The 57,671-nt window shown below is 28.6% G+C and carries 53 protein-coding genes (1 of these 53 running past the window's edge); 27 read left to right on the top strand and 26 right to left on the bottom strand.

Annotated features, from left to right (window positions below; translation table 11 throughout):
* From CP960_RS06805 to CP960_RS06750, 12 genes are all read left to right on the top strand, one after another.
* A protein-coding gene (locus CP960_RS06805) for a complex I subunit 1/NuoH family protein (protein ID WP_101184665.1) crosses the window boundary here: on the top strand, positions 1-263 show its 3' end. It extends 1,021 nt beyond the left edge of the window; only the last 263 of its 1,284 coding nucleotides appear in the window; the start codon falls outside the window, past its left edge; the stop codon is at positions 261-263.
* 1 nt (position 264) lies between these two features.
* Positions 265-771, top strand: coding sequence for a NuoI/complex I 23 kDa subunit family protein (locus CP960_RS06800; RefSeq protein WP_101184664.1), 507 nt, complete (start codon positions 265-267; stop codon positions 769-771).
* A complete protein-coding gene (locus CP960_RS06795; protein ID WP_101184700.1) occupies positions 764-1,285 on the top strand; it encodes an NADH-quinone oxidoreductase subunit J family protein in 522 nt (173 codons plus the stop codon). Before CP960_RS06800 ends, CP960_RS06795 begins: the two co-directional genes overlap by 8 nt.
* On the top strand, positions 1,285-1,599 hold the full coding sequence (nuoK, locus tag CP960_RS06790; protein ID WP_101184663.1) for an NADH-quinone oxidoreductase subunit NuoK: 315 nt from the start codon (positions 1,285-1,287) through the stop codon (positions 1,597-1,599). The genes CP960_RS06795 and nuoK overlap by 1 nt, the downstream gene beginning before the upstream one ends.
* A complete protein-coding gene (gene nuoL / locus CP960_RS06785) occupies positions 1,596-3,482 on the top strand; it encodes an NADH-quinone oxidoreductase subunit L (protein ID WP_101184662.1) in 1,887 nt (628 codons plus the stop codon). Before nuoK ends, nuoL begins: the two co-directional genes overlap by 4 nt.
* Position 3,483: 1 nt before the next feature.
* Positions 3,484-4,965, top strand: a complete 1,482-nt coding sequence (locus tag CP960_RS06780) for a complex I subunit 4 family protein (RefSeq protein ID WP_101184661.1) — start codon at positions 3,484-3,486, stop codon at positions 4,963-4,965.
* On the top strand, positions 4,962-6,464 hold the full coding sequence (locus tag CP960_RS06775) for an NADH-quinone oxidoreductase subunit N (protein ID WP_101184660.1): 1,503 nt from the start codon (positions 4,962-4,964) through the stop codon (positions 6,462-6,464). The genes CP960_RS06780 and CP960_RS06775 overlap by 4 nt, the downstream gene beginning before the upstream one ends.
* 225 nt (positions 6,465-6,689) lie before the next feature.
* Entirely contained in the window at positions 6,690-7,472 is a 783-nt protein-coding gene (locus CP960_RS06770; RefSeq protein WP_101184659.1) for a fumarate reductase cytochrome b subunit, read from the top strand.
* Position 7,473: 1 nt separating this feature from the next.
* The gene (locus CP960_RS06765; RefSeq protein WP_101184658.1) at positions 7,474-9,459 is read left to right on the top strand and encodes a fumarate reductase flavoprotein subunit; all 1,986 of its coding nucleotides are present in this window, start codon (positions 7,474-7,476) and stop codon (positions 9,457-9,459) included.
* Complete coding sequence (locus CP960_RS06760) at positions 9,459-10,190, top strand: fumarate reductase iron-sulfur subunit (protein ID WP_101184657.1); 732 nt, start codon at positions 9,459-9,461, stop codon at positions 10,188-10,190. Before CP960_RS06765 ends, CP960_RS06760 begins: the two co-directional genes overlap by 1 nt.
* Positions 10,191-10,308: 118 nt before the next feature.
* Positions 10,309-12,636: a dynamin family protein gene (locus CP960_RS06755; RefSeq protein ID WP_101184656.1), complete on the top strand. Its 2,328-nt coding sequence runs from the start codon at positions 10,309-10,311 to the stop codon at positions 12,634-12,636.
* Positions 12,633-14,654 carry a dynamin family protein gene (locus tag CP960_RS06750; RefSeq protein WP_101184655.1) on the top strand — a complete coding sequence of 674 codons (2,022 nt, stop codon included), beginning with the start codon at positions 12,633-12,635 and terminating at the stop codon, positions 14,652-14,654. Before CP960_RS06755 ends, CP960_RS06750 begins: the two co-directional genes overlap by 4 nt.
* A 7-nt stretch (positions 14,655-14,661) precedes the next feature.
* Here CP960_RS06750 and CP960_RS06745 read toward each other — a convergent pair whose 3' ends face one another.
* The 3 genes from CP960_RS06745 to CP960_RS06735 form a co-directional block, all read right to left on the bottom strand.
* Complete coding sequence (locus tag CP960_RS06745; RefSeq protein ID WP_101184654.1) at positions 14,662-15,813, bottom strand: glycerate kinase family protein; 1,152 nt, start codon at positions 15,811-15,813, stop codon at positions 14,662-14,664.
* A 21-nt stretch (positions 15,814-15,834) separates the two neighbouring features.
* On the bottom strand, positions 15,835-16,359 hold the full coding sequence (locus CP960_RS06740) for a GNAT family N-acetyltransferase (RefSeq protein ID WP_101184653.1): 525 nt from the start codon (positions 16,357-16,359) through the stop codon (positions 15,835-15,837).
* 74 nt (positions 16,360-16,433) lie between these two features.
* Positions 16,434-16,868 carry a hypothetical protein gene (locus tag CP960_RS06735; RefSeq protein WP_101184652.1) on the bottom strand — a complete coding sequence of 145 codons (435 nt, stop codon included), beginning with the start codon at positions 16,866-16,868 and terminating at the stop codon, positions 16,434-16,436.
* A 198-nt stretch (positions 16,869-17,066) separates the two neighbouring features.
* On the opposite strand from CP960_RS06735, the gene CP960_RS06730 reads away from it, so the two are divergent.
* Positions 17,067-18,443: a chloride channel protein gene (locus CP960_RS06730; RefSeq protein ID WP_101184651.1), complete on the top strand. Its 1,377-nt coding sequence runs from the start codon at positions 17,067-17,069 to the stop codon at positions 18,441-18,443.
* Here CP960_RS06730 and CP960_RS06725 read toward each other — a convergent pair.
* Positions 18,440-20,017, bottom strand: coding sequence for a nitrite/sulfite reductase (locus CP960_RS06725; RefSeq protein ID WP_101184650.1), 1,578 nt, complete (start codon positions 20,015-20,017; stop codon positions 18,440-18,442). The genes CP960_RS06730 and CP960_RS06725 overlap by 4 nt on opposite strands.
* A 551-nt stretch (positions 20,018-20,568) precedes the next feature.
* On the opposite strand from CP960_RS06725, the gene CP960_RS06720 reads away from it, so the two are divergent.
* The 6 genes from CP960_RS06720 (at position 20,569) to CP960_RS06695 (ending at position 26,816) form a co-directional block, all read left to right on the top strand.
* The gene (locus tag CP960_RS06720; protein ID WP_101184649.1) at positions 20,569-22,239 is read left to right on the top strand and encodes an acetolactate synthase large subunit; all 1,671 of its coding nucleotides are present in this window, start codon (positions 20,569-20,571) and stop codon (positions 22,237-22,239) included.
* Positions 22,232-23,626 (top strand): aldehyde dehydrogenase family protein, encoded by a 1,395-nt coding sequence (locus CP960_RS06715; RefSeq protein ID WP_101184648.1) that lies wholly within the window; start codon positions 22,232-22,234, stop codon positions 23,624-23,626. Before CP960_RS06720 ends, CP960_RS06715 begins: the two co-directional genes overlap by 8 nt.
* Positions 23,627-23,708: 82 nt before the next feature.
* Entirely contained in the window at positions 23,709-23,939 is a 231-nt protein-coding gene (locus CP960_RS06710; RefSeq protein WP_196778333.1) for a hypothetical protein, read from the top strand.
* 49 nt (positions 23,940-23,988) lie between these two features.
* Positions 23,989-25,155 (top strand): ADP-forming succinate--CoA ligase subunit beta, encoded by a 1,167-nt coding sequence (gene sucC, locus CP960_RS06705; protein ID WP_101184646.1) that lies wholly within the window; start codon positions 23,989-23,991, stop codon positions 25,153-25,155.
* Positions 25,155-26,024, top strand: a complete 870-nt coding sequence (sucD, locus tag CP960_RS06700) for a succinate--CoA ligase subunit alpha (protein WP_101184645.1) — start codon at positions 25,155-25,157, stop codon at positions 26,022-26,024. The genes sucC and sucD overlap by 1 nt, the downstream gene beginning before the upstream one ends.
* 57 nt (positions 26,025-26,081) lie before the next feature.
* Positions 26,082-26,816, top strand: a complete 735-nt coding sequence (locus CP960_RS06695; protein ID WP_101184644.1) for a phytanoyl-CoA dioxygenase family protein — start codon at positions 26,082-26,084, stop codon at positions 26,814-26,816.
* Positions 26,817-26,834: 18 nt separating this feature from the next.
* Here the strand turns inward: CP960_RS06695 and CP960_RS06690 are convergent, their stop codons facing one another.
* The 7 genes from CP960_RS06690 to CP960_RS06660 all read right to left on the bottom strand — a co-directional run bounded on the left by CP960_RS06690 (position 26,835) and on the right by CP960_RS06660 (position 31,836).
* Positions 26,835-27,203 carry an acyl-CoA thioesterase gene (locus tag CP960_RS06690; protein ID WP_101184643.1) on the bottom strand — a complete coding sequence of 123 codons (369 nt, stop codon included), beginning with the start codon at positions 27,201-27,203 and terminating at the stop codon, positions 26,835-26,837.
* 76 nt (positions 27,204-27,279) lie between these two features.
* On the bottom strand, positions 27,280-28,050 hold the full coding sequence (locus CP960_RS06685) for an NUDIX domain-containing protein (protein WP_101184642.1): 771 nt from the start codon (positions 28,048-28,050) through the stop codon (positions 27,280-27,282).
* An 11-nt stretch (positions 28,051-28,061) separates the two neighbouring features.
* Positions 28,062-28,679, bottom strand: coding sequence for a LysE/ArgO family amino acid transporter (locus CP960_RS06680; protein WP_101184641.1), 618 nt, complete (start codon positions 28,677-28,679; stop codon positions 28,062-28,064).
* Entirely contained in the window at positions 28,676-29,302 is a 627-nt protein-coding gene (locus CP960_RS06675; RefSeq protein ID WP_228152030.1) for a MarC family protein, read from the bottom strand. The genes CP960_RS06680 and CP960_RS06675 overlap by 4 nt, the downstream gene beginning before the upstream one ends.
* Entirely contained in the window at positions 29,303-30,268 is a 966-nt protein-coding gene (locus tag CP960_RS06670) for an amino acid ABC transporter permease (protein WP_101184640.1), read from the bottom strand.
* Between the two features lie 3 nt (positions 30,269-30,271).
* Positions 30,272-31,087 (bottom strand): transporter substrate-binding domain-containing protein, encoded by an 816-nt coding sequence (locus CP960_RS06665; protein WP_101184639.1) that lies wholly within the window; start codon positions 31,085-31,087, stop codon positions 30,272-30,274.
* Positions 31,088-31,107: 20 nt separating this feature from the next.
* A complete protein-coding gene (locus CP960_RS06660) occupies positions 31,108-31,836 on the bottom strand; it encodes an amino acid ABC transporter ATP-binding protein (protein WP_191321669.1) in 729 nt (242 codons plus the stop codon).
* 189 nt (positions 31,837-32,025) lie between these two features.
* Between CP960_RS06660 and CP960_RS06655 the strand changes: the two genes are divergently transcribed.
* A complete protein-coding gene (locus CP960_RS06655; RefSeq protein ID WP_101184637.1) occupies positions 32,026-33,138 on the top strand; it encodes a glycosyltransferase in 1,113 nt (370 codons plus the stop codon).
* A 7-nt stretch (positions 33,139-33,145) separates the two neighbouring features.
* On the opposite strand, the gene CP960_RS06650 is transcribed toward CP960_RS06655, so the two are convergent.
* From CP960_RS06650 to recQ, 7 genes are all read right to left on the bottom strand, one after another.
* A complete protein-coding gene (locus tag CP960_RS06650; RefSeq protein WP_101184636.1) occupies positions 33,146-33,940 on the bottom strand; it encodes a class I SAM-dependent methyltransferase in 795 nt (264 codons plus the stop codon).
* A gap of 12 nt (positions 33,941-33,952) precedes the next feature.
* A complete protein-coding gene (locus tag CP960_RS06645; protein WP_101184635.1) occupies positions 33,953-34,858 on the bottom strand; it encodes a bile acid:sodium symporter family protein in 906 nt (301 codons plus the stop codon).
* Positions 34,859-34,923: 65 nt separating this feature from the next.
* Positions 34,924-35,472: a cysteine hydrolase family protein gene (locus CP960_RS06640; protein ID WP_101184634.1), complete on the bottom strand. Its 549-nt coding sequence runs from the start codon at positions 35,470-35,472 to the stop codon at positions 34,924-34,926.
* A gap of 79 nt (positions 35,473-35,551) precedes the next feature.
* Positions 35,552-36,121 carry a TetR/AcrR family transcriptional regulator gene (locus tag CP960_RS06635; RefSeq protein ID WP_101184633.1) on the bottom strand — a complete coding sequence of 190 codons (570 nt, stop codon included), beginning with the start codon at positions 36,119-36,121 and terminating at the stop codon, positions 35,552-35,554.
* A gap of 9 nt (positions 36,122-36,130) precedes the next feature.
* On the bottom strand, positions 36,131-36,634 hold the full coding sequence (locus CP960_RS06630) for a dihydrofolate reductase (RefSeq protein WP_101184632.1): 504 nt from the start codon (positions 36,632-36,634) through the stop codon (positions 36,131-36,133).
* A complete protein-coding gene (gene thyA / locus CP960_RS06625) occupies positions 36,634-37,497 on the bottom strand; it encodes a thymidylate synthase (RefSeq protein WP_101184631.1) in 864 nt (287 codons plus the stop codon). Before thyA ends, CP960_RS06630 begins: the two co-directional genes overlap by 1 nt.
* Positions 37,494-39,602: a DNA helicase RecQ gene (recQ, locus tag CP960_RS06620; RefSeq protein WP_101184630.1), complete on the bottom strand. Its 2,109-nt coding sequence runs from the start codon at positions 39,600-39,602 to the stop codon at positions 37,494-37,496. The genes thyA and recQ overlap by 4 nt, the downstream gene beginning before the upstream one ends.
* Positions 39,603-40,324: 722 nt before the next feature.
* On the opposite strand from recQ, the gene CP960_RS06615 reads away from it, so the two are divergent.
* Positions 40,325-40,684 (top strand): VOC family protein, encoded by a 360-nt coding sequence (locus CP960_RS06615; protein WP_101184629.1) that lies wholly within the window; start codon positions 40,325-40,327, stop codon positions 40,682-40,684.
* A gap of 184 nt (positions 40,685-40,868) precedes the next feature.
* Positions 40,869-41,417, top strand: a complete 549-nt coding sequence (locus CP960_RS06610; protein WP_101184628.1) for a hypothetical protein — start codon at positions 40,869-40,871, stop codon at positions 41,415-41,417.
* A 30-nt stretch (positions 41,418-41,447) separates the two neighbouring features.
* On the opposite strand, the gene CP960_RS06605 is transcribed toward CP960_RS06610, so the two are convergent.
* Both CP960_RS06605 and CP960_RS06600 read right to left on the bottom strand, forming a co-directional pair.
* Positions 41,448-42,077 (bottom strand): LysE family translocator, encoded by a 630-nt coding sequence (locus CP960_RS06605; protein WP_101184627.1) that lies wholly within the window; start codon positions 42,075-42,077, stop codon positions 41,448-41,450.
* A complete protein-coding gene (locus CP960_RS06600; RefSeq protein ID WP_101184626.1) occupies positions 42,077-43,054 on the bottom strand; it encodes a hypothetical protein in 978 nt (325 codons plus the stop codon). The genes CP960_RS06605 and CP960_RS06600 overlap by 1 nt, the downstream gene beginning before the upstream one ends.
* A 182-nt stretch (positions 43,055-43,236) precedes the next feature.
* Between CP960_RS06600 and prpB the strand changes: the two genes are divergently transcribed.
* The 4 genes from prpB to prpF all read left to right on the top strand — a co-directional run bounded on the left by prpB (position 43,237) and on the right by prpF (position 49,325).
* Positions 43,237-44,121 (top strand): methylisocitrate lyase, encoded by an 885-nt coding sequence (prpB, locus tag CP960_RS06595; protein ID WP_101184625.1) that lies wholly within the window; start codon positions 43,237-43,239, stop codon positions 44,119-44,121.
* Between the two features lie 38 nt (positions 44,122-44,159).
* Complete coding sequence (locus CP960_RS06590) at positions 44,160-45,269, top strand: citrate/2-methylcitrate synthase (RefSeq protein WP_101184624.1); 1,110 nt, start codon at positions 44,160-44,162, stop codon at positions 45,267-45,269.
* Positions 45,270-45,433: 164 nt separating this feature from the next.
* A complete protein-coding gene (acnD, locus tag CP960_RS06585) occupies positions 45,434-48,025 on the top strand; it encodes a Fe/S-dependent 2-methylisocitrate dehydratase AcnD (protein ID WP_101184623.1) in 2,592 nt (863 codons plus the stop codon).
* A gap of 124 nt (positions 48,026-48,149) precedes the next feature.
* Positions 48,150-49,325, top strand: coding sequence for a 2-methylaconitate cis-trans isomerase PrpF (prpF, locus tag CP960_RS06580; protein ID WP_101184622.1), 1,176 nt, complete (start codon positions 48,150-48,152; stop codon positions 49,323-49,325).
* 37 nt (positions 49,326-49,362) lie between these two features.
* Here prpF and CP960_RS06575 read toward each other — a convergent pair whose 3' ends face one another.
* From CP960_RS06575 to murI, 5 genes are all read right to left on the bottom strand, one after another.
* Positions 49,363-49,905 (bottom strand): hydrolase, encoded by a 543-nt coding sequence (locus tag CP960_RS06575; protein WP_101184621.1) that lies wholly within the window; start codon positions 49,903-49,905, stop codon positions 49,363-49,365.
* 44 nt (positions 49,906-49,949) lie between these two features.
* The gene (gene hemC / locus CP960_RS06570; RefSeq protein WP_101184620.1) at positions 49,950-50,891 is read right to left on the bottom strand and encodes a hydroxymethylbilane synthase; all 942 of its coding nucleotides are present in this window, start codon (positions 50,889-50,891) and stop codon (positions 49,950-49,952) included.
* A 1-nt stretch (position 50,892) separates the two neighbouring features.
* Positions 50,893-51,729 (bottom strand): DsbA family protein, encoded by an 837-nt coding sequence (locus tag CP960_RS06565; protein ID WP_101184619.1) that lies wholly within the window; start codon positions 51,727-51,729, stop codon positions 50,893-50,895.
* Positions 51,730-51,800: 71 nt separating this feature from the next.
* Positions 51,801-53,945: a DNA polymerase III subunit gamma/tau gene (locus tag CP960_RS06560; protein ID WP_101184618.1), complete on the bottom strand. Its 2,145-nt coding sequence runs from the start codon at positions 53,943-53,945 to the stop codon at positions 51,801-51,803.
* The gene (gene murI / locus CP960_RS06555; RefSeq protein WP_101184617.1) at positions 53,942-54,739 is read right to left on the bottom strand and encodes a glutamate racemase; all 798 of its coding nucleotides are present in this window, start codon (positions 54,737-54,739) and stop codon (positions 53,942-53,944) included. Before murI ends, CP960_RS06560 begins: the two co-directional genes overlap by 4 nt.
* A 108-nt stretch (positions 54,740-54,847) precedes the next feature.
* On the opposite strand from murI, the gene CP960_RS06550 reads away from it, so the two are divergent.
* Entirely contained in the window at positions 54,848-55,504 is a 657-nt protein-coding gene (locus CP960_RS06550; protein WP_101184616.1) for a uracil-DNA glycosylase family protein, read from the top strand.
* A gap of 187 nt (positions 55,505-55,691) precedes the next feature.
* Here CP960_RS06550 and CP960_RS06545 read toward each other — a convergent pair whose 3' ends face one another.
* On the bottom strand, positions 55,692-57,449 hold the full coding sequence (locus CP960_RS06545) for a sensor histidine kinase (RefSeq protein ID WP_165777363.1): 1,758 nt from the start codon (positions 57,447-57,449) through the stop codon (positions 55,692-55,694).
* Positions 57,450-57,671: the final 222 nt, after the last annotated feature.

The raw sequence follows: 57,671 nt of genomic DNA, 5'->3' as shown, positions 1-57,671 counted from the left end.
CCATAGGTACAGTAGCTTTATTTGGATGGTTTTTAGCAACAGGACTAACTCAAAATGGTATAGCTATTACTGTTGCAGTACTTCAAGTTTTAACTTTTCTTATTAAGTTTTTACTTGTTGCTTTAGTTTTTATCTGGATTAGATGGACTCTATTAAGATTTAGATATGACCAACTTCAAATGTTAGGTTGGAAAGTGTTATTACCTTTATCACTATTAAATATTGTAATAACAGCAACATATATTGTAGTTACAGGAAGTTAAGATGGGAATAAAAATAGTACCTAGACACGGAAAGTCGCTAAAAGATAAACTCTATTTACCTGCAATTGCAGGTGGAATGAAAACAACTTTTACGCACTTTGTTAAGAATTTAAAAGATACATCAAATCTTAAAACAATGTCATACCCAGAAGTACAACCTGAAGACTTAAGTGAAAGATACAGAGGTGTACACAGACTTACAAAATGGGATGATGGAAGTGAAAAGTGTGTTGCATGTTATATGTGTGCAACTGCTTGTCCAGCAAACTGTATTTTTATTGATGCAGAAGAGAGATTTGATGGAGTTGCTGAAAAAAGACCAAAACAGTTCAAAATTGACCTTTTAGAGTGTGTTTATTGTGGGTATTGTGTTGAAGCTTGCCCTTGCGATGCAATTAGAATGGATACAGGAATCTTTTCATTTACTGGCTCATCAAGAGAAGAGTTTGTAGTTGATAAAGAGTACTTAATGTCAAATGAACGTTCAAAGGATTTAAATGATGGCTGATATAGTTTTTGTAGCACTAAGTGCATTTGCAATTGCAGGTGCAGTTGCAATGTTAATAAACAAAAGTCCAATATATAGTGCATTGGGTCTATTAATAACTATGCTATCAATTGGTGGATTATTTGCTTTATTAAGTGCAAGCTTCTTATTTATGGTTCAAATAATTGTTTATGCAGGGGCAATTATGACTCTTATTCTTTTTATTTTAATGTTTCTTAATATTAAAGAAGAAGATTTACCAAAAGAACCAAAAAAATACTCACTAATTGGTTTAGGTGTTCTTTTAGTTTTACCTTTAAATATTTTAGTTTTAAAAGCAGTAGCAAATCTACCTGAAAAAGATTTAAATATTGTAGAAGGTAATTTTGGAGACATAAAACCTGTTGGTATGGCACTTTATAATAACTGGTTAGTTTCATTTGAACTTATTTCTATACTACTTTTAGTTGCTTTAGTAGGTTCAATTGTTCTTGCAAAAAGAAGAAAACCTAAAGAAAATAAAGGAGAACAATAATGATAAGTTTATCATCATATGCATTTGTTTCAATGATACTATTTTCAATAGGTGTTATTGGTGTTATTGCAAGAAAAAATATTTTTGTTATTTATATGTCAATAGAGCTAATGTTAAATGGTATTACACTATTTTTAGTTACATTTGCTAGATACCATTTCAATTTAGATGCACAAGTTATGACTGTACTTGTGATTGCAATAGCTGCTGCTGAAGCTGCTATTTTCTTATCAGTAATTATTTTACTATTTAGATCAAAAAAATCTTTAGATACTGATATCTTTACTACACTTACACAAGGAGAAAAATCATGAGTACTCCTTTATTAGTATGGATAATATTAGCCCCTTTATTAGGTGCAATATTAAATGCAGGATTCTATTTTTATCATATAAAAAAGCAAAAAGTTTCTGATAAAATATTTTCAATTATTGGGACAGGAACACCTTTAATTGCTTTTTTAATAACATTAAATCTTTTTTTACAAATGGAAGAAAATAGTATAATTTTTACTCAAAATCTATTTACTTGGCTTTCAATTGGTAATTTAACTATACAAATGAGTTTGTTAGGAGATAACTTAGCAATTTTCATGTCTATGTTTATTACTTTTGTTGGATGGCTAATTCATATCTATGCTATTGGATATATGAAAGGTGATGATGGATTTGGTAAGTTTTTTGCATATTTTAATCTATTTTTAGCTTCGATGTTAATTTTAGTTCTAGCAGATAACCCTATTATTCTTTTTATTGGATGGGAAGGTGTTGGGCTATGTTCATACCTTCTAATTGCATTTTATTATCAAGACAAAGAAAATGTAATTGCAGGGAATAAAGCTTTTATTGCAAATAGAGTGGGAGATTTTGGTTTTCTTTTAGGTGTTGTTACACTATTCTTTGCAATAGGTGCAGATTCTTTAAGCTTTTCTGCAATTGAAGCAAATATCTCTAATGCCTCAACAGAATTACTAATATTATCAGGCTTTTTATTATTTGTTGGTGCTATGGGTAAATCAGCACAAATTCCATTATATGTATGGCTTCCTGATGCTATGGCAGGGCCAACACCAATCTCAGCACTTATTCACGCAGCAACAATGGTAACTGCTGGTGTTTATATGGTTGCAAGATTTCACTTTTTATATAGTGGTATTGAGAACATTGGTCTATTTATTGCTTACATTGGTGCATTTTCAGCTTTATTTGCTGCAGTAATTGCAACAAAACAACAAGATATTAAGAAAATACTTGCTTACTCTACTATGTCTCAATTAGGATATATGTTTATAGCTGTTGGACTTGGATTTTATAGTTCAGGACTATTTCATGTATTTACACACGCATTTTTTAAAGCTATGCTATTCATGGGTGCTGGAGGAATAATTATAGCCCTTCATCATGAACAAAATATTTTTAAAATTGCACAACATAGAGCCCAATTACCTATTATTCACTTTACTTTTTTAGTAGGTGTAATAGCAATTTCTGGTATTCCTCCATTTTCAGGTTTCTTTTCAAAAGATGCTATTTTAGCAGCAGCTTTTCAAGAGGGTGAATATTTAATTTGGGGAATTGGAATGTTTACAGCATTTCTAACTGCATTTTATATGTTTAGATTATATTTTATTGTTTTTGTAGCGCCAACAAAAAATGTTACAAAGCATATATATACATCAAAAACTATAACTTTCCCTTTATTAATTTTATCTATTGGAGCAATAGCAGCAGGATTTTTAAATCTACCAGCAATATTTGGTGGAGAAGCAAGGGTTGATACTTGGCTTTCTCAATTAAACTCAAATGCTATACATATGTCTCACTCAACAGAATATATACTAATGGCAGCCTCAATTATTATTGCAGCTGCTGGTATTGTAGTTGCTTATAAAAAGTATGCTAAATTTGATATTTATAAACCAGAGAGTGAAGAAGGAATCATTGCAAACAAATTCTATATAGATGAACTTTACGATAAATTATTTGTTCAATCAAGTAAAAAATTAAGTACATTTATTGATAAAGTAGTTGATGAAAAAATCATTGATGGATTTATTATGACTGTATGTAATGAGTTTGTTTCATTTGGGAAAAAAGTTGCAACTATTCAAAATGCAAATGTAAGATTCTACGCAGGATTTATGTTAGTTGGAATGAGTTGTATCTTTGTATATTTATATATTTCGTTAGGATTGTAGTATGAGTGCAGATGTTTTATCTTTTATAATATTTTTACCAGCTGTTGTAGCTTTTGGATTAATGGTTACAACAAAGAATGTTGAAGCTGTTAGAAATATAGCTTTTTTAACAACTACAGTTGTTTTAGCTTTAGTTTTAAAGCTATATTTAGAGTTTGAACCAAGTGCAGGTATGCAGTTTGTAACAAATGCCTCATGGATTAGTAGTTATGGTATTAATTACTATATTGGTGTTGATGGTTTTTCATTAACAATTCTAATGATGATTGCCATTTTAATTCCTACTTCATATTTACTTTTATGGGAAGGAAGAACAAAGGGTTATTGGATTAATTTGCTTTTAGTACAAACTGGTGTTACAGGTTCACTTTTAGCACTTGATGTTGTACTATTTTACTTCTTTTGGGAAGTTATGCTTTTACCAGTATTCTTATTAATTGGTATATATGGATTTGCAGACAAAGTATTTACAACAATAAAAGTTACTGTTTATACAATGGCAGGTTCACTATTAATGTTTGTAGCTATTCTTTATCTTGGTGTTGCATTTAATTCTGAATATGGCTATTGGTCGTTTCAATACAATGACTTAATGAAAATAACTACACTAAGCTATGAAGAGAGTATTTGGTTATTTTTAGCATTTCTTGCAGCATTTGCTATAAAAATTCCAATTTTTCCTTTACATACATGGATTATGGAAACATATAAAAATGCTCCAACAGGTGCAGTATTTTTATTATCATCTATTATGGCTAAATTAGGTGTTTATGCAATTGTAAGATTTATGATTCCAATTTTTCCTGATATATATGTAGAGTTTTCTATGTGGTTTGTGATATTTGGATTATTTGGTCTTATTTACTTTGGTATTGCAGCACTTATGCAAGATGATATTAAAAGAATGTTTGCATACTCTTCAGCATCACACTTAAGTTTTATATCTGCTGGTATTTTTTCATTAAATGAGTATGGAATAAATGGTGCTTTATACCTAATAATTGCTCATGCAATTGCAACAGGTGCCCTATTTTTATTAGTTGGAATAATCCATGATGAAACAGGAACAAAATCTATTAAAAAATTAGGTGGTATAGCAAAAACTGCACCAATATTTACAGTTATTTTTGCAATTATGCTATTTGCAAATGTAGGTTTACCAGGAACAAATGGATTTGTATCTGAACTATTAATTATTTTTGGTATATATGAGTTTAATCATACCTTAGGCTATATTTCAGCTCTTACAGTAATTATTGGTGCATCTTATATGTTATGGATGTTTCAAAGAGCTATATTACAAAAAAGAGATGGTGAATGCTTAAAAATGAGAGATTTAAAAATCAAAGAGATTGTTGGTTTAACTCCATGGGTTATTTTAGTATTTTTAATGGGTATTTACCCAGATATATTCATAGATAAATTTGAGCCAACTGTAACTCACTATATCAATGACATCTTAAAAATTGGAGCGATGAAATGAATCAACTAATCTTAATAATGCCAATTTTAACAGTTTTAACAGCTAGTATTGTATTGATGCTTTTAAGTATGTATGATAAGTTTTCTACTAAGAACTTTATTACATTTGCATCAATTTTTCTAATCATCGCATTAGGTTTTTCAATTTACTCATTTTCAGGTAGTTATTCTATAAAAGTTTATAGTGATATTTTCAATAATGTAGTTATATTTGATTCTTTCTCTAACTTTTTTAGTATTTTACTTATATTAGGTACTTTACTAACAATACTAATAGGAGAACATTACTTTTTACATAGAAAATATTTTAAAGGTGAATTTTTTACTATTTTAATGTTTGCTTTATTTGGAATGATTTTATTAGCAAATGCAAATGAATTAGTAACAGCTTTTATTGCACTTGAAATTGCTTCATTTTCTGTTTATGTAATGGTTGGATATAATAGTGATGATAGTAAAAGAGTTGAAGCTATTTTTAAATATTTAGTTTTAGGTTCATTTATTGGAGCATTTTACTTATTAGGTACTGTATTAATTTATGGTGCAACACAAACAACAAACTTAAGTGAAATTTCAACATTTATCTCTACACACTCTGGTGCTGAATTAAATTTAGTTTATATAGGTATTACATTAATTTTATTTACTTTTCTTTTTAAAATTGCAGCATTCCCATTCCAATCTTGGGTACTAGATGTTTATAGAGGTGCGCCAATGATTATTACTGCGTACATGGCATCAGTATTTAAAATTGCAATATTCTCATTTTTCTTAAGAATATTTTTACAAGATATAGCTTCTATTATTGATTTTTGGGATACTATTATGTATGTATTAGTTATCTTAACTTTAATTTTTGGAACATGGTTAGCAGTAACTCAAAAAATTGTAAAAAGAATGCTAGCAGCATCTTCTATTGTACATACAGGATACTTACTATTAGCATTTTTAGCATTAGGACAAAATGTTGAAGCAGCATATGCAACAATGTTTTATTTGATTGCATATTTAGTTACAGCAATTGGTTCATTTGGACTAATTTCTCATATTATTTCAGAAACAAGTGTAAGAGTTACTTATGATGATTTTAAAGGTTTATCAAAAGAAAGACCTTTCTTAGCAGCTATGATGACTATTTTCCTTTTAAGTTTAGCAGGTATTCCTTCAACTATTGGATTTATTGGTAAATTTTATGTATTTACTGAAGCAATAAACGCAGGTTTTGCAGCACTTGCAGTATTAGCAATTTTTGCTACAATAGTATCAGTTTATTACTATTTTAGATTAATTGCAATGATGTATTTTTATCCAGCAAATGCATCTTGTAAAAGTGAAGGTTTTAATGATAAAAGAGTATCAACATATGTTATTGCATTCTTAGCAATACTTACAATTTTAGGTGGTATTGGTAGTGCAATTGTATTTTTTATTCCAATGCCAGGAATTGATACAATAATAGAAATCTCACAAATGACAGTTAAGTCACTACTACTTAACTAAAATGTGTTATTATGTAACAAAAACACGTATGACATTTTAATTTTACTAAGAAATTAACTTTCTTTCAAAAGCCCTAGAAATAGGGCTTTTTTTATGCTTAAATCTTTTAAGTGTACAACAATTGTACATACCCCAATTTTTATTTTATAATTAATTTTGAAGATGACTTTTGCTATTATAGCGCTACGTTTAAAACATTAGTAATATCACTAGAAAGGATGTAAAATGAGTGACCTAATAGAAGGTTATATTGGTACTACGACGGAAAGAAAAAAGAGTAGACTTCCAGCAAAACTTGACTATGTTCAAAGTGCTACTGGTCTATTTTTAGCTCTTTTTATGTGGGCTCACATGCTATTAGTATCTTCGATATTAATTAGTAAAGACTTTATGTATAGTGTGACAAAAGCATTAGAGGGAAGTTTTATAATTGAGGGAGGACACCCACTATTCGTATCTGCAGCTGTTGCTGTAATTTTTGTTATATTTATTGTTCATGCTGCGTTAGGTATGAGAAAGTTACCTGGTAACTTTAAACAATATCAAGTAATGAGAGCACACGCTAAGAATATGGGGCATGATGATACTAAGTTATGGTTTATACAAGCATTCACTGGTTTTGCAATGTTCTTCTTAGGTTCTGTACACTTATATATTATGTTAAGTAATCCAGGAGAAATTGGACCATATGCATCTTCTGATAGAGTTGTTAGTGATTGGATGTGGCCTTTATATATCCTTTTATTATTAGCTGTTGAATTCCATGGAACAATTGGTCTTTATAGACTATGTGTTAAATGGGGATGGTTTGATGGAAATAACCCAAGAGAAACTAGAAAATCTCTTAAAAAAGTTAAATGGGCGTTAACTGTATTTTTCCTTGTATTAGGTTTTGCTTCATTAGCAGCTTATATGAAAATTGGTCTTGAGCATAAAGCTAATTATGGTGAAAGATACGTACCAACTGCAAAAATTATGAAAATTGATAATACTGGGAGGCTAGCATAATATGAAGATTAATTACTGTGATGCATTAGTTATTGGTGGAGGACTAGCAGGACTTAGAGCTTCTGTTGCTGCACAAAAAAAAGGACTTAGTACTATCGTTTTATCATTAGTTCCAGTAAAAAGATCACACAGTGCTGCAGCACAAGGTGGTATGCAGGCTTCTTTAGGTAACTCAAAAATGTCTGATGGAGATAATGAAGATTTACACTTTGCAGATACTGTAAAAGGAAGTGATTGGGGATGTGACCAAGAAGTTGCAAGAATGTTTGTACATACTGCACCAAAAGCTATTAGAGAATTAGCTGGATGGGGTGTACCTTGGACTAGAGTTAGAGCAGGTTCAAGAGAAGCAGTTATCAATGCTAAAAAAACAACTATTACAGAAGATGAAGATAGACATGGACTTATTACATCAAGAGACTTTGGTGGAACAAAAAAATGGAGAACATGTTATACAGCAGATGCAACTGGACATACTATGTTATTTGGTGTTGCAAATGAGGCTTTAAAACATGAAGTTGATATTAGAGATAGAAAAGAAGCAATCTCATTAATTCATGAAGATGGTAGATGTTATGGAGCAGTAGTAAGAGATTTAATTACTGGTGAATTAGAAGCTTATGTTGCAAAAGGTACATGTATTGCAACTGGTGGATATGGAAGAGTATTTAAACAAACTACAAATGCTGTAATTTGTGAAGGTATTGGTGCAGCAATTGCACTTGAAACTGGTATTGCAACACTTTCAAATATGGAAGCAGTACAATTCCACCCAACTCCAATTGTACCATCAGGTATTTTATTAACTGAAGGTTGTAGAGGTGATGGTGGTATTTTAAGAGATGTGGATGGACACAGATTTATGCCTGATTATGAGCCTGAGAAGAAAGAGCTTGCTTCAAGAGATGTTGTTTCAAGAAGAATGATTGAGCATATTAGAAATGGTAAAGGTGTTCCATCTCCTTATGGTTATCATGTATGGCTAGATATCTCTATTCTTGGTAGAGAGCATATTGAGAAAAACTTAAGAGATGTACAAGAAATTTGTCAAATCTTTAATGGTATTGACCCAGCAGATGAAGGTAAAAAAGGATGGGCTCCAGTTTTACCAATGCAACACTACTCTATGGGTGGTATTAGAACAAAACCAACTGGTGAATCTACAAGATTAAGAGGTCTATTTGCTTGTGGTGAAGCTGCTTGTTGGGATATGCATGGATTTAATAGACTTGGAGGAAATTCTGTATCTGAAACTGTTGTTGCAGGTATGATTATTGGTAACTATTTTGCTGATTTTTGTAAAGAAAATGATGTTACTATTCCTACTTCTACAATTCAAAAGTTTGTTGATAAAGAAGAAGCATATATTGATGAAATTCTATCTTATAATGGAAATGAAGATATTTTCAAAATAAAAAATAGAATGAAAGATATTATGGATGAAAAAGTTGGTATCTTTAGATCTGGTGAACCATTAGCAGAAGCTGTTGAAGAATTAAAAGAGTTATTAGCTAAAACTAAACAAATTACTGTTAAATCTAAAGAAAAAGCTGGAAATCCTGAACTTGAAGAAGCATATAGAGTTCCAAAAATGCTAAAAGTTGCATTATGTGTAGCTAAAGGGGCTAGAGATAGAACTGAATCAAGAGGGGCACACTATAGAGAAGATTATCTAAAAAGAGATGATGCAAATTGGTTAAATAGAACATTATGCACTTGGCCAAATAGCGATGATTTAGAACCAACACTTGAGTATGCACCACTTGATATTATGAAAATGGAAATGCCACCAGCATTTAGAGGTTATGGTGCTAAGGGTATGATTATTGAAAATGAGCTATCTGCTAAAAGACAAGATGAAGTTGACTCAATAAGAGAAAAACTTGAAGCTGAGGGTAAAGATAGACATGAGATTCAAGATGCATTAATGCCATTTGAATTACCAATGAATTATAAAGAGAAAAATGAAAGAGTAGGAGATAAGTAATGAGTGTAGAAAAAGGTAGAGAAATAACTATATCAGTTCTTAAATTCAACCCTAGAAGTAAGGTTTCAAAACCTCACTTTGTAGATTATAAACTTGAAGAGACTCCTGGTATGACTCTTTTTATTGCTTTAAACTATATTAGAGAAAACATTGACCCAGACTTATCTTTTGACTTTGTTTGTAGAGCTGGTATTTGTGGTTCTTGTGGTATGGTAGTAAATGGTAAACCAAGTTTAGCTTGTAGAACATTAACTTCAAATTATCCTGAAGGAAAATTAAAATTAATGCCTATGCCAGCATTTGAACTTATAAAAGATTTATCAGTTAATACTGGTAAATGGATGGATTCTATGTCTAAAAGAGTTGAATCATGGATTCATACAAATGAAAAACCTGATATTTCTAAAATAGAAGAAAGAGTTGACCCAGATGTAGCTGATGAAACTTTTGAGTTAGATAGATGTATTGAGTGTGGTATTTGTGTTGCTTCTTGTGGTACTATGCTTATGAGACCTGATTTTGTTGGTCCTGTTGGATTAAACAGAGTTGCAAGATTTGAAGTGGATCCTCATGATAATAGAACAACAGAGGACTATTATGAATTAATTGGTGATGATGATGGAATTTTTGGTTGTATGTCATTAATGGCTTGTGAAGACCATTGTCCAAAACACTTACCATTACAAAATAAAATCGCTTACTTAAGAAGAAAACTAGTATCACTTAAGTAAAACTACTTTATGTGAAGAGACCTGACCTCCCTCTTCACATAAAAAATCTAATATAAAAAGTTAATTACCAAAACTTGGTAATTAGCTTTTTATATTTAACGCTAGTATAGGAGGCAGGATGAACCTAGCAAATGACTATTTTTTACTATATCATGGGATTCAAATAAAAAAAGAGATTTACCATGAAATAACAAAATCAAATGAAGCTGAATTCTTTGAAATCGCAGCACTTATATTAAGTGCAACAAGAAAAAATTATGAAAAATATTTACCTTTAAAATCTTTTAAAGATATTTGCAAATATGTAACAAAAGATTTACCAACAAATTTAAATGAATTATATCAATTACAATTTAATATTGTAGAAATTATCTCTAAACAGAATAATCATGATGATATAAAATTACTTCATAATGCCTTTGAATACCTAAAAAGTCAAGAGATTATTACTATTGCTGATAATGAAAAACTAATCTCTCTTTTTGACCCTACTGAAATAACAGTTACAAAAAAAGAGTCTGATATTTTTGTAGATAATAACCTAAGTTTTAAAGAGCATAAAGATGAAATTTTTAATACTATAAATGAATTAAAAGAGATTTTTACTAAACAAAACTTAAAAGAAGAGTTAGACGAAACTATCAACTATGTAAATACTCAAAAATTCTCTATTGGAATTACTGGTGTTATGAATGCAGGAAAATCTACAATGTTAAATGCACTTATGGGAAAAGAGATACTAGGAAGTGCAGTTGTTCCAGAAACAGCAAATTTAACAATTGTAAAATACAATAAAACACCAAGTGCAAATGTATTTTATTGGAATAAACAAGAATGGAATAGAATAGAAAACAGTGCTAAAGAGATAGAATCAATAAAAGAGTTTGTAGAAGAAACAAAAACTTTATTTAAAGATGAACTAGATAATTATATAAAAGATGAATCAAGAAGTGATAGTGTTGATATAAATAGTTTGGCAAACTTTACTTCAGCAGAAGCAAGTGGAAAAAAATGTAATTTAGTAAAATATGTAGAACTAAAATCAGATTTAGAGTTTTTAAAAGATGGTATTGAAATAGTAGATACTCCAGGTCTTGATGACCCAGTTATTCAAAGAGAAGAGATAACTAAAGAGTACTTATCAAACTGTGATATGATGCTACACTTAATGAACGTAAGTCAAAGTGCTACTTTAAAAGATGTGGAATTTATTGTAGATGCATTACTTTATCAAAATATTTCAAAATTATTAATAGTAATTACAAGAGCAGACACAGTAACAAAAGAGGAGTTAGAAGAAGTAATAAACTACACTAAAACTTCTATAAAAAGACAACTTCATAAATTAAATAAAGATAGTCAATTAGACTATATTTTAAAAACAATAAAGTTTATACCAATATCAGGGAAAATGGCTTTACTTCATAGAACAGGAAGAGAAAATGAAGCAATAAAATCTGGTTTTAAAATTGAAGATACAGGAATATTAGAAATAGAAGAGTATCTTTTTGAATCACTTTTTGGTAAAAATAGTTCAAAAACTGACTTAATTGTAAAAAGTGCAAAATCACAACTTATTAAAACTATTGATAAACAATATTCAGCACTAAATTATGAATTACAACTCTTATCAAAGTCAAAAGATGAATTAGAAGCTGAATTAAAAGAGTTTAATAAGAAAAAAACAACAAACGAAAAAATATTTCAAGCAATGCAAGAAGATATTATATATTATAAAAGCGATGCAAAAAACTATATTGAATCTTTAGAAGCTTTTTTAAGTGCAGAATTAATTGATTTACAAAACATAATAAGACAAAGAGTTATAAGTGATGTAAGATATACTTTTGAAAAACAAAAACAAAAGCCACCAAAAGATAGAACAAAAAGTATAGTAGAAACTGCAATAAAAGATGGAATTATTGATGTTGTAAGAGATTATAGATATAAATTCATAAAAAAATCTCAAAGTATTGGTGAAATTTGTGAACAAAAATATCATGATTTTGGTTTTACTTTAAAACATGATAATGATAACTTTGATGCAAGAGGCTTCTTCCAACAAGATTTTAAAAGTGGTTTTTTGACTGCTTCAAATGATGTTTTAATATCTAAAATCGTTAATGCAGTTTCAAAAATAAAAGTATCAAAACTTGAAAGTTTAGATGCACAAATAAAAAGCTTCTTAGAAGAGGAGTTTAAACTAATTGAAGAGTCAATAAAAATAAAAGCAAAAGAGGTTTCTGAGCAGTTAATAGATAGTTTTTTTGAAACACTAAATGCCCCACTTAAAAGCTTTGAAGCAAAACTATTAAGTGATGAACAGATTTTGAAAGAACAACTTAAGTCATTTGAAGAAAATGATAAAAATAAAGATAAAATCTCAATTGAAATACATAAAAAACTAAAAAGATTAGAGACAATTAAAAAGGCTTGTAAAAAATGAGGTTATTACAACAATTTATAGAAGAGTACAAACAAGCATATATAAAAAAAGAAGTTGCATATGAAAATAGTATAGTAGGAGAAATAAGAAGAGTAAAAGATCTTTTATTAGATGATGATTTTTTGCCTTCTGTTCAACTAAAATCCATACTAGATAAATTTACAAGAAGAGCAAGATATCCTATGGAAGTTGCTATAACAGGTCAATTTAGTGCTGGAAAATCAACTTTTTTAAATGCATTATTATCAAGAAATATTCTTCCAACTGGAATAACACCTGTAACATCAAAAGTAAATTTTATTAATTATGGTGAAGAGTATAAACTAAAAATTACATATAAATCTGGAGCAGAAGAGTATTATAGTATTGATGCTATTGCTGAATTTACAGACCAAAGAAAAGAAGAATTAGAAGAAGTAAAATATCTAACTTTATATGCTCCTATGGATATTTTACGAGATATATCTTTTGTTGATACTCCTGGTTTAAATTCTCAAAGTCAAAGTGATACAGAGACTACAAGAAGAGTTTTAAGAGATGTTGGTGGAATTATTTGGCTTACTCTTATTGATAATGCAGGTAAATTAAGTGAAGCAGAAGTACTTGAAGAGTATATGCAACACTTTAAAGATAAATCACTATGCGTTCTAAACCAAAAAGATAAGTTTACACAAGAACAGATTCAAACAACTACAAATTATATAAAAGATAGATTTGGAAAATATTTTGCAGAAGTTATTCCTATTTCTGCTAAACAAGCACTTGATTCAAGAAAACATCAAAAAAATATACTTTTAGAGAGTGCTTATGAGCAAATTACAAATGAATTTAAATCAAAACTAAGTGAAAACTTAGAAGTTGATTCTTTACAATTCTTTTCAAAAAACTTTGAAAGTTTTAAAAATGAAGTTAAAAAAATTCAATCAAAAGATGTTTCAATAGATTTAAAACAACTAGAAGAGTCTAATATAAATGCTGTTTTAGAGTTTATTGAAAATACAATTCGACCTAAAGCTAAAGAAGCAAAAGAGTTTGCAATAAAAAAAGATTTAAGAAATGTATGTGATATTTTGATAAAAGAGTATGAAACAATAATTGGAACATATGACTCTTTAATAGAGATATTAAAATCTAAAGAAGAAGCAATCTTAGAAGCTTTTGATAATATTCATAAAAAATACTCTAAAGATTTATTTAATATATATAATTCACTTGAAACAATTATGGAAAAAATGGCTAGCGAGACATTTAAAAATGTAAAAAAAATCACAGATTATAGATACCAAGAAAAAAAAGGTAAATTTTTAACTTCAGATAAAATAGAAAAAGTAGAATTTACTACATATTGGATAGATAGTGATAATGTGTATAAAAATCTTTTTTATGATGATCAAACAATTGATAAAATGTTTAAACGTTCAATTAAAATGTTAAAAAATAATGAATTGCAAACAGATGAAGCCTTTAGAGATGTATATAGAATATTAAAATCAGAAGTTCATAAATGGCAAGAAGCTTATGAAAAAATAAAAAAACATAGAGAAATTTCATCTGATTTAGAGTTCTCAAATACTAGACACTTTGCTGCAAAAGTTTATGAAAATGTATTAATTGACTTTCATAGAGCAATTTTAGAAAACATTTCTGCACTTAGAAAAAAGTTTGCATATTTTAATGGAGCTTTATCATACTCTTATATACAAACAACTCAAGCAACGATAGCTCACTTTGAACAACAAATAAAAGAGTCTGAAGAACTACATAAAAAAGAACCTACTAAATTCAATGTTGTTCATCCAAGAGAAGATGAAATTCTTACAAAATTAAAAGTTAATTTCGGGTTTGAAAAAATCGAAGATTTTCTAACATCAAAAAGAAACTATTTATTTAAAATTATAAAATACTCTAAACAACAATATTTAGAGATAAATGAAGATAGAATTAGATTTGTTGAATCAAAGAAAGACATATATAATAATAAGATTAAAAAGCTATATGAGATAAAAGAGAGTATTTAACTCTCTTTTATTTTAAAGTTTGCCCTAAATGCAGCATACTTGCAATTGAGTATGCAGTTGCACTTAAATTTTTATCAGCTTGTGATAATAAATCTTCTATATCAAGAGGAGCTGGCGTAATATCAAAAATTGATGTAGCTCCTAATGTATATAGTTTTTCATATCCTTCATCTAGGCTCCCAGCAATTATAATTGCTGGCTTTTTATAACTTTTAGAAAGTTTTAAAACTCCCGTGATTGTTTTACCATATGCTGTTTGAGAATCAACTCTTCCTTCTCCTGTGATAACTAAATCTGCATTTTTAATTCTATCTTCTAAAAAGATCAACTCACTTACAGTATCAATCCCACTTTTAAATTTTGCATTTAAAAAAGTATTTAAAGCAAATCCTACTCCTCCAGCAGCACCAGCACCTTGCTTGTCTTTTGTTTTTTTTGCAAGTTTTTTTTCACAGATTTTTGCAAACTTAAAAATACTCTCTTCTAAAAAATCAATATGTTTTGAAGTTGCACCTTTTTGTTTTGCAAAAATATGAGTAGCTCCTTGTTTACCACATAAAGGATTTGTTACATCACTAGCTATTACAATCTTAATATCTCTAAAACTTCTTAATGCACTTATATCAAAACTCTCAATTTTAAAAATATCTTTAGCAGTAAGGATTTTTTTAGAAGACAACTCCTCATTATGCTCATCATAAAACTTTACACCTAAAGCTTGAAGCATTCCAATTCCAACATCATTTGTGGCACTACCACCAATTGCTAAAATTAATTTCTTTGCTCCATTCTTTACAGCATCAGCGATTAATTGTCCAAAGCCAAAGCTTGTAGAGTTAATTATATCTCTTTTATCTCTTGGAACAAGTTCTAATCCACTTGCTTGTGCCATTTCTATTAATGCAGTTGATTCATTTATAAAAGCATATTTTGCTTCTATTTTTTCATCAATAGGATTTAACACTTCATGTTTTTTTATTTCACAATCTGAAATTTGTGAACAAACAGCTTCAAGAGTACCTTCTCCACCATCTGCTAAAAAAACTTTTTCATATTTTGCATCATAGAAGACTCTTTTAAAGCCTTTTTGAATACTATTTGCAACTTCTATTGAACTTAATGAGTCTTTAAATGAATCACTAGCAATCAATATATTCATAACTTCTCCTAAAATATTATCCTAATAAATTGCAAGATTTTCTTGCATCATTTTATGAAGTTTACTATACTCTTCATTATTGATTGCTTTTTTATAAGATAATAATGATAGCTTAATTGGTTTATCATCCTTTTTTAAAGGAATTTGATAGTGTTCATACTCGTTTTCAAAAAACTCTAATCTTTTATAAAAGTTCAATCTTTTTTGTGTCATTTCATCACAAACAGGCTCAATTTCTAATACAATATTCTCTTTATTTTCTAAAAACTTGTTTAGAATTTTAGAACCATAAGATTGTCCTCTAAGTTTAGGATTCACAGCAAAATGTTCTATAAAAATAAACTTATGTAATTGCCAATAAAAAAGTAAAGCAATAAACTCATTTTTATCATCTATATAACATAAAGCATTATAATTATGATTTTGAAAAGCTTTTTCTTGTGATTTTAATTCTCTTTTTTCATTTGATGGAAAAGAGTCTTGGTAAAGACTCCATGAAGTGTCAAAATATTTTGAATTTATTGAATTTAATAATATTTCTTGCATAGATATTCCTACATAATTTTTATGTATTAATCTACTCTAAATATTCTTAGAATATGTATATGTAGGAATAGTTTTTAGTTATTGTTTAGAAATCTCCACTTTTTTGGTTTATGTGTTAAGATTACTTCTCTTACTTTTTGATAATAAGTAACATTTTTGAAGCCTAACTCTTTTAATGCTCTTTTATATCTATACTTAACATTTTCCCAATTAATTGAGTCTTCATCTTTACATACTTGATTCTCAATCCATTTTACCTCAGTTTCTAAGTCCAATATTTTACTATTTACAGATTTTGGATAATCATTTTCAAAAGATACTTCAAAGAAAATTTTATTATTATTTTTATTTACCCAAACAATATCATCTTTTGTTAATAGATTTTCTACTTTATAAAATAGGTCCTCATCCTTTTGTAGTATATCTATAACATCATCCATATTATCTGTAATATTTGTGATTCTACTTGAAACTATAACTTCAGAAATTTCTTTCGCTAAATTCTCCACTCTTACCCTTTTTTTGTAGTAATTATATATATTATAGCAAAATTTAAGGATTTTTGTGATTGATTTTTGATTTTTTTTTACTTTTTTTTACAAAGTACCTAAAAATAGGCACCAAATATTGAAATTTTTTCATTTTCTAATCTTAAATTCATATTAAATAAGTTAAAATCAAAGAAAAACCAATTATTAAGTACTTACATGAGAAAACATATTTTAGAACAATCAGTTATATTTTTTAGTGTTACAAAATGGGTTTTATTATCATCTTTTATAGGTGTTACAATTGGGTTTATAATCACATTCTTTTTAAACACAATTCATCAAGCAGAAGTAAGTAGAAGTTTCCTACCTTTTGATTATTATTATTTATTACCTTTTGCTTTGATGTTAAGTGTTTATCTTGTTAAAAAATTCGCACCCAATGCAAAAGGACATGGAACAGAAAAAGTTATTGAAGCTGTTCATAAAAAAGATGGGAAAATTGAAGTTGCAGTTATACCTATAAAGTTGCTTGCAACAATAATAACTCTTTTTGCAGGTGGGTCTGCGGGAAAAGAAGGACCAGGTGCACAAATAGGTGCAGGAAGTGCTTCTTTCCTATCAGACCTTTTTAAATTTTCAAAAAAAGATAGAAAAAAATTAGTAATTTGTGGAATTAGTGCAGGTTTTGCTTCTGTTTTTGGTACTCCAATTTCAGGTGCAATATTTGGTGTAGAAGTATTAATTGTAGGTATTATTATGTATGATGTGCTTCTTCCTTCATTTATCTCTGGATTTGCTGCATATACAACAGCAAAAATGCTTGGAGTTAATTATACTTACTTTAATTTGCATTTTTCTCAAACTATTCCTTTAGATTTAACATTAGTATTTCAAGTTATTATAGCAGGTCTATTTTTTGGTATAGTATCAGACTTTTTAATTACTGCTTTTAAAAAATCTGATTATTATATAAAAAGAATAGATATAAATATTTATACTAAAGCCTTTTTAGGAGGATTAATACTAGTTATTTTATCTTTTTTTGTGGGAGATAGATACTTTGGATTAGGATTAAATACTATTTCAGATGTACTTTATTCTGACCCAAGTATTGCAGAAGATATACCTTGGTATGCATTTATAATGAAAACTATTTTCACCTCCATAACTCTATCTGCTGGTGGTAGTGGTGGAGTTATTACTCCTATTTTTTATATTGGTGCTACTAGTGGACACTTTTTAGGAGAAATATTTGGAGACAATCTTGCACTATTTGCAGCACTTGGATTTACAAGTGTTTTAGCAGGTGCGGCAAATGCTCCAATAGCAGCTACTATTATGGCAGTTGAACTCTTTGGTATAGAGATTGCCCATTATGCAGCTATTAGTGCAGTAATTAGTTTTTTAATTACTGGGCATAGAAGTGTATTCTTTTCACAAATACTAAAAATGAAAAAATCAGATATGCTTAGTATTGAATTTGGAAAAGATTTTGAAAACAACGATATTGACCTCTCATCCAAAAGTAAAGAAAAAATTGTAAAAATGAGAAGAAGATTGAAAAATATTATAAGACATACAAAAGAGGATTAACTCTTTTGTATTGTATGTAAATCAACTTTTGTTAGATACTCTTTAAAGCTACTACTATTTAAATTATTTTTTTTATATTCATTAATTAAATTTTCAAGAAAACGTGGAACTTCATTTGCTGCAACTTTTAGTTTTTGTGATTGACTAAATTTACTATTTTGTGTACCTTCTAAGTGTCCTGCTAAATGAATATCATAAGCTTCAACTCTTTGTCCATCTATTCTAGTTTTACAACCAATAAGTCCAATATCTGAAACTTGTGGATGAGAACAAGCATTTCCACAACCTGATACTGAAATCATTACGCTTTCATCAAAATCACTATGTTTTTCTTCTAAATATTTAATCAAAGATTTTGTATAGTTTTTAGTTTCTGTAATTCCAAATTTACAGTATTGTTTTCCTGTACAGCTTTGTGTTCTTGCTCTAAAAGTATTAGGTTCATAAGGATAACCCAAAGCATCAAACTCATCTGCTAACTGCTTGGCAACTTCATCTTTTACTCCATATACAATAAAGTTTTGTGTAGTTGTAAGTCTTATACCTTTTGCATCATATTTTTCTAAAATATTAGCAAAATTTACAAAATCTTCTCCAGATACTCTTCCTGCAATTGTTGCAAACCCAATAAAGCTTTCACCTTTGATTTTTGATTTATTAATTCCAAAATGATTTCTTTTCTGTATTGGAGTGATTTGAGGCTCTTGTAATCCAACTTGAAGTTTATATCCAATTTTATTTTCTATTTCATTTACAAATTTCTCAACACCCCATTCATTAATCAAGTGTCTTACTCTTGCTTTATTTCTATTATGTCTATTTCCATTATCTCTAAAAATTTCTGCAACAGCTACTGCTACATCTTTTATTTGTTCTTTTTTTACATATCTATTTGCTCTATAAGCTATCTGTTTTGATTTTGCTAATCCACCACCAATAGTTAAATCAAAAAGAACCTCTTCATTATCTTTAAAAGCTGTAAATGCAATATCTTGTATCTCATGACCACAGCAATGACAAGAACATCCACTAATTGATATTTTATATTTTCTAGGAAAATTACAAAATTCATCTTCATTTGTGTCAAAATATGTATCTATTTCTTTTACTATATCTCTTACATCTAATATCTCAGTAGCATCTAAACCACTTACTGGACATGTTACAATTGGTCTTGGACCATCTCCTGATGCCATTCTTGATGTTAAGCCAACAGATTCAAGCATCTCAAAAATTTTAGGTAAATCTTTTATTTGAATATAATGAAACTGTACATTCTCTCTTGTTGTAAAATCTATTAAACCTTGAGCAAACTGTGTTCCAATTTTACCCATAACTTTAAGTTGTTCAAGATTCATAGAAGCATCTACTAGTTTTATTCTTTTCATGAAGTATTTTTTATCTTCTAAGTCATCATGATTTATATGTGGATACATTCCATACCACTTCAATAAACCAATATAATCTTCACTTAATGGCACACCTTCATTTGCTTCTTTATATATATCATCAATTACTCTTAATGGGTTTCTTGATGCTTTTAGTTGTTCAAGTTTTGATAACTCTTTTTCCATTTGCAATCCTAAATTTTCTTAAGTTTTCAATATTTTATACTAACACTTTTTAATTATATATAAAATAAATTTATTTTTATTATAAGTAAAAGATATTATAGTTTATTTTTACTTATTTTAAAGAAATTACTACCTTCAAAAGATTATTTAAGCAATACTTTAATATTTCTTAATATTTAAGATTAGTTTTTTATAAATATTCACTATTTTTACACTAGAAGCTACTTATCTATTTTTATCATGATAAAATTAGTTATGATTTTTGTATAAAAAAGTAACAATTGAAAATTAGAAAAAAATTTTTATCAAATTTTATGGCTAGAAATACCTATTTTAGGTCTTTGTAAAGCTTTAAAAACTTTTTTTTTGATATAATAAATAATTATTGTATATTTTTTATATAGTAATTACTCAAAAAATGGTCAAAAACTATCCATTTGCATTCAAATAGTATTACGTATTTAAAGTATATTATAACTTTAATTTCAGTTTAAAACTTTTTGTGGGAAACTAACACAAATTAAATTTTAAATCAATAATTTGGAGATAAGATGAAAGCATCTGATTTATTTATCAAGGCTTTAGAAAACGAAGGTGTTGAATATATTTTTGGTATTCCAGGTGAAGAGAATTTAGACCTACTTGAGTCATTAAGAAAATCACCTATCAAATTAATATTGACAAGACATGAGCAAGGTGCAGGATTTATGGCTGCAACTTATGGAAGATTAACAGGAAAAGTTGGAGTATGTTTATCAACTTTAGGCCCTGGAGCTACTAACTTTGCTACAAGTGCTGCATATGCGCAACTTGGTGGAATGCCTATGATGATGATTACTGGGCAAAAACCAATCAAAAAGTCAAAACAAGGTAGATTTCAAATCATTGATATTGTAGATATGATGAGACCTATGACAAAATATGCAAAACAGGTTGTAAATGGAAATAATATCTCTTCTATGGTAAGAGATGCATTCAAAATTGCAACTGCAGAAAGACCAGGGGCTGTACATATTGAATTACCAGAGGATATAGCTGAAGAAGAAGCAGATGATGGAGTATATCCAGTAAGAGAAGTTAGATACCCAAGAGCTGATAAAACTGCAGTATTAGAAGCTGTAAAAATGATAGAAGCAGCAAAAAGTCCATTAATTCTAATCGGTGCAGGTGCAAATAGAAATAGAATAGGAAATGCACTAACTGAATTAGTTAATGAAACAGGTATTCCATTTTTTACTACACAAATGGGTAAAGGTGTAGTTGATGATAATCACAAATTATGTTTAGGAACAGCAGCACTATCTGATGAAGACTTTATTCATGGTGCAATTGTAAAAGCTGACTTAATTATCAACGTAGGTCATGATGTAATTGAAAAACCACCATTTTTTATGAAAGAAGGCCCAGATGCAACTAAAGTAATTCACTTTAACTTTTTCCCATCTGAAGTTGACCCAACTTATTTCCCACACTTAGATGTAATTGGTGATATTGCAGGAAGTATTGAAGACTTAACTAGAGCTTTATCTCCACAACCACATTGGGATTTTGATTTTTATAAACTAATAATCAAAACAATAAACAAAAGATTAACTAAATATTTTGGTGATATGAGATTTCCAATCTTACCTCAAAGAGCCGTTAAAACAATTAGAGATATTTTAGCTCCAGAAGATATTCTAACATTAGATAATGGTGTATATAAAATTTGGTTTGCAAGAAACTATAAATGTGCTAGACCAAACACTTTATTATTAGATAATGCGCTAGCAACAATGGGTGCAGGTCTTCCATCTGCAATGGCAGCAAAAATGGTAAATCCAGATAGAAAAGTTATTTCTGTATGTGGAGATGGTGGATTTATGATGAATTCACAAGAAATTGAAACTGCTGTAAGATTAGGATTAGATTTAACTGTTATAATATTAAATGACAACGCTTATGGTATGATTAAGTGGAAGCAAACAGGAATGGGATTTGATACTTATGGTTTAGATTACAATAACCCAGATTTTGTAAAATATGCAGAAGCTTACGGAGCAGTTGGTCATAGGCCAGAATCTTGCGAAGAGTTCACAGAAACTTTAGATAAATGCGTTAATTCTAAAGGTGTTCATATAATTGATTTAGCTGTTGATTACTCTTTAAACCACGCAATTTTAAATGACCTTGTAAAAAATGCTGAAACATTACTAGAAGAAGAAGGAGTAGATAATGAGTAAAACAATAGAAGTTACATCACCATTTGATGGTAAAGTAGTTGGAGAAGTTCCATTTAGTACAACACAAGACGTACAAGCAGCTATAGATTTAGCACAAAAAACTTTTTTAGACCACAAAAATGCTTTACCAAAATTTAAAAGAATTGAGATTTTAGAAAACGTAATGAAAATCATGTCTTCACAAGTAGAAGAGTTAACACAACTTTGCGCTAGTGAAGGTGGTAAGCCTTATATGGACTCTAAAGTTGAAGTAAATAGAGCAATAAATGGTGTACAACTTGCTATTGAACACTTAGGTGCTTTTGAAGGTAAAGAAATAGCAATGGGTCATACTGCATCTAGTGCAAATAGAATGGCTTATACTTTTAAAGAACCAATTGGTGTAGTTGCAGCAATTTCTGCATTTAATCACCCATTTAACTTAGCAGTACACCAAGTAATTCCTGCAATTGCTGTTGGTTGTCCTGTAATTATTAAACCAGCAACTCAAACTCCAATGAGTGCAATTAGATTAGTAGAGATTTTAGAAGAAGCTGGACTTCCTAAAGGTTGGGCACAAGCTGTAGTTTGTGGAAGAGATGCTGGTGAACTTTTAGCAACATCTGAAAAAGTTGATTTCCTAACATTTATTGGTTCAGGTGCAGTTGGTTGGTACTTAAACTCAAAAGTATCAAATGGAACAAGAGTTGCACTAGAACATGGTGGTGTTGCACCTGTAATTGTTGAACCAGATGCAGATATTGATGCAATGATTCCAGACTTAGGAAAAGGTGGTTTTTACCACGCAGGTCAAGTTTGTGTATCAGTACAAAGAGTTTATGTACATGAATCAATAGTAGATGAAGTATCTACAAAATTAGCTGATTATGCTTCAAAATTAGTTGTAGGTGACCAGTTAGACCCTAAAACTGAAGTTGGTCCACTAATTAATAATAGTGAAGTAGATAGAGTTGAACAATGGGTTAATGAAGCTGTTGAAAAAGGTGGAAAAATCCTAACAGGTGGGAAAAGAATTTCTGCTTCTTGCTTTGAACCAACAGTTATTTTAAATCCAGCAGATGACGCTTTAGTATCAACAAAAGAAGTATTTGGACCAGTTGTTATGGTTTATTCTTACTCTAATATTGATGAAGTAATCAATAGAGCAAATGCACTTGAAGTATCTTTCCAAGCTGCTGTGTTTACTAAAAATATTGATACTGCTTTAAATGCTGTAAAAAGATTAAATGGTACAGCTGTAATGGTAAATGACCATACTGCATTTAGAGTTGACTGGATGCCATTTGGTGGAGCAAAAGCTTCAGGACTTGGTCTTGGAGGAATTCACCACTCAATGGAAGAGATGTCAAATGAAAAAATGATGGTTATTAAATCACCAGTATTATAATTTTAAAGAATAGAAGATTTTACTTCTATTCTTTTCTCAAATTCTACACTATCCTTTACTTTTATATATAAATTAGACTTCTATGGTTATTAATCTTTTTTTTGTTATTATTAGCTTCATGAAAGAGAAAAATCTAAAGTTACATCAAGAATACATTCACTATAAAAACCTTAAAACTTATATTCCAATTGATTTTTGTAAAATTCAAAAAGATGATATTTGGGTTGATGCAGTACTTTATAAAGCAGATGACAATAGCCTATATGTACGAGAAAAAGAGGAGTTTATAGCAAAATTTTCTATCAAAAATTAGTAACTTTAACAAAGCATTAAATGCTTTTAAATTATGGAGTAAAATTATAATGAATTTACATGAATATCAAGCAAAAAATCTTTTTAAAAAGTATGGTATCCCAACAACCACAGGAAAACTTCTTACTCACTCTTCACAATTAGATGATATTTTAAACACTTTAGGTGAAGAAAATTTAGTAATTAAAGCACAAGTTCATGCAGGGGGAAGAGGAAAATCTGGAGGAGTTGTACTAACAAAAGATAAAAAAGAAGCAAAAGAGGCGGTAAATAGACTATTAGGTACTAGGCTAGTTACTTATCAAACAACTTCCCAAGGACAACCTGTTAACTCAATTTATATTGAAAAGCCTTGTGATATAGATAAACAACTATATTTAGCTTTTATTATTGATAGAAGTAGCCAAAGAGTAACTATAATGACTTCAATTGAAGGTGGAGTTGAGATTGAAGAGGTTGCTAAAAATGACCCAAAAAAAATAATGAAAAACAAAATAAATCCAGTTGTTGGAATTATGCCTTACCAATGTAGACAGATTGCATTTGATTTAGGATTAGATGATAATCAAGTTCAACAAATGATTCCACTACTTCAAAATATGTACAAAATGTTTTTAGATAATGATTTATCTTTAATTGAAGTAAACCCCTTAGTAATAACAAAGCAAGGGGATTTAATCTGTTTAGATGGAAAGGTACAAGTTGATAATTCAGCTTTATATAGACAGAAAAAATTAAATGAAATCAGAGATGAAACACAAGAAGATAGTAGAGAACTTCAAGCTGAAAAAATGCAATTAAATTATGTTTCATTAGATGGAAATATTGGTTGTATGGTTAATGGAGCTGGACTTGCTATGGCAACTATGGATTTAATCCAAACATATGGAGGGGAGCCTGCAAACTTCTTAGATGTTGGTGGAAGTACAAATGAACAAAGAGTAATTGAAGCTTTTAAAATAATTCTATCAGATAGAAAAGTTAATGGAATTCTTATTAATATTTTTGGTGGAATTGTAAGATGTGATGTAATTGCAAGTGGTATTATAGCAGCAGTACAAAAGATGAAAATAGATATTCCAATAGTTGTAAGACTAGAAGGTACAAATGTAGAAGAAGGTTTAAAGCTTATTAGACAATCAGGGCTAAATATTATTGAAGAGCAAGATTTAGATAAAGCTACTTTAAAAATTATTGAATTAACAAAAGGGAAGTAATGGCTATTTTACTTGATGAAAATACTAAAATAATGTGTCAAGGTATGACAGGTTCACAAGGTAGCTTTCATACTCAAAAAGCACTTGAATATGGCACAAATATGGTTTGTGGAGTTGTACCTAAAAAAAGAGGTTTAACTCATCTTGGTCTTCCTATGTACAATAGTGTTAGATGTGGAATTGATTTAACTGGTGCAAATGCAAGTGTTATTTATGTACCTGCACCATTTTGTAAAGACTCTATTATTGAAGCAGCTGAAAATGGTATTGAACTTATTGTTTGTATTACAGAAGGGATTCCTGTTCAGGATATGCTAGATGCAAAAGCTGCTGTTGATGCAAATGGAGCAAGACTTATAGGACCTAATTGTCCAGGAGTTATAACTCCTGGTATTGGTAAGATGGGTATTATGCCTGCAAATATTCATAAAGTTGGTAGTGTTGGGATTGTATCAAGGTCTGGTACTTTAACTTATGAAGCTGTTAATCAATCAACTATTGCAGGACTTGGACAAAGCACTTGTGTAGGAATTGGTGGTGACCCAATTCCAGGAAGTGATTTTATTGATATGCTTAAACTTTTTGAAGAAGATGAACAAACTAAATCAATTGTTATGATTGGGGAAATTGGTGGAACAAAAGAAGAACAAGCAGCAGAATATATAAAAAATCATATTACTAAACCTGTTGTATCATATATTGCTGGAGTTACTGCACCTAAAGGAAAAAGAATGGGACATGCAGGTGCAATAATTGATGGAGGAAGTGGAAAAGCAGAGGATAAATACAAAGCTTTAGAAGCAGCAGGTGTTTCAACTGTTAAAACAATTACTCATATCAAAGATGCCTTATTAGAGGTAAATAGATAAAATAGAAGTTACACTTCTATTTTTATTTGCATACAATGCAAACAAATGGAAACTATAATGAAACTATCAGAAGAACAGATTAATAAATTTAATAAAGATGGATTTTTACTTATTAGGAATTTTGCACCAACTTATTTATGTGATGAGATTTTAGAAGAAGCAAAAAAACATCTTGATAAAAAAAGTTCACCAATTGAGAGTGAGCAAGAGTATTTAAAAATAAATGAACAAACTACAACAGTTAGAAGATTAAGACAAGTATATAATAGAGCTGAAATCTTTAGAAGATGGATGAAATATGAAAAGATAAGACCAATTTTAAAACAACTTTTAAATGATACTCCTGTATTAACATTAGCTCATCATAACTCTATTATGACAAAAATGCCAAAAGATAGTTCAAGGACAACTTGGCATCAAGATAGAAGATATTGGAATTTTGAAAATGATGATTTAATTAGTGTTTGGTTAAGTTTAGATGATGAATATTTACAAAATGGTCTTTTAGAGTTTATACCAGGCTCACATAAGCTAAATCTTAAAAAAGAGCAATTTGATGAATCTATTAGCTTTAGAGATGATTTAAAAATAAATAAGCAATTAATAAACAAAGCTGTACATTACGATTTACATAAAGGTGATATTGTACTATTTCATTGTAAAACGCTACATCATGCACATAAAAACAATACACAAAAACCAAAAATATCTTTTGTTTATACAGTGAAAGCTCAAAAAAATAAGGCTATAAAAAATACAAGAAGCGATTTTAAAGAAGTGATTTTAGATTAAAGAGAGACATCTCTTTAATCAATCTGGTTCTGGTAAACCATGAGGAGTGGGTTGTTTATTATAATCTAATGCAACCATAACAACTTCATCGACTTTAACAATTACTTTATCAGTTGTTTTATTTCTTAGTTCACATTTAACAGTTATTGAAGTTCTTCCTATTTTTACAAGCTCTGTACCAATAATAAGAATATCTCCAATATTTGCTGGATTTTTAAACTTTACTTCACTCATCTTTACTAATGCTAATCTAGTCGTACCCAATTTATTTGCTGCAAAGATAATTACCTCTTCATCAATCCAAGCTAAAGCTTGTCCACCAAACAAAATCCCAGCAGCATTTAAATGAGGATACATAACTAATCTTTGTGTTCCATATTCCATCATATTGTCTAACCTTTCTTTTTGTTGTGTATTTATATCAAGTAGTTATTAAATAACTCATAAAATAACTAAGATAAAACTATTTTTTTGGAAAAAACAGTTCATAATCTTTTGGAATATTTTTAAAACTCTCTAACTCTTGATTTATAAACCCACTTTTATTTAAAACAGCATTTATAATTACTTTATTATACTCAAAAACATTCTCATCTAATAAGAATTCATAAACATTAACCCATTTTGCATCTTCAATTTCAGCAATATCTTTTATATCAATCTCATAAGTTAAAGGTTTTGCATTACATAAAATATACAAATTTGATTGTCCAAATTGGTGTGGATAAAAATGACCTAAACTAATAATAGATTCAAACTCTACTTCTATACCCGTTTCTTCATAAGTCTCTCTTACAACTGCATTAGATATTAACTCACCATTATCAATATGTCCACCTGGGAGTTTATACCCTATTCTTGAAATTCTCTCTTTTATTACCAATATTTCATCATTATCATTTATAACAACTATTCCAACTCCTAAAGTGTGATTTGACGCTGTTGGAATAATCGCATCTTGAACCAATCTTTTTACCACAAATACATAATCATGTTCACAAGTATGAAATTCAAAGCCATGCTTAACTGCAACTGGTATTAAATTACTTTTTGAAATATCAATTGTTATCCAAATTAATCTTCTTTTCTTTTTCAAACAGTGACTAATCAAATTTAATAAATTTTTTTCAAACTCTATACACTCATTAGGAACACTATTTTTTTCAATTGTAATTCCATTGTATGGGTCTAAAACTATATCAAAGCAACCTACTGTTTCTATATAATCATCCACTAAAAAGCCTTTTAAAATGAGATTAATTCAATTAATGAGTATGCAATTATTAACATAACTATACCTATTATTGTATCAAGTATTTTCCATGTAATACTCTTTTTAAATAAAGGAATTAAAAATTTTGAGAAAAATCCTAAAGAGAAAAACCATACAAAAGAACCACTAACTGTACCAAATAAAAAAGCTAATTTTTCGTCAAAATTTATTATATTTGCACCAATTCCTCCAATTAAAAGAACAGTATCCAAATATGTATGTGGGTTTAAAAAAGTAAAAACTAAAAGTAGTGACAAAACCTCTTTGAAACTCTTTTTATCTTTAGATTTTTCTATTAGTAAAGTATCACTTTTTAGTGCTTTTTTAAAAGATAAAAAAGCATATGAAGATAAAAAAACAATCCCAATAATTGCAATAATATTTATTAGTGATTGATTTCCTTTTATAAAAAAACCTAAACCAAAAACTCCAAGAGAGATTAAAATTAAATCAAAAAATGTACATAAAATTACTGCAGGAAAAACATACTGTCTTAATAAACCAAGCTTTAAAATATAAGCATTTTGAGCTCCTATTGCAACTATTAAAGATAGTGTTACAAAGAAGCCTTTTGTATAAAGCTCTATCAATTTAAGTAACTCTTTGCTAAAGTTACAACTCCACTAATTATAAACTGTATAGACAAAGCTCCAACAATTAATCCCATTAGTTTTGTAATAACATTCTGTCCTGTTTCACCTAAGTATCTTTTTATGTGAATAGAGTTTTTAAAAATAAAATAAAAAATTACTGCATTTAAGCAATATGCAATGCTAATTGAAGCTAAATCAGCAATATTATTAGCTTCATGTTTAAAAATAATTATAGTTGAGAATAGTCCTGTTCCAAACACAATAGGAATTGCAATAGGTATTATTGCTAACTCTTCATTTGGTTTTCCATCACTATTTGAAATAAGTCCACTTGAACCATTTATCATAGATATTGCCATAAGTAAAAGAACTAAACCACCCATAACTTTTAAAGAGTTTACATCTATACCAAAAACTTTTAATACAAACTCTCCACTTATAATAACTACAAAAAAAGCAATAATAATAGTTAAAGTAGTTTTATATGCTACTTTATTTATCTCATTTTTTGTAATATTTGGACTTAAAATAGATAAAGCAATCGCACTAATTCCTATTGGATCCATAATAGCAAAAAATGTAATTGCTTCTTGTAAAAAATTTGATAAGTAGTAATCCACTTATGCCATCCCACCTTTGGCATTATATTTTTTTTCTAATAGATGACCTAAGTAACTTAAAGAGAAAGTTATACTTAAATAAACCAATGCAATTACTATCCATGTTTCAAAAGGAGAGAAAGTATTTGCAACTATTTCACGACCTACTTTTGTTAAATCAGTAATTGCAATTACTGATACTAAAGATGAATCTTTAACTAAAGCAATCATCTCACCAACTAAAGTTGGTAAAGCTCTTTTTAAAGCTTGAGGGAAAATAATATATCTCATAGCTTGAAAATGTGAAATACCTAAAGAGTTTGCAGCTTCTAACTGACCTTTGTCAATTGACTGAATTGCACCTCTTAAAACTTCTGCCATATAAGCACCAAAGAAAATACCAAGAGATAAAACCCCTGCAACAAATCTATCTAGTTCAAAAATATTTGCAACGATAAAATAGAATAAAAAGATTTGTACAAGTAAAGGCGTTCCTCTAACTAAAGTAATATATACAGTAGCAATATCTTTTAAAAACACATATGATGATAACTTCATCAATGCAGTTACAATACCAATAATAAAAGTTAAAATTGCAGCAAAAAATGAAATCTTAAGTGTTGTCCAAAGTCCAATTAGTACTGGACCAGCTTTTGTTATTGTTTTAGAAGCTACATAATCAAATTCATAAATATCAGCACCTATATTATACTCAAGTTCATAACTACTATCTATATCTAAATATGTTTTGCCATCATCATTTTTTAAAAAATACTTTCCTTCTTCTTCCATTAATACTCCACCAGTTGGTGCAGTTACATTAATATTTTGTTCATATACAAAGTATTTTGGAATAGAAGTCCACTTCCACTCATAATTCATACCAGATGCAGCAGAATATAAAAAATATCCAACTGCAATATAAAACGCAAAGGCAATAAAATGCCCTAACGTTTTATTTTGTGCCAATGATTGTTTTTTACTCATTATTTACTGAACTCTTTTTAGCCAGTTTGTATCAACTAACCATTTTTCATATAATTTTTGGTGGAAATCTAATAGTTTATCTTCTTTAATTTGTCTCATAAAATTGTTTAACCAATTAAGAAAATCTGGGTCACCTTTTCTAATAGCAAATCCTAAAGGCTCATAAGTTAAAGGTTTATCTAAGTGTACTAATCTTCCTTTACCTTTATTTGACATAAATAAAACATTGTAAGGTTGGTCATAAATAAATGCATCTGCTTTACCATTTAATACTTCAGATACTGCATCTGCTTCTGTTTCAAATGTAATTATTTTTGCATCTTTAAAGAATTTTCTAGCAACAATTTCACCTGTTACACCTGTTCTTGTTGAGATTACAAAACCTTTTTTATCTAAATCTTTATATGATTTAATTTTTCCTTTATGCTCTTTTTTCATAAGGATAGTTTGTCCAATAATTACATATGGTGTTGCAAAATTTACTTTTAAATTTCTTTTTTGAGTAATAGTCATACCAGAGATAATAATATCAAATTTTTCTGATAATAAACCTCCAATAATTCCATCAAATGATGTAGGAATAATTTTTAATTTTACACCCATATCTCTAGCCATTTTTCTAGCCATATCTACATCATACCCAATAATTCTTCCTTTTTTATCTTTCATTTCAAAAGGCATATATCCAGGGTCTAGCCCTACTCTTAACTCTCCTCTTTGCACAATTTTATTTAAAGTAGAGTTTTTCCATACATTAATGTCACTTGCAAATAAAGATGCAGTAAATAGCAACATCAAAACTACTAAAAGTTTTTTCATTCATTTTCTCCTTGTTTTATTTAGTGAATTAAAATCTCATTTAAAAATTTTTTAGCTCTTTGACTTTTTGGATTTTTAAAAAATTCTGATGGGTTGTTTTCTTCAACAATAACACCATGGTCCATAAAAACAATCCTATCTCCAACCTCTTTTGCAAATCCCATTTCATGTGTAACACAAACTAAAGTAAAATTCTCTTTTGCTAAATCTTTCATAACTGAAAGAACATCACCAATAGTTTCAGGGTCAAGTGCCGAAGTTGGTTCATCAAATAATATAACTTTAGGTTTCATTGCTAAACTTCTTGCAATTGCAACCCTTTGTTTTTGTCCACCACTTAAATCTGCTGGATAAGCATTTGCTTTATCTTCTAGCTTAACTTTCTTAAGAAGTTCCATAGCTATTTCATGAGCGTCTTTTTTTGAAATACTTTTAACTAAAGTTGGAGCTATTGTAATATTTTCTAATATTGTTAAATGAGGGAATAGATTAAAGTGTTGAAATACCATTCCAACTTCACTTCTAATCTCTTTTAAATTCTTTTTATTATTATGTATGTGTAAATCATCTACAATAATCTCACCTTCATCAATCTCTTCAAGACCATTAATACATCTAATAAGTGTAGATTTACCTGACCCACTTGGTCCACATATAACTACAATTTCACCTTGTTTTACTGAAAAATCTATATTTTTTAATACATGAAAATCATCAAAATATTTATTGATTTTATTCATTTTTATAATTTCGTTATTATCCATTAGCTCTCTTTTTTGATAAATAGAAGCTATTATTTTACTGTAGAGTCATTTAAAGGCAAATTAATGGATAATTTATGTGAAACTAAAAGGATTACACCAATTAATAAAAAATGCTTTTTTAATGCAACTATTAAGCTGTATAATTATTGATTAACTTTTAAAAAAGGAAAATTCATGAAGAAGTTTTTATATATAACAGACCAAGATGAATATACTGACCACAGTTTTATTGGTGCCTTTTTTGAAAAATATTTAGGAAAGTATTTTGATACAAATATCCTTTATTTTTCGCAATTTAAATCAGACTTTGAAAAAAAAGATGAACAAAGATTTATTTTACCTTTTAAATTAAAAAAGAATTTACTAGATGAGTTATCAAAAAATGGTATAGATATAGACTCTTATGATTATATTGTTGTAAGAAATGATTTTGATATATTAAAGCATATATTAAAAAGAAAAATCAAACATAATTACAAAGCTGGTTTTAGATTGTCTTTTCCTAAAAGAGCAGCAAAACTACAAGAAGATGAGATAAATAATAAAAAAAGCATTTTTGATGTAATAGGAAATAGTATAAAAACTATAACAGAGACGAATTTAGTAAATGAGTGTGATATTTTTATTCCCACATCAAAATTTATAAAAGAGGATTTTTTCCCAAATGTAAACACAAAAACTTTTATAATTCCTCCATCAATTGACCCAGAAGTTTTACATGAAAACGTACAACATGTTGAAGACTTCAAAAGATTTTTTTATGCAGGAACACTAGATAAATTAAGAAGCTTTGAAACAATTTTAGAAGCTTTTAGTGAGATTAATAGTAACCAGTTTAGACTATGTATCTCTACAAAAGACCCAGAATATGCAAAAAAGATGCTTTCAAAATTTCCTAATCTTACAAATTGTGTTGAAATATATAATGCAAAAACAAAAGATGAGTTATTATCTTTGATTGCAAAAGCAGATATAGGTTTATCAATTTTACCTAGTATTGCCATATTTAATAGCTCAACACCTGTAAAAATTCTTGATTATTACTCAAGTGCTATTCCTTGTATTATGACAAATAATAAAAATAATCAAGAGCTATTTGAAGATGATAAACAAGCTTGGTTTTGTAATTTTGACAAAGAGTCAATAAAACATAAACTTGAACAAATAATCACTTTATCAAAAGAAGAGGTTGCAAAGGTCGGGATTGAAGGGCAAAAAAGATTATTAGATATTAGAAATTATGACAAAATTGCTAAAAACTTTGCTTTAGAATTAGACTTATTATAAGAAGGAATTAATCCTTCTTATCCCATGAAATCAATGCCCATTGCACATAATCTTGCTCTTGTTTTTTTGTTAAATCCAAAGAGTCATAATACTCTTCCAAGCGTTTTATCTCTTTATCGTTTAAAGAGCCTAAACTCCAAGAAATAGAATCAATAAACTTCTGTTTTGACTTATAAATAGTATTTCTTCCCTCACTATCAATAAAATTAACTTCTGCTTTTATTCCTAATGAATACAATATATTTACCACATAAATATAATCAGGTTTTTTTATTATATCTTTGTTTAATACATCTAAGATTTCATCACTTACAAAAGAGCCACCTTTTTTATATGAAATAACAACTTTTTTATTTGCTTTATCATTTAATTTTATTAAAGCTTTTTTCATATCTTTTACTTCCATTGAGCGTGAAGCAATAACTAAATCTGCATTTGGGACATCACTCCAATCATCATACCATGATTTATTGATTGTTTTAATATTTGTTATATCACTTTTTTTTGCATTTTCATTTAGTAGTTCTAGCATCTTTGTTGAATAATCTAAACTATAAACATTTTTTAATTTTGGCGCTAATTTTAAAGATAAATTTCCAACTCCACACCCCACATCTAATAGTGACTCAATTCCTTGTAAGTCTAATCTTTGAATAAACTGTTCATTATAAATTGATTTGTGTACCCTTTGATTCATAGAACTAGCTTTTTCATCCCAAGCTTGTTTTTCTTTTGGTTTGAAAGTTGTAAGCTCTTTTTGTTTTTTATAAAGTTCATTAAAATCTATATCTTCATATTTCACGCTAAATCCTTATTATGCTTTTTTTGACCAATATCCTGCAATAATTGAACCTGAGATATTATGCCAAATACTAAATATAGCTCCTGGTAAAGCACTTAATGGTGTAAAATACTTTGTAGCAAGAGCAACTGCTAAACCTGAGTTTTGCATACCAACTTCAATTGCAACTGTTTTGCATACTTTATGCTCATACCCTAAAAGTTTTGCTATATAGTATCCTCCAAAAAGTCCAATAAAATTATGTAATATTACTCCAATAAACATAGAAATTGCAATAGTACTAATTCTTTCTTGATTTAAACCAATAACAATTGCAATAATAAATATAATAGAAACTATCGATAAAAGTGCAAATAATTCTTCTCTTTTTGCAATATATTTATGAAAAAAGTGATTTATTATAACTCCTAAAAGAACAGGTAAAAGAACTATCTTCATAGTACTTAAAAGCATACTTAAAACTGGTACTGGTACAGTTTGTCCTACATATAAAAGTGCTAAATAAGGAGTTACAACAATTGATAATAGTGTTGAAACTACTGTCATTGTTATAGATAAAGCAACATCAGCTTTTGCTAAAAAAGCAATTACATTTGAAGCTGTTCCACCTGAAACTGCACCAACTAAAACCATACCCACTAATAACTCTGTAGAAAAATTTAAAAATTTAGAGATAATAAAAGCAGCCAATGGCATAAGTAAAAATTGCAATAATGTAGTTATTGCAATTATCTTTGGTCTTTTTAAAACTCTTTTAAAATCTTCTATTTTTAAAGTAATACCCATACAAAACATAATAAAAACTAAAAGTGGAATAATCCAACTTTTAAAACCTACCACAACCTCAGGTTGGAAATACGCAAAAAATGATGCTAAAATTGCCCATAGAGGAAATAACATTGAAATTTTTTTAACCATAATCTATCCAAAATTTTTTCATATTTTACAAAAAAAGATTTAAACTTTCTTGTATAATATTGCTTTTATGATTGATTAATGTACTCTTTTACACTAATTACTTGTGAAAAAACAGTTTTTAATGCTGCCATATAAGAGTTGTGAACTGTTTTTGCAGGAATTTTCTCACCTAAAAACTCCAAATCTTTTGTAGCACAAGCATCACTTAAAACTGTGCATTTATAAGCTAAATCAAAAGCTGCTCTTGTTGTAGAATCAATACACATATGACTCATCATACCACAAATAACTAACTCTTTTATATCTTTTTTTTCAAGTTCTTCTTTTAATTTTGTTTTTAAAAAACTATTTGGAAAGTTTTTCTTTATTACTACTTCACTTGATAAAGGAGCTACATTTTCATGTATATTTACTCCTTTTGTATCACAAACAAAAAAAGTTGCATCTTTTTTTGTATTTATATGTTGAATATGAAAAACTGGTAATTTATTTTTTCTAAAGTGTGTTAAAACTTCTTTTGCTTTTAAACTAGCTTCATTAGAGTTCACTAATGGATTTTTTCCTTTTTCAAAATAGTCATTTTGAATATCTATAATTAATAATGCTTTATTCATAAATTTTCCTTTCATTTGACCAACTAGTCAAGTAAAAGTATAGCAAAGTCTTGACTGTTTAGTCAAGGCTTTTTAAAATTTATTTTTTAAGTGTGTTTAAAAATAGTTCTAGTTGAGAAATACAAGTTGTAAAACAACTTGCATCTTGAGATTTTTTTGCTGTGCCTATACACCCTTCAATTGAAGCTACTATATACATAGAGAGTGCTTTTGTGTCATTGTGAGAAATTTCATTTTTTGCTATTGCTTTATCTAATACTTTTTCAAAAATATTTTCAAATTTTTTATAAACAATCTCTAAAGCTACTTTAAAATCTTTGTCAATAGGAGATAATTCTTGCATAAGATTATTTAGTTTACATCCAGATGTAAAATCAAAATTATCTCTTTTTTTTATCATCTGCATCATTTCATCACAGATATTCTCTTCATACTCTAATAATACACTATATTTATCTTCAATATAAGCATTTACTTTTTCATTTATAACAGCAAGAGCTAACTCTTTTTTAGACTTAAAAAAGTGATACATACTTCCTTTGTTCATATTTGCTTTTTTTAAAATCTTATCAACAGAAGTTGCAGAGTAGCCATGATGATATATCTCATCAAAGGCTACTGTTAGAAGTTTTTCTCTTGTATTATTCATACTAAATTCTTAATCTTTTTTTGTATAGACTTTAAAACTCCAAGCTGGGCTTTTGATTTTATCTTCTTCTAAAATAGCTTCATAATCTTTTTGCTCAATTAAATCCCAAGAAGAAAAATCAATCTGTTTAAGATAAGCATCTGCTTTACCTTCAAAATCAACCTCACTTAAATACATTTTATCAACATAAGGAAATAGTGTTTCATAGATATTTGCTCCACCTATTATAAAAAGCTCTTCTTCGCCATTTGCTCTTGCAAAATCAAAAGCATCTTGAACTTCACTAAAAGTATGTACACCCTCATGGCTAAAGCCAGTTTTACTTAATACTAATGAAGTTCTATTTGGAAGAGGTTTTCCAATACTTTCAAAAGTTTTTCTTCCCATTAAAAGATGATGTCCAGAAGTAATATTTTTAAAGTTTTTAAAATCCTCTGAGATATGCCAAAGCATTTTATTGTCTAAACCAATCTCCCAATTTTTACCATATGCAACTATCATTGAAATTTTCATTATACTGCCATCTCCCCTTTAATTGCTTCATGACACTTGTAATTTACAAGTTCAAAATCACTCATTTTAAAATCATTTATATTTTTTATATCTTTATTTATTTTCATTTCTGGTTTTTCATATGGTGTTCTTGTAAGTTGTAGTTTTACTTGCTCCATATGATTTGAATAGATATGTGCATCTCCAAAAGTATGTACAAAATCCCCTACTTCAAGTTCACATACCTGAGCTATCATCATAGTTAAAAGTGCATAAGAAGCGATATTAAATGGAACTCCTAAAAATACATCTGCACTTCTTTGATATAACTGACAAGATAGTTTGTTATTGGCTACATAAAACTGAAAAAAAGTATGACAAGGTGGTAATGCCATATTTTCAATTTCTGCTGCATTCCATGCATTTAAAATAATTCTTCTACTATCTGGATTTGTTTTAATTTGATTAATTACATCTGCAAGTTGGTCAACTTTCTTGCCATTTGCACCTTCCCAACTTCTCCATTGACTTCCATAAACTGGCCCTAATTCTTTTATAGTTTCAGTATTTGTGTAACCTAAATCTTTACCTTGTTTATTGGCATTTGCAGTCCATACTGTTTTTTTATCTATTAAATTTTCTCTTTTATCACCAAAATGAATTTCTGCAAGTCTTCTTTCATCTGTACTTCCTTCAATAAACCATAAAAGTTCACTAATAATTGCTTTTAAATGTGTCTTTTTTGTAGTTACTAAAGGAAAACCTTCACTTAAATCAAATCTCATTTGGTATCCAAAAACAGAAGTTGTACCAGTTCCAGTTCTATCTTCTTTTTTTATTCCATTATCTAAGATATGTTGTAATAAATCTAAATATTGTTTCAATTATCTTCCTTATTTAAGTATTCGTACAAATACAAGTATTTTCTTAATTCTTTTAAACTTTCATACTCTAATCCAGTTTGAATCCATCGTTGAATTTCACTTGGGATAGTTAAAGGTTCTAAAAGTTTTGTTTTTTTCTCTTTTGATATTTTACCATGTTCAAATAAAAGTGAGATATGAGAAAGTATAGAAGTTATTGATAAATCTCTAATTTGAGATATTTCTTCTAAAGTTTTTTCATCTTGTATTAATTCAAAAGTTTCTAAGTAGGTTTTTGTAAGTTTTTTTAAAGGGATTTTATCTTCTAACTTTTCACCAAACTCTTCTTTTATACTTTTACATAGACTTAAAAAACTCTTACCATATTTTTCAAATTTTACAAGACCAACTCCGTTTATATCAAGCATATTTTCTTTTGTAAGAGGTAGTTTTGAAGCTAACTCCTTTAAAGTTTTATCCCCAAATATAACATAAGCTGGTACTTCATACTCTTGTGCTAACTCTCTTCTTAAGTTTTTAAACTTTTCATATAACTTTTCATCAAAACTAAGCTGTGTATTCTCTTCTTCAAATTTTTGAGCAATACCTAACTTATCACTATCTATTAGAAGTTTTTCTTTGCCTTTAAGGATTTGCATTCCTAAACCACTTATTTTTAAGACTCTAAATTCGCCTAAATTAACTGCTTTTATATCTATTAGTTTATCAGCAATTGCTATCCATTCATTTTTACTTTTATCACTTCCTAAACCATAAACATTTAGTTTGTCATGTCCAAACTCAAGAAGCTTTTGATTTTTTGAGCCTCTTAAAATATCAATAATATGATTTGTTCCAAAACGCTGTTCGCTTCTATAAACTGCACTTAAAAACTTTTGTGCATCAACACTTACATCAACTTGTTCAATCTCACCTTTTGTACAGTTATCACACAAAGTTTTGCAAGCATCAATCTCATCTTCAAAATAAGAAGCAATAATCTTATGACGACAATTATTTGATACACAATATCTATACATAGCTTCAAGTTTATCAAGTCCATTTTGTTTATAGCCTGTATCAATTGCATCTTCTATTTGTATTTTTCTTTTTACCTCATCAGCTTTTGAATAAAGTAAATAAACATAAGACATATCACCATCACGACCTGCACGACCTATTTCTTGATAATAGTTCTCTAAGGTTTTAGGTAAACTTGTATGTATTACAAATCTAATATTTGACTTATCAATACCCATACCAAAAGCAATAGTAGCTACTACAATATCAATCTTTTCATATACAAAATCATCATAAACCTCATCTTTAATACTTGGGTTTAATCCTGCATGATATGCCTTTGAAGAGTAGCCATTTTCACACAAAAACTGCGCTGTTGATTCTGCTTCTTTTCTTGTAAAAGTATAAATAATACCACATAAGCCTTTGTGAGTTTTAAGAAAATTTAGTATTTGCTTTCTACCATTTGTAATTCGTGGTTCTACTTTTATATCAAGATTGTTTCTATGTGTTTTAGCACGAAAATGTTTAGCATCATTGAGTTTTAAACTTGAAGCAATATCAGCTTCTACTTTTTTAGTTGCAGTTGCAGTAAATGCAGCAATACAAGTATCTGGGAAAAATCTTTTTAACTTATCAAGATTTCTATACTCTGCTCTAAACTCATGTCCCCAAGCACTTACACAATGGGCTTCATCTATAACAAAATAGTTAATATTGATTCGCTGTAATACTGCTATAAACTCATTTGAAGTAAATCTTTCAGGTGCTACATAGATAAATTTTAGTTTACCTTCTAAAAGTTTTTGCATTGTAAAACTATTTTCATCATTTGTTTGAGAAGAACTTATCATCTCTGCTTTTATATTTAAATCATTTAGTGCTTTTACTTGGTCTTGCATAAGTGCAATAAGTGGAGAGATTACTACTGTTACACCATCCATAAGCAAAGTTGGTAATTGGTAGCAAAGTGACTTACCGCCACCAGTTGGCAAGATAGTTAAAACATCTTTTTTTTGGATAATACTATCTACAACTTCTTCTTGGAAACTTCTAAAGTGTTCATGGCCAAATATATCTTTTAGTATTTTGTGTTTGTTATTCATTTTGTGATACTAGCATAGCTTGGGTTATGGGTGCATGAAAGATTATTTTAGTAGATTAATTATTTTCTCATTTAAAAGTTTCACTAGGTTATTCATATTATCAATTTTGATGTCAGTAAGAAAAGACACAAGAAAATAACTCATAAACACCTAAAGGTATTCGCACCTCTTACTTTGTGTGGACAAAGTAAACAAAACCACCAACGGCTTCGAAGCCCTTCGGGTTCCTTCACTTATTGTTTTATCTTTTTTGTCTTGCAAAACTCATAAATAAGTATGCTTTTTAGCATACTTATTTACTCAAACAATTGCAAGCCTTTTCCAAAAAGAGAAAACAAACGCTCAGCTTCTGTAGATGTTGGAATAAAAAAGAATGAAGCAATTTTCTTTTGTAAATTTACATATGATAGCTCAAACTCTCTTCTTCCCAGACTTTGATGAAGCTGGAAGTTATATATTTATTTTGGTAAAGCCCGAAACTGTTTGAGCGTAAAAAAGAGTGCTAAATGCACTCTTTAGCGAGTTTTGCAGGGCAAAAATAAATATTTAACTGTAAGGTAGCTTTGCCTTCATCAACTTGTCTGGTTGCTTTTTATCTTACTTTTTACAACTAAAAAGTAAGAAAGCTAAAAGGTATGATATTAATCTTGCATATTGCCATATTTTTATACTTACTAAATAAATTTTAATATAATAATACAAATTTATATTATGGAGTTAAAATGAATGAAAAACCAAAATTTGGCTTTGTTGTTGAGTATGTAAAAGATATAAATATAGCAAAAAAATTTTATGTTGAAACTATGAATCTTGATATTCAAAGAGAACATCCAAATTATATACAATTTGATACTTTTGCTATTGCTACAGATGAACCAATGGGTGCAGAAACAAAACAAGAAATATATTGGCTTGTAAATGATATAGATAATGTGTTTGATTTTCTTTCACAAAAAGCTGAAATTTGTCTAGCAATACAAGAAGTTCCTTTTGGAAAAGTATTTGGAGTAAGAGATCCAGATGGTTTTCCATGCTATATTCTTGAATTAGCAACTAAGCGACCTAGTAAAAAAATATCATAAATTGTTTAGAGAACATTTGTTCTTTAAACAATATCTAAACCTTAACTCTTCACTTATTATTAAAATAACTTTTATACTATCCATATTTACAGTTTAAATAATTTTAAATAATTTAATTGATTTTAATTATAATTTTATAATTAAATAAGTAAAATTCATCTCACAATTAACACAAAGGAAAAAAATGAAAAAATTTAGAATTATTATTGTAGGGTTACTAGGGGTACTTTTATTCTCTGGTTGTGCTAATAAAGTTTATGACTATTCAATGTCTACAGATAACATTCTAAACTTAAAATCAATTGCAAAAGATGGAAAAACAATTAATCTTGGTGAGTTTACAGATAAAAATAATGAATCTACTTTAATGTGCAGACTTTCTACTCCAGTTGGAACAGCTAAAGGAGTAACATTTATTTCTTATATAAAAGAGGCATTTAAAAAAGAATTAGTTGTTGCAGATATATTAGATAACAATTCAACAACAGTAATTGGAATGAGATTAAATGATATTTATGGAAGTACAGTATTTGGTAATGCTTACTGGGAATTTGATGTAACAGTTACTTCATCAAATAAAGAAGAAATGACAGTTAAATCAAGATATGATTATGAATCAAGCTATTTAGCTTCATCTGCTTGCTCTGAAATGCAACGAAGTTTCGTACCAGCAGTACAAAAACTTATTGGTGATATTATTAAAAATCAAAAATTTAAAAATTTAATACAATAAAAATAGCGAAGTATATACTTCGTTATTTTATCACATTTCACTCATCGCTACTTTTATTCCTAAAGCAATTAATATCACTCCTATTACTTTATCAAATATCTTTCCAAAAGAGTTAAAAAAACCTCTTACTTTTTTCCCTGTTAAAACAAATGATAAAAAACCAAACCATAAAAAAGTAGATATTACAAAAAAGATTGCATAAAAACCTTGGATATATAAAGGAGTATTTATATCCACAATAACAGTAAATAAAGATAAGAAAAATAGTGTTGCTTTTGGATTTAGTGCATTTGTAAAAAACCCTATACTAAATGCTTTAAATTTTGTTATCTCTTTTTGTGTTTTGCTTTTTTCAAACTTATTTAGTTTAAAAGAGTTTGATTTTAAAGCTTTTATTCCTAAGTATATTAAGTATATAGCTGCTAAATATTTTATAATTGTATAAATAACTATAGACTTTGAAATAATCAAACCTATTCCCAATACTGTATAAGTTACATGTACCAGAATTCCTATGCTTATTCCAAAACTAGTCCATAAAGATTTTTCTCTTCCATGAGTAATACTTTGTTTTAATATAACAGCAAAATCAGGTCCAGGGGACATAAGTGCTATTATATGTGCAACTGCTATTAATAAAAACTGGTCTAAATATTGCATTAATTTCTTCTTTGTCCTTGTTTTGGAGAACTAACTTGTTTTTGTAAATCCAAAGATAAGTTATTAAAAAAAAGTTCCCCATAATCAGTTGTTCTGTTTATTGTTTCATATGCTTGTGCTAAAGAGTTGTTATACTTTAAGGCATCTTGCAATATCTTAATAATTTTGACTGATTCTAAAAAGTTTACATGACTTGGTGCTTCTATTGGAGAAGAGTAGTATCTATGCATTCTTTCTACTAAATTTCTATTTCTAATCTCTATAAAAACAGACTCTATTGGAGATTTAAAAAATAGAATTTTTTGCTTTACATTTATAGAGATATATGTAGTTTCCATTCCATATATTTTTCTTGAAAATGAGTCAAAAAGAAAAAGTTTTTTATTGTAGTTATTATTAAAAAGTTCATAAATCAACTCTAAAATCTTAATTTTTTCTTCTTTTGTAAAAAAGTTACCAATCTCAGCATAACAAAAACTAAGTACTGATTTTATTGAATACCACTCCGTAGTATCATAATCATATCTAAGCATTTGGTCAATTCTTTTTTGTTTAAGCTCTTCAATATTTTTATCTGTTCTTGCTCTATAAACTCTTTGAACAGCCGTATCTCTGTACATAGGCCCAGGAAATTGTGCTTGTATCACAAATCTTCTATTTCTTTCTATATCCATTATATACTCAAGACGACCTTGATAATCTTCATCTATTATTCGTACTTCTTTTTGTGGAATTTGTGTAATTGATTTTAAAAACTCTTCTCCTACACAGCCATCTTCCCAAATATAATCTGGATATCTAAATAGACTACAAATTCTTTTTTTTACATCATCATTTGGTTCTACATCAGTTAGACCATCAACCCATGAAGTTACAGTTCTTCTATCTTTTTGGATTAATGAGGAAAATTTTGATATACTTAAATGAGACCTTTTATAAATTTCTATAATCTTTTCTATTCCTGTTTTAAATGACATATTAGAATCCTTAAACAAATTTTATCTCTCATTGTACTATTTCTAAACATAAAAACAAATTTTGTACATATTTACCTTTATCGCAATAAAATTGAGTTTTATTATACAGTTATTATACAATCCATTACACTTCTAATGATGTATAATAGTTTGACTGAAATTTAAAATGAAGGAACTTTTATATGAGCGCAGGAAAAAGATTTAAAGAAGCCCTTAAGGAAGAAACTCCTTTACAAATTGTAGGAACTATTAATGCATACCAAGCATTACAAGCTACAAAAGTTGGATTTAAAGCTATCTATTTATCAGGTGGTGGAATTGCAAATGCTTCTTATGGTTTACCAGATTTAGGTATGACTATGATTGAAGATGTATGTATTGATATAAGAAGAGTAACATCTATTTGTGATACTCCTTTAATAGTTGATGCAGATACAGGTTGGGGACATGCTTTTAATGTTGCTAGAACTGTTAAAGAATTCATTAGAGCTGGTGCTGCTGGACTTCATATAGAAGACCAAGTTGCTGCTAAAAGATGTGGACATAGACCAAATAAAGAGTTAGTATCAACAGAAGAGATGTGTGACAGAATTAGAGCTGCTGTGGATGCAAAAAAAGATTTAGACCCTGATTTTTATATCATCGCTAGAACTGATGCACATGCAAGTGAAGGACAAGAGTCTGCTATAAGTAGAGCAAAAGCTTATGTTGAAGCTGGTGCAGATGCAATTTTTGCAGAAGCAATTCATACTTTAAAAGAGTATAAAGAGTTTACTGATGCTATTGATGTTCCTGTATTAGCAAATATTACAGAGTTTGGTGCAACTCCAATGTTTACAACTGAAGAGTTAGGTTCAGTTGGTATTGATATGGTACTTTATCCATTATCAGCATTTAGAGCTATGAATAAAGCTGCTTTAAATGTATATCAAGAATTAAGAGAAAAAGGTACACAAGAAGGTGTTCTTGATACTATGCAAACAAGAATGGAGCTTTACGATATGTTAGGGTACCATGAATATGAGCAAAAAATGGATGAGCTTTTCGCAAAAAGCAAATCTTGTTAATAAAAGTATAATAATTACACTATAAAGAAGGAGAAAAAATGAGTGGATTAGCAGGTGTTACAGCTGGACAATCAGCAATTTGTACGTGTGGTTTAGGAAACGGTCTTAACTATAGAGGTTATGATATTGCAGATTTAGCATTAAAAACTGATTTTGAAGAAGTAGCATATTTATTACTAAATGGTGAACTACCAAATAAACATGAACTTAAAATGTTTCAAAGAAAAATCATTGCTGGTAGAGAATTACCAATCTCTGTTAAAAATGTATTAAAATCAATTCCAGCTTCATCTCACCCAATGGATGTGATGAAAACTGCAACTTCTGCACTTGGATGTATTGAGCCAGAAGCAGAAGATTTCTCTGACCAAATGGACAAAATTACAAGATTATTAGGTGCATTCCCATCTTTCTTAGTATATTGGCATCACTGGCATAAAAATGGTAAAGAGATTGATTTAATTTCTGATGAAACTACTATTGCAGGATATATTTTAGAAAGATTAAAAGAGAAAAAACCTTTAGATGTTGAAGTAAAAGCTATGAATGCTATGTTAACTCTATATGCAGAGCATGAATTTAATGCATCTACTTTTGCAAATAGAATTACAGCATCAACACTATCTGATATCTACTCTTGTATGACTACTGGTATTGGTACATTAAAAGGTCCTTTACATGGTGGAGCAAATGAAGTTGCTATTAAGTTTGTATTACAATTTAGTGATGTAAATGAAGCTTTAAAAGAAGTAGATGAACTATTTGCTAGAAAAGAAAAAATCATGGGATTTGGACACAGAGTTTATAGAGAATTAGACCCAAGATCTCCAATAGGTCACCAATTAGCAGATGAGCTAAAAGAGTTAGAAACAAGTGACCCAAAACTTTATGATATAGCAGCAGCTGTTAGAGATAAAGTTAAAGCAGAAAAAGGTTTACCAGATAATATTGATTTCTTTGGTGGCTTAATCTATCACTACATGGAGATTGAAAGATTATACTATACTCCATTATTTATTATGTCAAGAGCAGCAGGTTGGGCAGCACACGCATTTGAACAAAGAGCAAATAATAGAATTATTAGACCTAGTTCTGAATATACAGGGCCTGAACCAAGAGAATTCGTTTCAATAGAAGATAGAGCATAATCTATCTTCTTCCCCCTTGGGAAAATAGAAGTTTTTAGTTAGCTTCAAAACTTTTGAGGTTAACTAAAAGATAAGTGCCACAATTAATAAGTGGATAGACCTACACAAATATTAATCACAGATGGCAAACAAACTATTAGATTAACAAAATAGGATAGATGATAATGACAAATGAGAAGTACCTTAAAAAATTAGATGGACTTGATGTTCAATATTATGATGTAAAAGCAGCTGTTGAAGATATTCAAGAAGGCTCTTTTGAAAAATTAAACTATACATCAAGAGTATTAGCAGAAAACTTAATTAGAAAATGCCCAAGTGAAGACTTAAAAGACTCACTTATTCAATTAATTGAAAAAAGAACAGATAAGGACTTCCCTTGGTATCCAAGTAGAGTTATCTGTCATGATATTTTAGGATTAACTGCCTTTGTTGACTTAGCAGGTCTTAGAGAAGCAGTAGCAAGAGATGGAGGAAATCCAGATAAAGTTAATCCAGTTGTACCTACTCAATTGATTGTTGACCACTCACTAGCAGTTGAGTGTGGAGGATATGACCCTGACGCATTTCAAAAAAATAGAGATATTGAAGATAGAAGAAATGCAGATAGATTCCATTTTATAAACTGGACAAAAGAAGCATTTAATAATGTTGATGTTATTCCTCCTGGAAATGGTATCATGCACCAAATCAATCTTGAGAAAATGTCTCCTGTTGTTCATTTAAATGATGGAATAGCAAGTCCTGATACTTTAGTTGGAACTGACTCGCATACTCCACATGTAGATGCACTTGGAGTAATTGCAGTTGGTGTAGGTGGACTAGAAGCTGAAAATGTAATGCTTGGAAACCCTTCTTATATGAGAGTTCCAGAGATTATTGGTGTTGAAATTGTTGGGGAAAGAGCTGCTGGAATAACTGCAACAGATATTGCACTTTCTATGACTTCATTTCTAAGAGAAAATAATGTAATTTCTGCTTATTTAGAGTTCTTTGGAGAAGGTATAAAATATCTTAACTTAGGGGATAGAGCAACTATTGCAAATATGACACCTGAATATGGTGCAAGTGCTGGAATGTTTGCTATTGATGAACAAACAATCTCTTACTTAAAAGTAACAGGTCGTGAGCAAAAACAAGTTGAATTAGTGGAAGCTTATGCAAAAGCAAATGGTTTATGGGCTAATCAACTAGACAAAGCAACATATGCAAGAACATTAAAATTTGATTTAGGTTCAGTTACTAGAAGTTTAGCAGGACCTTCAAAACCACATAAATTAGTTCCAACTTCAACTTTAAAAGATGAAGGTATTGTAAAAGAGTGGACTCAAGAAGGTGACTTAATCCCTGATGGTGGTATTTTAATTGCAGCAATTACTTCATGTACAAATACATCAAATCCAAGAAATGTTATTGCAGCTGGATTATTAGCTAAAAAAGCAAATGAACTAGGACTTAGTAGAAAACCATGGGTTAAGTCTTCATTAGCACCAGGTTCAAAAGTAATTGAAGTTTACTTAAAAGAGGCTGGATTACTACAAGAGATGGAAAAACTAGGATTTGGAGTTGTTGGTTTCGCATGTACAACTTGTAATGGAATGAGTGGGGCACTTGACCCAAAAATCCAACAAGAAGTAATTGATAGAGATATATACTCAACAGCTGTTTTATCAGGTAATAGAAACTTTGATGGAAGAATTCATCCTTATGTAAAAGAAGCATTTTTAGCAAGTCCTGCACTTGTAATTGCTTATGCCTTAGCAGGAACAATTAGATTTGATATTGAAAATGACGTTTTAGGAAAAGATAAAAATGGAAACGATATTAAATTAGCTGATTTATGGCCAAGTGATGAAGAGATAGATGCAGTAGAGAAATCTTGTGTAAAACCAGAAATGTATAATGAAATTTATGAACCAATGTTTAAAAGAGATGCTTTTTCAGATATTAAAGTTGAACCATTTTATAACTGGAATCCAAACTCTACATATATTCAAAAACCACCATATTGGGAAGATGAATTTATGGGAATGCCAGCACTTAAAGACTTAAGACCTTTAGGAGTATTCCCTGATAATATTACAACAGACCACCTTTCTCCTTCTAATGCAATCTTACCAGATTCTGCTTCAGGAGAGTATTGCTTAAAAATGGGATTACCAGTTGAAGATTTAAACTCTTATGCTACACACAGAGGAGATCATAATACTGCCTCAAGAGCAACTTTAGCAAATCCAAAACTATTTAATGAAATGGTTAAAGACGAAAATGGAAATGTAAAACAAGGAAGTTTGACTAAAATTATGCCTGAAGGTACTGAGTCAAGAATGTGGGAAGCAATTGAAACATACAGACAAAGAGGTCAAGGTCTTATTATTATTGCTGGAACAAACTATGGACAAGGAAGTTCAAGAGACTGGGCTGCAAAAGGTGTAAGACTTGCAGGTGTTGAAGTTCTTATTGCTGAATCAATTGAGAGAATTCACAGAACAAACTTAGTTGGTATGGGTGTATTACCTCTTCAATTTAAAGATGGTGATACAAGACACACATACAATATTGATGGTAGTGAAACTTTTGAAGTAGTAGGCAAAATCACACCAAGATGTGATTTAACTGTTGTTATGACAAGAGAAAATGGAGAGAAAGTAGATATTCCAGTAACTTGTAGATTAGATACTTCAGCAGAAGTTGAAGTTTATAAAGCTGGTGGTATTTTACAAAAATTTGCAAAAGAAGTTGTTGCAGAAAAATAATATTAAAGGGCACTTGCCCTTTAATTATACATTTTACTAACAGAGATAAAATCTATTTATTTCTTTTAGTAAAATCTACTTTTACACTTAAATTAAGAGTTATTATAAAGCAAAAGGAAATATTATGAGTTATCAACCACAATTTAAAGTTAAAGCTACATATATGAGAGGTGGTACTTCAAAAGGAACTTTTTTTAATATTGCAGACCTTCCAAAAGAAGCACAAGAAGATGGAGTAAAAAGAGATAAGTTACTTCAAAGAGTTGTGGGAAGTCCTGATATTTATAAAAAACAAATGGACGGTATGGGTGGAGCTTCTTCATCTACATCTAAAGCTATTTTAGTTGGAAAATCAAATGTTCCAAATCATGATGTTGATTATTATTTTTGTCAAGTTGCCATTGACAAAGACTTTGTAGATATGAGTGGAAACTGTGGAAACTTATCAAGTGCAGTTGGACCTTTTGCTATAAAAGAAGGTTTAGTTGATAATGTACCCCAAAATGGTGTTTGCTGTGTAAGAATTTGGCAAGCAAATATCAAAAAAACTATTCTATGTTATGTAACAATGGAAAATGGAATGGTTAAAGAAATGGGTGATTATGAGATTGATGGTGTTGCTTTCCCTGCCCAAGAGATTAAATTAGAGTTTGTTGAGCCAGTAGATCCAAGTGAAGAGCTATTTCCTACTGGAAATTTAGTAGATGACTTAGAAGTTGAAGGAATAGGAACACTAAAAGCTACTATGATTACAGCTGGTATTCCAACTGTATTTGTAAATGCTGATGAAATTGGATACAAAGGAACTGAACTTCAAGGTGATATTAACTCAGATACTAAAGCCTTAGAAAAATTTGAGAAAATTAGAATTGCAGGTGCTTTAAAAATGGGTGTTATGAAAGATGCAAGTGATGCATTAACTCAACAACATACACCAAAAATTGCATTTGTATCTCCTGCACAAGACTTTATTACTTCTTCAGGAAAAGAGCTTAAAGCAAATGAGATGGATTTACACGTAAGAGCTTTATCTATGCAACAGTTGCACCATGCAATGATGGGTACAGCTTCAGTTGCAATTGGTGTTGCTGCTTGTATTCCTGGAACATTAGTTAATCTAGCAAGTGGTGGTGGAGAAAAAGATTCTGTTACTTTTGGTCATCCAAGTGGTACTATTAAAGTTGGAGCAACTTTATCGCAAAAAGATGGAAAATATATTGTAGAAAAAGCTAGCATGAGTAGAAGTGCAAGAATTATCATGGAGGGTAATGTTCATGTACCAGCAGGTACTATGGACTAATACTTTTATAAAAAAGGTCTTGAAAATCAAGACCTTTTTATTTTACTAAAGAGGAAATCTCTTTAAATACTGGATTTTTTGCATTTACTGTTAATTCAAAAAGTAATGACTCATAAGTTGTAGGAATTACTCCAGCTTGAATTAATCTATCTAAAGCTACTTTTGTATCATGCTCTTTTCTTGAACTTACACAATCAGTAACTAACACAGGTTGTAATCCAGCTTCAAGTAAATCAATACAAGTTTGTAAAACACAAACATGAGTTTCAATACCAGCTACAATTACAAACTTTTTATTATGTGCTTTAATTGCTTCTAATGTTGTTTCAGTTTTACAACAAGAAAATGTTGTTTTCTCAAAGTGAGGATCTTCTTCAACAAACTCTCTTAAACTAGGTATAGTTTCTCCTATTCCTTTTTTGTATTGTTCATTAACAATAAAAGGAACTTTTAATACTTTTAAACCCTTTATTAATGTAACAAGACGCTTTTCTAACTGCTCATTCTCTCTTATATGAGGGAAAAGTTTTTCTTGAACATCAACTAAACAAAATAAACTCTGCTCAACATCTATTCTCATTGTCTCTCCTAATTTATTTAAGATTGACATTAATTATACACAAATTATTGAAAAGCAACCTTTTCTGCTTTAGCTAATAACTCTTTTGCACCTTTTTGTATGAATTTTTGTGCCATTTCTTTACCAACTGTTTCAAATTTACTTACATCAACTGTCATACTATCTTGTATATATTCACTTGCATCTGGCATTCCAACTATTGCATCAACTTTTACACTTTTTTTATCTTCACTCAAAGTTGCTTTTATTCCAATAGGAACTTGACATCCACCTTCTAATACTCTAACAAAATCTCTTTCAATTGTAGATTCAATATGAGCATCATCATCATGTAACACAGATAATAATTCAATTAATTCTTTATTATCTAAAGTTTCGATTCCAAGTGTTGCTTGTCCCATTGATGGAGTCATATCTTCTGTTGAAACAGGTACAAAATAATTAACTTCATCTTCAATTTGAAGTTTTTGTACACCAGTTGCTGCTAAAATAATAGCATCATACTCCCCTGCTTTTAGTTTTGCAATTCTAGTATTAATATTTCCTCTTAAATCTTTTAATACAACATCTGGTCTTAGCATTTTTATTTCCATTCTTCTTCTAAGACTAGTTGTTCCAACTACCGCATTTTGTGGTAAGTTTTCAATACTATCATAGTTTTGACTTAAAAATGCATCCCTTGGGTCAAATCTTTTTGTAACAGCTGCAAGTTTAAACCCTTCTTCAAACTCTACTGGAACATCTTTTAAACTGTGAACTGCAATATCTGCTTGTTTATTTAAAAGTGCTATTTCTAACTCTTTAGTAAATAGTCCTTTTCCACCAATTTTTGCTAAAGGTACATCTAAAATCTTATCAGCTTTAGTTGAAAATGTTTCTAACTCAATTTCCATATCAGGATAATGCTTATTTAATTGCTCTTTTATATATTCACTTTGCCATAAAGCTAATTTACTTTTTCTTGTTGCTATTACTAGTTTTTTCATTCTATTTTCCTACTTGTTTATATCTATTTTTTGTTTTGTCTTGTTCACCATTTACAAAGATTGTTGGAGTTCCTTGAACTAAAACATCTTCGCCCATAGTAATATCAGTTGCTATTTCTTTTAAAATATCTTTATTTTGAATTTCATCAAGTGTAATATTTGTTTTAATAACTTTATTAAATGCGTTTAAAATCTTTTTTTCATCTGTTTCATCTGCTTCAAAGTATTGTTCAAAGTCTGCTTCATAAACTTTTAAAGTCACATCTTTTACTCCTTTTTTAGAAGCAACTAACATAGCTTTTGATAAAGCATTTGCAGCTTGATGTATTTGAAGTAAAGGGAAATGATAATAGTATAAAGCAACATTTTTCTTATTCTTCTTAACATATCTAATAATATCAGGAACATAATCTAAACAAAAAGGGCATAAAGGGTCAGAAAAAATTACAATTTTATCTTTTGCATTATGATTTCCTGCAATTAACCTTTTTTCATCATAATATTTATTTGTTAAAGTTGGAGTCATTAACTCTTTTAATGAATTTCCTGTATTAATATCAAACAAATCTGGTGCTACTACTTCTCCATTTGAAAAAATAATATCCTTTGCTTTAATCTGTTTATCTGCAATTTTTGCTTCAACATCTATAATAAATCCATACCATTGTTTAACAGGTAAACTCTTTTTTAAATTAATTGATAAGTTTTTAATCTCTACACGTTTGTTATTGGAGAATCGATTTTTTTCAAACTGTAAAACTTTATCATCAATACTGTTTGCATAAATACTACTTACAAATAGAGTACTTACAAGCAGTGTTTTTGATAGAAAAGACATAAAATCTCCTTTTATAAATTTCAAATTATTATATTCAAAGATGACTTAAATGCCATAAATAAAGCACTCTTTTAAGTTTTTGTCTTAACTGTTATTTTTTTTATATCAAAAAGCTCTTTTGCTTTATTTAACATCTTTGAATTTAATATATCATTGATTTGTAATTCTTGTGAAGAAGGTGCTGGATTTGCGCTATTGTGCATTGTTGCTACACATCCAGAACCACCTGCTAAATCCTCTTCTATTGCCTGTGGTTCTTCAATATTTTCTTCTTCAACATCTTGTGTATTTTCTAATTGATTTGTTTGTTCATCTATATTAGATTTTTTTTTTTGATTTTGAGAAGAGGAGTCATCTTTAATAAAATCTAATTCTGTTTCGTGTCCAAATACATCATAAATAAAAGTTTTCAATATTCCAAAATGCTTAAATAAAAACTTTCTCTCTTCTCCTTGTGCATAAGAAATAATTTCCAATTTACTATTTTCAAAACTTTTATATACGAAATTATCTTCAAAACACTCTCCAAGTCTTACATCCCTATCATAAACTCTATTTATAACTTGTTCATATAGTTTTTCATTTGGGTCTTGCTCTTGTTGCAATCTTGAATTAATAGCCTCATCTAATGCATCTATACTACTGTCTTCTTCTATTTGAGTACTCTTTTGAGCTAAATTTTCATTTATAGCAGTTGTTGTTTGTTCAACTTTATCAAAAAATTCATCTTGGTTATCTATTTTATTTTCTTCTTGTAAACTATTTTTATTTTCATTACTATTTATTTCACTATTTTGTGTATTATTTGAAATAAGCTCATCAATATCTTCATCAAATGGTGTTTCAAAAGCAACTGCATCAATACTATCTAAAGAAATTGTATTTGAGCTACTCATAGCTAAATCAGCAATCGTAGGTTCTTGTATTTGTGTTTCTTCATCTTGTTCATAAGAGTAAGATTCTTGTTTTACTGGTTCTTGTTTTAATTCTTCAATATGCTCTTTTTCTACTTTTAAAACCTCTTCTTGCTCTTGTACTTGAACAGTATCATTTTGCTTTGGTTCTTCATAAATATGATTTGTATCATTTTGTGCATGTTCAACTACTTTTTGTTTTGAAATAGCTTCTTTTACAGCTGGTTGAACTTCTAACTGCTCTACTTGATTTATAATATCTTGAATACTTTTTAAATTTGTAGCCTCTTGCATTTTTAAAAGCGTTAAAATCAATACAAAACTAGCATCAGAATTTAAAGCAAGTAAATGCTTAGCATCAGCTAAGATTCTAAAAAATCTATCAAATAATAAAAGGTCAAATTTAGCATCTTTTTCTAGCATTCTTTGCTTTAAATAAATTGTCATTTCATCACAAACTTGTGATACTTCATAGTTTTCTAACTCTCTTACTAAGCTTGTAACATCTTTTTTATTTAAAACAATATCAAATATTTCATCCATAACTTTAGGCTCTATTAAACCTAACATTTCAACAACTGAAATAGTATTTATTTTGCCTTTAGAAAAAATAATTGCTTGGTCAAGTAGTGTTAAAGTATCTCTTAAACTACCTTGTCCACTTCTTGAAAGAATTTCTAAAGCATCTGTTTCATAATCAATATTCTCTTCATTTAAAATATGCGATAGATGATGAATTACATCAGCATTTGAGATTTTATTGAATCTAAAATGTTGAGTTCTACTTAGTATTGTTGCAGGAAGTTTTAAAGGATCAGTTGTAGCTAAAATAAATTTTACAAAAGAAGGAGGCTCTTCTAATGTTTTTAATAAAGCATTAAAAGCTTGCGTTGTAAGCATATGAACCTCATCAATAATAAATACTTTAAATCTTGCACTACTTGGCTTATACTTAGTATGCTCAATCAAATCTTTAATATCATCAATTCCTCTATTTGAAGCAGCATCCATTTCTATAATATCTAAGTGTCTATTTGCATTTGCACTTTGACAATTTTCACAAGTTTCACAAGGTTTTGAAGTAGGTCCATTTGAGCATAATAAAGCTTTTGCCATAATTCTTGCTGTACTTGTTTTTCCACTTCCTCTTAAACCACTAAAAAGATATGCATGGGATAATCTATTTGAATCTAAAGCAAGTGATAGTGTTTGTGAAATAGTACTTTGTCCAACTAAATCTTCAAATCTTTTTGGTCTATACTTTAAAGCTAAAACTTTTTTCTCTATATTAACATCACTCATATTTCACATTTCCTTACTTCTATTTCTTCTATATCATTATAATCTTGAAAAATTCTTTTTATCATATTTTTATTAATTATACCTGTGTAAAAAATTGATATTTTCAAGGGATGTTTTTTACAATGTCCCTTTTGTTCACACAAATAATTTAATCTATTTGCTATTGCTTCACCTGTTTGAATTAAATTAATTTCATCACCCATAATAGATTTAATAACATCACTAATAATTGGATAATGAGTACATCCTAAAACAATAGTATCAACACCACTTTTTTTCATAGGCTCAAGCCAATTTTTTAGCATTTGCTTAGTTTTTAAAGAGTCAATTTCACCCTTTTCTATCTGTTCTACTAAACCACAACAAGCTTGCTCATATAATTTAATATCTATATTTTTAGCAAACTTATCTACTAAAAGCTGATACTTCTCCCCTTTTAAAGTTGCTGTTGTAGCTAAAACACCAATATTTAAACTTTTTGTTAATAAAATTGCTGGTTTAATTCCAGGCTCTGTTCCAATTACTATTAAGTTTGGATATTGCTGTCTTAACTCTTTTATTGCAGCTGAAGTTGCAGTGTTACAAGCTACAATCAATGCTTGTATATTATGAACTTTTATTAAAAAATCAGCGATTTTAATACACCTATTTCTTATGTCTTCATGGCTTTTATCTCCATATGGAGCAAAAATAGTATCTGCAATATATAAAATATCTGCACCTTTAAAGCTTTGCTTTATAGCCTTAACTACTGTAAGACCACCTAGTCCAGAATCAAATACTCCAATCTTCAACTTTTACCTTATATCAATTTTGGCTGATTATAACAAAAATTTGATAACTACTTTGTTAAAATAAAAACTATAAAATTTAAATTTTTAAAATCATTTATAAGGATATTTTTGTTTTTGCATTTTCATCCATACAAACCTTTTATTTTTAAAAATACAAAAACTTTAATTATTGGAACATTACCTCCTTTTAGATTCTCAAAAAAAAGTTTTAAATCTAAAGATGTTGATTTTTGTTATGGCTCACAAGATAATCTTTTATGGCAAGTATTAGATAAAATTTATAATCTAAATCTTCTTTATGATAATTCAAAAGATGCAATAAAACAAAGAAAAGAGTTTCTTAAATCTTATAAAATTGGTATTTGTGATATTGTTGCATCATGTAAAAGAGAGAATATTGACGCAAGTGATTTAGGAATGCAAGATATTATATTAAGAGATTTAATTTCTTATTTAAAAGAATATAAGAATATAAAAAAGATTATTTTTACAGGGAAAAATAGTAAAAATGGACCAGAATTCTTTTTTAGAAAACTTATAAAAAAGAATAACTTAAAACTACAAAAAATTGAAAATAATCAAATTAGAAAACATCTACTTAGTTTTGAAAATAGAGTTATTACTATTTATAGTTTAACTTCGCCTTCAAATGCTGCAAACCGTTCAATAGCTACTAATTTACTTTACAAAAAAAGAAAAATGAGTAATTATAACTATTCAACATTTGATTTTAGAGTAGATGAATATAAAATAGCATTTAGTTAATTACTCTATAATATAAAATAGCCTAAAATTAATTATTAGATAAATGAATGAGCATTCATTTATAATAAGGGAAGGAAGATGTTTATTGCAGAAATTTTACTATTTATAGTTTTTACTATTCTAGCATTTGTTGGATTTAGTTGGACTGTTGGGCTTTTTGTAAAAGAGAAATAGTCTTAAATAGAAGCTATCTTTTAATCTCAAAAATGATTTGAAAGGTAGCTCCTTTTTCATAAAAGTATTCAAGTTTACTGGATAATTGTCCTTTTGCAATATTTGAAATTATTTGAAAACCTAAAGTTTTAGTATTATTAACATCTATATTTTTATCAAGACCTTTTCCATTATCTTTTACTTTCAAAATATATCTTTTATCACTTTTTTTTAAACTTACAAATATCTCTCCTTTATCTTTAAAAGCATATTTAAAACTATTTGTTATTAATTCAGTTATTATAAGACCTAAAGGTAATGCATAATCAATATTCATATGTATTTGCTCTATATCTGTATTAATAGATATTTTTTCTTCAACAAAATAACTTGCAGTTAAATCTTGGCAAATTTCTTCAATAAAATTTCTTAAAGGAATAAGATTTAAATCTTTAGATTCATATAATTTTCTATGAAGTAGCTCCATTACAAAAATTTTCTCTTGTATATTTGTTAAAGTATCTTTTGTCTTTTTATCTTTGATTTTTGATTTTTCTAATTTAATTAAATCTATTGTAATTGCTAAATTATTTTTTACTCTATGATGTATCTCTTTTAGTAAAGTCTCTTTCTCTTTTAAAGAATCACTTAAAAGTTTTGTTTTAATTTCAACTTTTTTATCTAAAAGTGAAATATTTTCCTCTAAAGAGTTCAGCATATTATCAAAAGCTTTTGCAAGTACTGCAATATCATCTTTGCCTTTTATATTACTTCTTATATTTTTTTCTCCTTTATTAACTTTAAATGCAACATTTTTTAAAATATTTATACTTTTAAAAAGTCTATTAAATATAATAAGCGCAACAACTATTGCGATAAAAAAAGAGATAATTGCAGCAGGAATTATACTCATATAAGCTAAACCTACATGTTTTAAAAAATCTTTTTCGTAAATTGTTACAAGATATAAAAAATATTCATCTTTATTTAAATTAATACTTTTTACCCATGTTAAACTCTTTTTTCCATTTAGTAAATGATTTATTGGTTCTTTATCAATAGCTTGTATAATCTCTTTGGGTGTCAAATCTCCTGTTTTGGGAAATGTAAAATTTGATATTTTGCTCAAACAATATTTTTCATTTAAATATCTGTCTTCTTTACTATATAAAGGTTTATCATCTTTTATATTTGGATTAAGCCACATTAAGTATGCTTTACCTTTATGAAAACTATCAAGCAATGAAAAGCTCTTTTGTATCTCTTTTTTTAATTTTAATTCAAACTCTTCACCTTTTGTAGAAAAGTTATCTATATCACAAGAGATAACTAAAAACTTATTATGCTTTTTAATCTTTTTTGTATAGTATAATTTTCTTATTCCAGTTGAACATATATATTTATCTTTTATATCTCTTCTTAAAAAAGTCGAATCTTTTAATTCATCTTTAAACTCTTTGAAACTCTCATCTTTTAATTGAAAAAGAGTATGTTTATTACTGTTTAAAATAGAAGTATTACAAGTAATTTTTTTTGAACTAAACTGATATGATTTATCTTTTATTTTAGATATTGAATTATCTAAATTTAATCTATTTGTGATTCTAATTGCTTCATGTTCAATTATAGACTTCAACTCTTCTTTTCTAATTTCTCCATTATTCTTTTTTGAACGCATAACAAGTTTTATTTGTTGATTAGTTAAATATATCATATTCTCTATTTGCTTTATTGTATGCTCTTTTTCCTCTTTATTCATTTGAGGAATAACTTGCAAAAAAAATAAAGACAACAAAAAAATACCTAAAATAAAAAAGCTTAAGAAAATTTTTGAGTTTAAAGAGTTTATTTTAATCATCTAATAGTTTTAATTTATAACCTAAATCAAATACATTCTCTATGAAATTAATTTCAAATTTTTGTTTAAGTCTATATATTAATGCTCTTAATCTACCTATATCATTAATTTCATCCCTATAAATATAATTCTGTATTTTTTCAAAAGGCACTGGTT

The organism is Malaciobacter halophilus, assembly GCF_002837275.1.
Lineage (GTDB): Bacteria > Campylobacterota > Campylobacteria > Campylobacterales > Arcobacteraceae > Malaciobacter > Malaciobacter halophilus.
This window is presented reverse-complemented; position numbering and strand designations above follow the sequence as displayed.

Bases quoted from the DNA above. Each gene is read 5' to 3' on its own strand.
- CP960_RS06800 (WP_101184664.1), top strand. From the start codon at position 265: ATGGGAATAAAAATAGTACCTAGACACGGAAAGTCGCTAAAAGATAAA.
- CP960_RS06795 (WP_101184700.1), top strand. From the start codon at position 764: ATGGCTGATATAGTTTTTGTAGCACTAAGTGCATTTGCAATTGCAGGT.
- nuoK (WP_101184663.1), top strand. From the start codon at position 1,285: ATGATAAGTTTATCATCATATGCATTTGTTTCAATGATACTATTTTCA.
- nuoL (WP_101184662.1), top strand. From the start codon at position 1,596: ATGAGTACTCCTTTATTAGTATGGATAATATTAGCCCCTTTATTAGGT.
- CP960_RS06780 (WP_101184661.1), top strand. From the start codon at position 3,484: ATGAGTGCAGATGTTTTATCTTTTATAATATTTTTACCAGCTGTTGTA.
- CP960_RS06775 (WP_101184660.1), top strand. From the start codon at position 4,962: ATGAATCAACTAATCTTAATAATGCCAATTTTAACAGTTTTAACAGCT.
- CP960_RS06770 (WP_101184659.1), top strand. From the start codon at position 6,690: ATGAGTGACCTAATAGAAGGTTATATTGGTACTACGACGGAAAGAAAA.
- CP960_RS06765 (WP_101184658.1), top strand. From the start codon at position 7,474: ATGAAGATTAATTACTGTGATGCATTAGTTATTGGTGGAGGACTAGCA.
- CP960_RS06760 (WP_101184657.1), top strand. From the start codon at position 9,459: ATGAGTGTAGAAAAAGGTAGAGAAATAACTATATCAGTTCTTAAATTC.
- CP960_RS06755 (WP_101184656.1), top strand. From the start codon at position 10,309: ATGAACCTAGCAAATGACTATTTTTTACTATATCATGGGATTCAAATA.
- CP960_RS06750 (WP_101184655.1), top strand. From the start codon at position 12,633: ATGAGGTTATTACAACAATTTATAGAAGAGTACAAACAAGCATATATA.
- CP960_RS06745 (WP_101184654.1), bottom strand. From the start codon at position 15,813: ATGAATATATTGATTGCTAGTGATTCATTTAAAGACTCATTAAGTTCA.
- CP960_RS06740 (WP_101184653.1), bottom strand. From the start codon at position 16,359: ATGCAAGAAATATTATTAAATTCAATAAATTCAAAATATTTTGACACT.
- CP960_RS06730 (WP_101184651.1), top strand. From the start codon at position 17,067: ATGAGAAAACATATTTTAGAACAATCAGTTATATTTTTTAGTGTTACA.
- CP960_RS06725 (WP_101184650.1), bottom strand. From the start codon at position 20,017: ATGGAAAAAGAGTTATCAAAACTTGAACAACTAAAAGCATCAAGAAAC.
- CP960_RS06720 (WP_101184649.1), top strand. From the start codon at position 20,569: ATGAAAGCATCTGATTTATTTATCAAGGCTTTAGAAAACGAAGGTGTT.
- CP960_RS06715 (WP_101184648.1), top strand. From the start codon at position 22,232: ATGAGTAAAACAATAGAAGTTACATCACCATTTGATGGTAAAGTAGTT.
- CP960_RS06710 (WP_196778333.1), top strand. From the start codon at position 23,709: ATGGTTATTAATCTTTTTTTTGTTATTATTAGCTTCATGAAAGAGAAA.
- sucC (WP_101184646.1), top strand. From the start codon at position 23,989: ATGAATTTACATGAATATCAAGCAAAAAATCTTTTTAAAAAGTATGGT.
- sucD (WP_101184645.1), top strand. From the start codon at position 25,155: ATGGCTATTTTACTTGATGAAAATACTAAAATAATGTGTCAAGGTATG.
- CP960_RS06695 (WP_101184644.1), top strand. From the start codon at position 26,082: ATGAAACTATCAGAAGAACAGATTAATAAATTTAATAAAGATGGATTT.
- CP960_RS06690 (WP_101184643.1), bottom strand. From the start codon at position 27,203: ATGATGGAATATGGAACACAAAGATTAGTTATGTATCCTCATTTAAAT.
- CP960_RS06670 (WP_101184640.1), bottom strand. From the start codon at position 30,268: ATGAGTAAAAAACAATCATTGGCACAAAATAAAACGTTAGGGCATTTT.
- CP960_RS06665 (WP_101184639.1), bottom strand. From the start codon at position 31,087: ATGAAAAAACTTTTAGTAGTTTTGATGTTGCTATTTACTGCATCTTTA.
- CP960_RS06655 (WP_101184637.1), top strand. From the start codon at position 32,026: ATGAAGAAGTTTTTATATATAACAGACCAAGATGAATATACTGACCAC.
- CP960_RS06645 (WP_101184635.1), bottom strand. From the start codon at position 34,858: ATGGTTAAAAAAATTTCAATGTTATTTCCTCTATGGGCAATTTTAGCA.
- CP960_RS06640 (WP_101184634.1), bottom strand. From the start codon at position 35,472: ATGAATAAAGCATTATTAATTATAGATATTCAAAATGACTATTTTGAA.
- CP960_RS06635 (WP_101184633.1), bottom strand. From the start codon at position 36,121: ATGAATAATACAAGAGAAAAACTTCTAACAGTAGCCTTTGATGAGATA.
- CP960_RS06630 (WP_101184632.1), bottom strand. From the start codon at position 36,634: ATGAAAATTTCAATGATAGTTGCATATGGTAAAAATTGGGAGATTGGT.
- recQ (WP_101184630.1), bottom strand. From the start codon at position 39,602: ATGAATAACAAACACAAAATACTAAAAGATATATTTGGCCATGAACAC.
- CP960_RS06615 (WP_101184629.1), top strand. From the start codon at position 40,325: ATGAATGAAAAACCAAAATTTGGCTTTGTTGTTGAGTATGTAAAAGAT.
- CP960_RS06610 (WP_101184628.1), top strand. From the start codon at position 40,869: ATGAAAAAATTTAGAATTATTATTGTAGGGTTACTAGGGGTACTTTTA.
- CP960_RS06605 (WP_101184627.1), bottom strand. From the start codon at position 42,077: ATGCAATATTTAGACCAGTTTTTATTAATAGCAGTTGCACATATAATA.
- CP960_RS06600 (WP_101184626.1), bottom strand. From the start codon at position 43,054: ATGTCATTTAAAACAGGAATAGAAAAGATTATAGAAATTTATAAAAGG.
- prpB (WP_101184625.1), top strand. From the start codon at position 43,237: ATGAGCGCAGGAAAAAGATTTAAAGAAGCCCTTAAGGAAGAAACTCCT.
- CP960_RS06590 (WP_101184624.1), top strand. From the start codon at position 44,160: ATGAGTGGATTAGCAGGTGTTACAGCTGGACAATCAGCAATTTGTACG.
- acnD (WP_101184623.1), top strand. From the start codon at position 45,434: ATGACAAATGAGAAGTACCTTAAAAAATTAGATGGACTTGATGTTCAA.
- prpF (WP_101184622.1), top strand. From the start codon at position 48,150: ATGAGTTATCAACCACAATTTAAAGTTAAAGCTACATATATGAGAGGT.
- CP960_RS06575 (WP_101184621.1), bottom strand. From the start codon at position 49,905: ATGAGAATAGATGTTGAGCAGAGTTTATTTTGTTTAGTTGATGTTCAA.
- hemC (WP_101184620.1), bottom strand. From the start codon at position 50,891: ATGAAAAAACTAGTAATAGCAACAAGAAAAAGTAAATTAGCTTTATGG.
- CP960_RS06565 (WP_101184619.1), bottom strand. From the start codon at position 51,729: ATGTCTTTTCTATCAAAAACACTGCTTGTAAGTACTCTATTTGTAAGT.
- CP960_RS06560 (WP_101184618.1), bottom strand. From the start codon at position 53,945: ATGAGTGATGTTAATATAGAGAAAAAAGTTTTAGCTTTAAAGTATAGA.